General features: G+C 61.3%; 49 protein-coding genes (2 of these 49 cut by a window edge). 26 read left to right on the forward strand and 23 right to left on the reverse strand.

From position 1 onward, the window contains the following. Positions 1–721 carry the 3' portion of an AlgP family protein gene (locus H3028_RS07695; RefSeq protein ID WP_181296440.1) on the forward strand. It extends 38 nt beyond the left edge of the window, so the window shows 721 of its 759 coding nt (coding positions 39–759); its start codon lies beyond the left edge, outside the window; it ends in the stop codon at positions 719–721. Here H3028_RS07695 and H3028_RS07700 read toward each other — a convergent pair. Beyond that, positions 700–1176, reverse strand: coding sequence for a TIGR02444 family protein (locus H3028_RS07700; RefSeq protein WP_181296441.1), 477 nt, complete (start codon positions 1174–1176; stop codon positions 700–702). The genes H3028_RS07695 and H3028_RS07700 overlap by 22 nt on opposite strands. Positions 1177–1243: 67 nt before the next feature. Here H3028_RS07700 and H3028_RS07705 point away from each other — a divergent pair, with 67 nt between their 5' ends. The 5 genes from H3028_RS07705 to H3028_RS07725 are packed head-to-tail and all read left to right on the forward strand — an operon-like array spanning position 1244 to position 5660. Beyond that, on the forward strand, positions 1244–3154 hold the full coding sequence (locus H3028_RS07705) for an ATP-binding cassette domain-containing protein (protein ID WP_181296442.1): 1911 nt from the start codon (positions 1244–1246) through the stop codon (positions 3152–3154). Beyond that, complete coding sequence (locus tag H3028_RS07710) at positions 3151–3732, forward strand: mechanosensitive ion channel family protein (protein WP_181296443.1); 582 nt, start codon at positions 3151–3153, stop codon at positions 3730–3732. Before H3028_RS07705 ends, H3028_RS07710 begins: the two co-directional genes overlap by 4 nt. 5 nt (positions 3733–3737) lie before the next feature. Next, the gene (locus tag H3028_RS07715; protein WP_181296444.1) at positions 3738–4499 is read left to right on the forward strand and encodes a TerC family protein; all 762 of its coding nucleotides are present in this window, start codon (positions 3738–3740) and stop codon (positions 4497–4499) included. A 52-nt stretch (positions 4500–4551) separates the two neighbouring features. Then, on the forward strand, positions 4552–5184 hold the full coding sequence (locus H3028_RS07720; protein ID WP_181296445.1) for a LysE family transporter: 633 nt from the start codon (positions 4552–4554) through the stop codon (positions 5182–5184). A gap of 14 nt (positions 5185–5198) precedes the next feature. Next, positions 5199–5660, forward strand: coding sequence for a YaiI/YqxD family protein (locus tag H3028_RS07725; RefSeq protein WP_181296543.1), 462 nt, complete (start codon positions 5199–5201; stop codon positions 5658–5660). 49 nt (positions 5661–5709) lie between these two features. Here the strand turns inward: H3028_RS07725 and H3028_RS07730 are convergent, their stop codons facing one another. Both H3028_RS07730 and elbB read right to left on the reverse strand, forming a co-directional pair. After that, a complete protein-coding gene (locus H3028_RS07730) occupies positions 5710–6180 on the reverse strand; it encodes a thioesterase family protein (RefSeq protein ID WP_181296446.1) in 471 nt (156 codons plus the stop codon). Positions 6181–6337: 157 nt separating this feature from the next. Next, positions 6338–7000, reverse strand: a complete 663-nt coding sequence (gene elbB / locus H3028_RS07735; RefSeq protein WP_181296447.1) for an isoprenoid biosynthesis glyoxalase ElbB — start codon at positions 6998–7000, stop codon at positions 6338–6340. Between the two features lie 318 nt (positions 7001–7318). On the opposite strand from elbB, the gene hemB reads away from it, so the two are divergent. Further along, positions 7319–8332 carry a porphobilinogen synthase gene (gene hemB / locus H3028_RS07740; protein ID WP_181296448.1) on the forward strand — a complete coding sequence of 338 codons (1014 nt, stop codon included), beginning with the start codon at positions 7319–7321 and terminating at the stop codon, positions 8330–8332. Positions 8333–8351: 19 nt separating this feature from the next. Next, complete coding sequence (gene ppk1, locus H3028_RS07745; protein WP_181296449.1) at positions 8352–10556, forward strand: polyphosphate kinase 1; 2205 nt, start codon at positions 8352–8354, stop codon at positions 10554–10556. Positions 10557–10597: 41 nt separating this feature from the next. Here the strand turns inward: ppk1 and ppx are convergent, their stop codons facing one another. Further along, on the reverse strand, positions 10598–12100 hold the full coding sequence (gene ppx / locus H3028_RS07750) for an exopolyphosphatase (protein WP_181296450.1): 1503 nt from the start codon (positions 12098–12100) through the stop codon (positions 10598–10600). A gap of 210 nt (positions 12101–12310) precedes the next feature. Here ppx and trxA point away from each other — a divergent pair, with 210 nt between their 5' ends. The 4 genes from trxA to H3028_RS07770 all read left to right on the forward strand — a co-directional run bounded on the left by trxA (position 12311) and on the right by H3028_RS07770 (position 16723). Continuing rightward, positions 12311–12637, forward strand: coding sequence for a thioredoxin TrxA (gene trxA, locus H3028_RS07755; protein WP_021207111.1), 327 nt, complete (start codon positions 12311–12313; stop codon positions 12635–12637). Between the two features lie 231 nt (positions 12638–12868). Beyond that, positions 12869–14128, forward strand: a complete 1260-nt coding sequence (gene rho, locus H3028_RS07760) for a transcription termination factor Rho (RefSeq protein WP_045430829.1) — start codon at positions 12869–12871, stop codon at positions 14126–14128. A gap of 123 nt (positions 14129–14251) precedes the next feature. Beyond that, the gene (gene ubiD, locus H3028_RS07765; protein WP_181296451.1) at positions 14252–15718 is read left to right on the forward strand and encodes a 4-hydroxy-3-polyprenylbenzoate decarboxylase; all 1467 of its coding nucleotides are present in this window, start codon (positions 14252–14254) and stop codon (positions 15716–15718) included. A gap of 33 nt (positions 15719–15751) precedes the next feature. Continuing rightward, entirely contained in the window at positions 15752–16723 is a 972-nt protein-coding gene (locus H3028_RS07770; protein WP_181296452.1) for a CDP-6-deoxy-delta-3,4-glucoseen reductase, read from the forward strand. An 85-nt stretch (positions 16724–16808) separates the two neighbouring features. Here the strand turns inward: H3028_RS07770 and H3028_RS07775 are convergent, their stop codons facing one another. From H3028_RS07775 to H3028_RS07785, 3 genes are all read right to left on the reverse strand, one after another. Beyond that, positions 16809–17468 (reverse strand): SPOR domain-containing protein, encoded by a 660-nt coding sequence (locus H3028_RS07775; RefSeq protein WP_181296453.1) that lies wholly within the window; start codon positions 17466–17468, stop codon positions 16809–16811. Beyond that, entirely contained in the window at positions 17469–19208 is a 1740-nt protein-coding gene (gene argS / locus H3028_RS07780; RefSeq protein ID WP_181296454.1) for an arginine--tRNA ligase, read from the reverse strand. Between the two features lie 117 nt (positions 19209–19325). Further along, on the reverse strand, positions 19326–21548 hold the full coding sequence (locus H3028_RS07785) for a primosomal protein N' (RefSeq protein ID WP_181296455.1): 2223 nt from the start codon (positions 21546–21548) through the stop codon (positions 19326–19328). A 219-nt stretch (positions 21549–21767) separates the two neighbouring features. Between H3028_RS07785 and rpmE the strand changes: the two genes are divergently transcribed. The 3 genes from rpmE (at position 21768) to H3028_RS07800 (ending at position 24237) form a co-directional block, all read left to right on the forward strand. Next, entirely contained in the window at positions 21768–21980 is a 213-nt protein-coding gene (gene rpmE / locus H3028_RS07790) for a 50S ribosomal protein L31 (RefSeq protein ID WP_003283472.1), read from the forward strand. A 23-nt stretch (positions 21981–22003) separates the two neighbouring features. Beyond that, positions 22004–22798: a thermonuclease family protein gene (locus H3028_RS07795; RefSeq protein WP_181296456.1), complete on the forward strand. Its 795-nt coding sequence runs from the start codon at positions 22004–22006 to the stop codon at positions 22796–22798. 170 nt (positions 22799–22968) lie between these two features. Further along, positions 22969–24237, forward strand: a complete 1269-nt coding sequence (locus H3028_RS07800; RefSeq protein WP_181296457.1) for a malic enzyme-like NAD(P)-binding protein — start codon at positions 22969–22971, stop codon at positions 24235–24237. A 203-nt stretch (positions 24238–24440) separates the two neighbouring features. Here the strand turns inward: H3028_RS07800 and H3028_RS07805 are convergent, their stop codons facing one another. Next, positions 24441–26882: a penicillin-binding protein 1A gene (locus H3028_RS07805; protein WP_181296458.1), complete on the reverse strand. Its 2442-nt coding sequence runs from the start codon at positions 26880–26882 to the stop codon at positions 24441–24443. 184 nt (positions 26883–27066) lie between these two features. Here H3028_RS07805 and H3028_RS07810 point away from each other — a divergent pair, with 184 nt between their 5' ends. From H3028_RS07810 to hemE, 11 genes are all read left to right on the forward strand, one after another. Beyond that, entirely contained in the window at positions 27067–28131 is a 1065-nt protein-coding gene (locus H3028_RS07810; RefSeq protein WP_181296459.1) for a pilus assembly protein PilM, read from the forward strand. Continuing rightward, positions 28131–28703 carry a type 4a pilus biogenesis protein PilN gene (pilN, locus tag H3028_RS07815; RefSeq protein WP_181296460.1) on the forward strand — a complete coding sequence of 191 codons (573 nt, stop codon included), beginning with the start codon at positions 28131–28133 and terminating at the stop codon, positions 28701–28703. The genes H3028_RS07810 and pilN overlap by 1 nt, the downstream gene beginning before the upstream one ends. Beyond that, positions 28700–29323: a type 4a pilus biogenesis protein PilO gene (gene pilO / locus H3028_RS07820; RefSeq protein ID WP_181296461.1), complete on the forward strand. Its 624-nt coding sequence runs from the start codon at positions 28700–28702 to the stop codon at positions 29321–29323. Before pilN ends, pilO begins: the two co-directional genes overlap by 4 nt. Continuing rightward, positions 29320–29847 carry a type 4a pilus biogenesis lipoprotein PilP gene (gene pilP, locus H3028_RS07825; protein ID WP_181296462.1) on the forward strand — a complete coding sequence of 176 codons (528 nt, stop codon included), beginning with the start codon at positions 29320–29322 and terminating at the stop codon, positions 29845–29847. Before pilO ends, pilP begins: the two co-directional genes overlap by 4 nt. Positions 29848–29898: 51 nt before the next feature. Next, positions 29899–31974 (forward strand): type IV pilus secretin PilQ, encoded by a 2076-nt coding sequence (gene pilQ, locus H3028_RS07830; protein ID WP_181296463.1) that lies wholly within the window; start codon positions 29899–29901, stop codon positions 31972–31974. Positions 31975–31979: 5 nt separating this feature from the next. Continuing rightward, entirely contained in the window at positions 31980–32525 is a 546-nt protein-coding gene (aroK, locus tag H3028_RS07835) for a shikimate kinase AroK (RefSeq protein ID WP_181296464.1), read from the forward strand. 24 nt (positions 32526–32549) lie between these two features. Next, positions 32550–33653 carry a 3-dehydroquinate synthase gene (gene aroB / locus H3028_RS07840; RefSeq protein ID WP_181296465.1) on the forward strand — a complete coding sequence of 368 codons (1104 nt, stop codon included), beginning with the start codon at positions 32550–32552 and terminating at the stop codon, positions 33651–33653. Positions 33654–33662: 9 nt separating this feature from the next. Beyond that, the gene (locus H3028_RS07845; RefSeq protein WP_181296466.1) at positions 33663–35153 is read left to right on the forward strand and encodes an SPOR domain-containing protein; all 1491 of its coding nucleotides are present in this window, start codon (positions 33663–33665) and stop codon (positions 35151–35153) included. Between the two features lie 173 nt (positions 35154–35326). Beyond that, positions 35327–39775, forward strand: a complete 4449-nt coding sequence (gene gltB, locus H3028_RS07850) for a glutamate synthase large subunit (protein WP_181296467.1) — start codon at positions 35327–35329, stop codon at positions 39773–39775. A 111-nt stretch (positions 39776–39886) separates the two neighbouring features. Then, positions 39887–41305, forward strand: a complete 1419-nt coding sequence (locus H3028_RS07855; protein WP_181296468.1) for an FAD-dependent oxidoreductase — start codon at positions 39887–39889, stop codon at positions 41303–41305. Positions 41306–41505: 200 nt separating this feature from the next. Next, positions 41506–42570, forward strand: a complete 1065-nt coding sequence (gene hemE / locus H3028_RS07860) for a uroporphyrinogen decarboxylase (RefSeq protein WP_181296469.1) — start codon at positions 41506–41508, stop codon at positions 42568–42570. A 47-nt stretch (positions 42571–42617) separates the two neighbouring features. On the opposite strand, the gene H3028_RS07865 is transcribed toward hemE, so the two are convergent. The 15 genes from H3028_RS07865 to H3028_RS07935 form a co-directional block, all read right to left on the reverse strand. Then, entirely contained in the window at positions 42618–42911 is a 294-nt protein-coding gene (locus H3028_RS07865) for a hypothetical protein (RefSeq protein WP_181296470.1), read from the reverse strand. A 122-nt stretch (positions 42912–43033) separates the two neighbouring features. Then, positions 43034–43843: a hypothetical protein gene (locus H3028_RS21220; RefSeq protein ID WP_258237727.1), complete on the reverse strand. Its 810-nt coding sequence runs from the start codon at positions 43841–43843 to the stop codon at positions 43034–43036. Between the two features lie 24 nt (positions 43844–43867). Then, on the reverse strand, positions 43868–45094 hold the full coding sequence (locus H3028_RS07875; protein ID WP_181296471.1) for a beta-ketoacyl-ACP synthase: 1227 nt from the start codon (positions 45092–45094) through the stop codon (positions 43868–43870). Beyond that, on the reverse strand, positions 45094–45822 hold the full coding sequence (fabG, locus tag H3028_RS07880; RefSeq protein WP_181296472.1) for a 3-oxoacyl-ACP reductase FabG: 729 nt from the start codon (positions 45820–45822) through the stop codon (positions 45094–45096). The genes H3028_RS07875 and fabG overlap by 1 nt, the downstream gene beginning before the upstream one ends. After that, positions 45819–46271 (reverse strand): hotdog family protein, encoded by a 453-nt coding sequence (locus tag H3028_RS07885; protein WP_181296473.1) that lies wholly within the window; start codon positions 46269–46271, stop codon positions 45819–45821. Before H3028_RS07885 ends, fabG begins: the two co-directional genes overlap by 4 nt. Further along, a complete protein-coding gene (locus H3028_RS07890; protein ID WP_181296474.1) occupies positions 46268–47455 on the reverse strand; it encodes a beta-ketoacyl-[acyl-carrier-protein] synthase family protein in 1188 nt (395 codons plus the stop codon). Before H3028_RS07890 ends, H3028_RS07885 begins: the two co-directional genes overlap by 4 nt. Beyond that, on the reverse strand, positions 47452–47979 hold the full coding sequence (locus H3028_RS07895; RefSeq protein WP_181296475.1) for a DUF3261 domain-containing protein: 528 nt from the start codon (positions 47977–47979) through the stop codon (positions 47452–47454). The genes H3028_RS07890 and H3028_RS07895 overlap by 4 nt, the downstream gene beginning before the upstream one ends. Before the next feature lie 10 nt (positions 47980–47989). Beyond that, the gene (locus H3028_RS07900) at positions 47990–49243 is read right to left on the reverse strand and encodes an NAD(P)/FAD-dependent oxidoreductase (protein ID WP_181296476.1); all 1254 of its coding nucleotides are present in this window, start codon (positions 49241–49243) and stop codon (positions 47990–47992) included. A 139-nt stretch (positions 49244–49382) separates the two neighbouring features. Further along, entirely contained in the window at positions 49383–51722 is a 2340-nt protein-coding gene (locus H3028_RS07905; RefSeq protein ID WP_181296477.1) for an MMPL family transporter, read from the reverse strand. Next, positions 51706–52323, reverse strand: a complete 618-nt coding sequence (locus H3028_RS07910) for an outer membrane lipoprotein carrier protein LolA (protein ID WP_181296545.1) — start codon at positions 52321–52323, stop codon at positions 51706–51708. The genes H3028_RS07905 and H3028_RS07910 overlap by 17 nt, the downstream gene beginning before the upstream one ends. Continuing rightward, positions 52323–52748 carry a thioesterase family protein gene (locus H3028_RS07915; protein WP_181296478.1) on the reverse strand — a complete coding sequence of 142 codons (426 nt, stop codon included), beginning with the start codon at positions 52746–52748 and terminating at the stop codon, positions 52323–52325. Before H3028_RS07915 ends, H3028_RS07910 begins: the two co-directional genes overlap by 1 nt. Beyond that, positions 52741–54279 (reverse strand): histidine ammonia-lyase, encoded by a 1539-nt coding sequence (gene hutH, locus H3028_RS07920; protein WP_181296479.1) that lies wholly within the window; start codon positions 54277–54279, stop codon positions 52741–52743. The genes H3028_RS07915 and hutH overlap by 8 nt, the downstream gene beginning before the upstream one ends. Next, complete coding sequence (locus H3028_RS07925; protein WP_181296480.1) at positions 54266–55207, reverse strand: glycosyl transferase; 942 nt, start codon at positions 55205–55207, stop codon at positions 54266–54268. The genes hutH and H3028_RS07925 overlap by 14 nt, the downstream gene beginning before the upstream one ends. Beyond that, complete coding sequence (locus H3028_RS07930) at positions 55204–55986, reverse strand: glycosyltransferase family 2 protein (RefSeq protein ID WP_181296546.1); 783 nt, start codon at positions 55984–55986, stop codon at positions 55204–55206. The genes H3028_RS07925 and H3028_RS07930 overlap by 4 nt, the downstream gene beginning before the upstream one ends. 41 nt (positions 55987–56027) lie before the next feature. Beyond that, positions 56028–57671, reverse strand: the 3' portion of a protein-coding gene (locus H3028_RS07935) for an acyl-CoA synthetase family protein (RefSeq protein ID WP_181296481.1). Its footprint extends 36 nt past the window's final position; only the last 1644 of its 1680 coding nucleotides appear in the window; the start codon falls outside the window, past its right edge — the gene reads right to left on this strand; it ends in the stop codon at positions 56028–56030.

Here is a 57671-nt window from a genome sequence, read left to right on the forward strand (position 1 = left end):
TCTGCTGCAGCAGTTGTCGCACAGCCTGGTGGTGCATCTGCAAAAGGCTTGCAGCGAGGCGCAGAAGGACGCGGAAGTTCTGCTGGCCAAGCTTGAGAAGCAGCGCGGCAAGACGCAGGAAAAGGTCGTCAAGGCGCGCGCCAAGCTCGACGATGCCGGCGAGGCTGGCAAATCGAAGGCGCAAGCCAAGGCCCGCGCCAAGCTGGCCGAGCTGGACGAAATGCTCGCTGTGCTGCAGGCGCGGCAGAGTGAAACGCTGAATTACCTCTCTGAGTTGAAGCGTGATGCGGAGCAGAGCCTGAAACTCGCCCAAGGCATCACGCAGGTCGAAAACGCCGCGGGCCAGGCCTTGGCGTCACGCGCCAAGCCTGCCGCCTCGCGCGCCACGGTTCGGAGCAAGAGTTCTTCCAGTACCTCCACGTCTGCGGCTAGCAAACCGGCACCAGGCGAGATTTCTACCAGTGCTTCGCGTCCGGCTACCAGCCGCGCCAAACCCGCCGCAGCCAAGAGCAGCGCCGCGATGAAGTCGGCCGAAGCGAAGGCGCCGGCTACCAAGGCGCCCAGTGCTTCTCGCCGCCGTCCCGCCAGCAAGGCTGGCAAGCCGGCTCCAGCCGCACCGCCCGCTTCGGCTGCCAAGCCCGCGCCGGCGAAGAAGCCTGCAGCCCGCAAGCCGGCCGCAGGCAAGCGCGAAACCGTAGATCAGTCTCCGGACGCAAGCTGAGTCGCAGCCGCGCATCGCAGTGTCCTCAGCGATGCGCGCGGCTCGGCGCTGAGGTCGGCGCAGAGCTGATCCAGCCAATCGGCCGACCCGCGGCTTGCCGACCAATGCTCCGCTACTGACTGCAAACGATGAAGCTGGATCTGCTCGGCCTCGAGCTCCAACTGCTTGATCCGACTACGTAGACTCGCCAGATCGCTGTCCCGGTCGGCTTGCTCACGCCAGCTTTGGCGAAGGCCCCGCAGCGGGGCAACCACTTGAGTTCGCCAGTCGTCACTGACGGCCTTCAGCTGCTCGAGCCGTGCGCCATCACAGGCGATGCGGCGGCATTCCAGCCAGGCGCCGGCCAGCAGCAGACAAACATCCGCGCCGGCCGTTTGCAGTTCGAGACAGGCGGCTTCCACGCCAGGCTGGTCGTAGCAGGCAAGAGCAAAGCTCCAGAGATCGTCACGCTTCATAGGGTCGGTTATTTTTTATAAGCAGCCGGATGGATTTCCGGGCGACCTGATAAACTCCGCCGCCATTATGATCCGACTTCAGAACCTGACTCTACAGCGCGGCCCTCAGCGTCTGCTCGAAGGCGCCGAGCTGACTCTTCACCCCGGCCAGAAGGTCGGACTGGTTGGCGCCAATGGTGCCGGCAAGTCCAGCCTGTTCGCGTTGCTGCGTGGCGAATTCACACCCGATGGCGGCGACTGCCAGTTGCCACCGGACTGGCGCATCGCCCACATGCGTCAGGAGGTCGATACGCTCGATCGTCTGGCCGTCGACTATGTGCTCGATGGCGACACCGAGCTGCGTCGTGTTCAAGGCGCACTCGCCGTTGCCGAGGCTGCTCATGACGGTACCGCTCTGGCGCGTCTGCATACCGAACTGGACAACGCCGACGGTTACACCGCCGATGCCCGAGCGCGCAAACTGCTCGCAGGCCTGGGCTTTGCCAACGAACAGATGGATCTTCCGGTCAGCAGCTTCTCTGGAGGCTGGCGGATGCGCCTGAATCTGGCCCAGGCGCTCATGTGTCCGTCCGACCTGTTGCTGCTCGACGAACCCACCAACCACCTCGATCTGGATGCCATTCTCTGGCTGGAAGCCTGGCTCAAGAGCTATCCGGGCACGCTGATGCTTATCTCTCACGACCGCGATTTCCTCGACGAGGTGGTTGGTAACGTGGTGCACGTCGAACAGCGCAAGCTCACGCTCTATCGCGGCGGTTATTCGGCCTTCGAACGGGCGCGCGCCGAGCGCCTGGCGCAGCAGCAGCAAGCGTTCGAGAAGCAACAGGCGCAGCGCGAGCACATGGAAGATTTCATTCGGCGCTTCAAAGCCAAGGCGAGCAAAGCGCGCCAGGCGCAGAGCCGGATCAAGGCATTGGAAAAGCTCGAGGAGCTGGCGCCGGCGCATATTGATTCGCCGTTCGACTTCGTTTTCCGAGAAGCCGACAAAGTCTCCAGTCCGCTGCTTGATCTGGCTGAAGGGCGTCTTGGCTACGGCGACAAGCAGGTGCTGGACAAGGTCAAGCTGCAGCTGGTGCCCGGCGCACGGATCGGTCTGCTCGGTCCCAACGGTGCGGGCAAGTCGACGCTGATCAAGACGCTGGCGAACGAACTGCAGCCATTGGGTGGCCGTCTGCAGCGTGGCGAGAATCTGGTGATCGGCTATTTCGCCCAGCATCAGCTCGACGCCCTGGACGCCAAGGCCAGCCCGCTGTTGCACTTGCAGCGCATTGCACCGGGCGAGCGTGAGCAGGTCCTGCGCGATTTTCTGGGTGGTTTCGATTTTCGCGGCAATCGCTGCGACGAGCCGGTCCTCAATTTCTCCGGCGGTGAAAAGGCGCGGCTGGCACTGGCACTGATCGCCTGGGGCAAGCCCAACCTGCTGCTGCTCGACGAACCGACCAATCACTTGGATCTGGAGATGCGCTTGGCTCTGACGCTGGCGCTACAGGATTTCGAGGGTGCGGTGTTGGTGGTGTCACACGATCGCCATCTGCTCAAGAGTACGACCGACGAGTTTCTATTGGTGGCGGAAGGGCGGGTCGTCACCTTCGACGGAGACCTCGAAGATTACGCGCGATGGCTGGCGGATTTCCGCGCCCGCCAGCAGCCGGTGAGCGCAACCGAGCCATCCGGCGACAAGTCGGACAAACGCGCCTTGCGTCAGGCTGCTGCTGCTTTGCGGCAGCAGCTGGCGCCGCTCAAACGCCAGGCGGACAAGTTCGAAAAGGATCTGGTCGGTGTTCATGACAAGCTGGCCGTGCTGGAGCAGCGACTCGGTGATGCCGCACTCTATGAGGCGGCGCGCAAGGATGAGTTGCGCGGGCTGCTGGCCGAACAGGCGGAACTGAAGGTGCGTGAGGGCGAGCTGGAGGCGGCCTGGCTGGAAGCTCTGGAAGCCCTGGAAGACTTGCAAGGGCAGCTCGAGGGCAGCGCATGAACGAGCCACTGCTGCTACTTGTCCAGCAGTGGCGAGATCCGCTGCTGCTCGGGCTGCAGGTCATATTGATCCTGTTTATCGCCTACCTGTTGCAGCGGCTGGTGGCGCGCGGGCTGGAACGGCTGGGCAGGCGTTATCCGTTGCCGCCTGAACTGCTGCTGCCGCTGCGGGGCGGTATTCGCTGGTTCATCATGGGCGGTGCGCTGATCATGGTGCTTGAGCGCTTCGGGGTTTCTGCAACCGTGCTCTGGACCGCCTTCTCCGGGTTCGTTGCGGTCGCTGCCGTCGCCTTTTTTGCGATCTGGAGCGTGCTGTCCAACCTGCTTTGCGCCGTGCTCATCATGACGGTGGGACCTTTCCGATTAGGCGATCTTGTGGAGCTGGTGGAGAGCTTCGACAAACCCATCGTCAAGGGTCGAGTCATCGACATCAACCTGCTCTACACCACGCTGGAGGAAATCTCCGAGAGCGGAACTGGTGCGATCGTTCAGGTGCCAAACAGCTTATTCTTTCAGAAGGTCGTGCGCCGCTGGCGTGGGACAGACATCCAAACCTCCAATCACAGCACACACGAGTAGCACTCATGGAATGGCTTAGCAGCCCGGAAATCTGGGTCGCGTTTCTGACGCTGACCGCCTTGGAAATCGTCCTCGGTATCGACAACATCATCTTCATTTCCATTCTGGTCGGACGTTTACCCAAGGAGCAGCAACCCAAGGCGCGCTTCTTCGGGCTGGCCCTGGCGATGGGTACGCGGATTTTGTTGCTGTTGTCGATTGCCTGGGTAATGCGCCTGACCAATGACCTGTTTACGGTATTCGAGCAGGGCGTATCCGGGCGCGACCTGATTCTGTTCTTCGGTGGCTTGTTCCTCTTGTTCAAGAGCACCATGGAAATCTGGCACAGCGTCGAAGGCGAAGAGGGGCAGGACGGCACCACTGGCGGCGCGGTCAAGGCTGGCTTCGTCGGCATCATCCTGCAGATCGCGGTGATCGATATCGTCTTCTCGCTGGACTCGGTGATTACCGCGGTGGGTCTGGTGGACAACGTACAAGTAATGGTCGCCGCGATCGTCATCGCCGTCGGGGTGATGATGTTGGCGGCCGGCACCATCAGCGATTTTATCGAGAAGCATCCAACGCTGAAGATTCTCGCGCTGTCGTTCCTCATCGTGGTGGGCACGCTGCTGGTTGCCGAAGCCTTTGGTGCTCATGTGCCCAAGGGTTACGTGTACTTCGCCATGGCTTTCTCGCTAGCGGTCGAAGCGCTCAACATCCGCATGCGCAAGGCGATGAATCGCAAGCTGAAAGAGCCGGTGAAACTCGGCAAGGACATACCGGACTGAGAGCTATAGCGGGCTGCGTCTGCTCGGCGCAGCCGGTGCATGAGGATCAACCATGACGTTCGAAACCTGGCTTGCTTTCTTTGTTGCCTGTTGGGTCATCAGCCTGTCGCCGGGCGCGGGGGCAATCGCCTCGATGTCCTGTGGCTTGCAGTACGGCTTCTGGCGCGGCTACTGGAACGCCATTGGTCTGCAAATCGCGCTGGCGCTGCAGATCGCAGTCGTGGCGGCCGGGGTAGGCGCCGTACTGGCGACCTCTTCACTGGCCTTCAGCCTGATTAAGTGGTTTGGTGTCGCCTATCTGCTGTGGCTCGCGCTGAAGCAATGGCGAGCGTTGCCGGAAATGCTCGACGACAGTGCCGCCCCTCGGCCGATTGGTCGACCGCTGGTGCTGGTGCTTCGCGGTTTTCTGATCAATGCCAGCAACCCGAAAGCCATCGTGTTCATTCTTGCCGTGTTGCCGCAGTTCCTCGACCCGCAGCGAGACCTGGTGGTGCAGTACCTGCACATGGGTGCCACGATGGTGGCGGTGGATCTTATCGTCATGGCGGGCTATACCGGTCTGGCGGCCAAGGTGTTGCGGCTGCTACGGACCCCGCGCCAGCAGCGCCTGGTTAATCGAAGCTTCGCGGCTATGTTCGCTGGCGCGGCGGCCTTGTTGGCTACGGTGCGGCGGGCAGCGGTATGAACACGAGCGAACCCTTGCGGGTGTGGGTCGATGCCGATGCCTGCCCGAAGGCGGCGAAAGAGCAACTGATCAAGTTCGCCCTCAAGCGCAAGTTCGAGGTGCTGCTGGTGGCCGGGCAGAGTCAGATCAAGCCGGCTTTCGCCTGTGTTCGTTTGATCGTGGTGCCGAGTGGCCCGGATGCTGCGGACGATTACCTGGTCGAACATGCCCAGCCCGGCGAACTGGTGATCTGCAGCGACGTGCCGCTGGCCGACCGTCTGGTCAAGAAGGGCGTGGCGGCGCTCGACCCACGCGGTCGAGAATTCGATGAGCGCAACATGGGCGATCGTCTGGCAGTACGGAATCTGTTCACCGACCTGCGTGAGCAAGGGCAGGTCGGAGGTGGTCAGGCTGCTTATGGCGAGCGCGATCGCCAGGCGTTTGCCAATGCGCTGGATCGCCTGCTGATCCAACTGACGCGAGCCAGAGCTCGCTAGCCGAGACCATTCCGCTCTTTCTTCGGCTCCGACCTCCGGCTTGCATGGATCAGCCGCAAAGATACGTACCTGTCCCTACCGCTACCAACACACCGTCCTCGTTATGCAGCTCGGAGCGAACCACCGCAACCTTGTTGCCGGAGCGCAACAGCGTCCCGCTGGCGCTAAAGCGCTTGCCCCGCCCTGGGCGCAGGTAGTCGATGCGCAGATCGATGGTGCCGAGACGTGAGAGGCGCAAGGCGCGCTCTTCGGTGGTCAGATGCTGATGCTTTTCGAAGGCGCCGATCATTGCCATGGCACCGCCAACTACATCGAGCAGCGAGGCAATCACACCCCCATGCAGAATGCCGTGGAAGAAATTGCCGACCAGCTCGGGCTTCATCGGCAAATGCATCATGACTCGCTCGCGGGACACTTCATCCAGTTCGATGCCCAGGTACTCGTTGAAAGGAATGCGGTTGAAGAGCTGGCGCACGGCATGTTGTTGCTCTTCGATGGTGTCTATCTTGTGATGGGGCATGGGGTGGCTTCCTGGCAGATCGTCCAAAGCTGCCGGAGCGAAAGGAGATTGGCCAGTGGCGCGGCCGGAGCGCCGGTACGATTGGCCGTATAGCCCCCAGGCTGAACGAAAAATCCCGAGCCTGGGCTCGGGATCCGAGGGCACGCTCGGCGAACGGTTATTTGTTCGTGAGCTCCAGTACTCGATCGACCAGCTTGTAAATACCCGATGCCGTTTCGCTGATTGATTGCGCGAGCATGTACGCGGGGGTCGTGACCAGTTTGTGTCGCGGATCCTCGACGATATCGGTGACTTCGCAAGGCTGATGCTCAACGCCCATTTCCCTCGACGCGGCCGCGGCAGGATCATCGTCGTGACCCAGCGTGCAGACCACGCCGGGTCCGAATATCTGCGCCGCCATGGTCGGGGCAATGCACATCATGCCGATCGGCTTGCCCGCCTTGGCGAACGCCTGCGCAACGGACAGCACATCTGGAAGGACCGTGCAGCCAGCGCCTTGATTGGCGAAGTCGGAGAGATTCTTTGCCGCACCGAATCCGCCGGGCATGATCAGCGCATCGAACTCCATGGCATTCGCCTCGCGCAGATCCTTGATCTCGCCTCGCGCCAGGCGTGCGGATTCGGTCAACACGTTGCGGCTCTCCGGCATTTCTTCGCCAGTCATGTGGTTAATCACGTGCATCTGCTCGATATTTGGCGCGAAGCATTGAACCGTGGCACCACGCTGATCCAGGCGCAGCAAAGTGATCACGCTTTCGTAGATTTCCGAGCCGTCGTAAACGCCACAGCCGGAAAGAATCACGGCGACTTTTCTGTTCATTAAGGGATACTCCTGGTCAGATTCAACGGCCCGGCAAGCGAGCTGGGCGAAGGCCTTCGATGCTAATCCCTGGCAGTGTTCTAGGTAAGCCCACACCTGTTTGTTAGATATCTGATTGTGACGGGTGTTCAGTCCCTCAATCCGCTACACGCCAGGCCTGGCCCCGGAGATTGCTTGATCAAAGCACTGGCAGCGCCGGTCAAGGGTAGCGACAATGAGGCCATCCGGTGGCCGACATGGATGGGCATTGTCATCAGGTAGTCATGAAGTCGGCTTATAAACGTCATATTCGCCCGCTGTGCGGGCCAGGAGTTCGCTGTGAGTTTCGTTCCCGCCAATCGACTGTTTCCTGCTACGCGCCTGCGTCGGAACCGCCGGGACGATTTTTCCCGCCGGCTGGTTCGCGAGCATGTACTGAGCGTGGATGACCTGATCCTGCCTGTGTTCGTCCTCGATGGAGAGAACCGCCGCGAGCAAGTGCCATCCATGCCGGGCGTGGAGCGGTTGTCCATCGATCTGTTGCTGCAGGAGGCTGAGGAGCTGGTGGCGCTGGGTATTCCGGCGCTGGCGCTGTTCCCGGTGACGCCGCTGGAAAAGAAGTCGCTGGACGCCGCTGAAGCCTGGAATCCGGACGGCATCGCTCAGCGTGCCACGCGTGCATTGCGTGAGCGCTTCCCGGAGCTGGGCATCATTACCGACGTGGCGCTCGATCCCTTCACCACTCATGGCCAGGACGGCATCCTGGACGAACAGGGCTATGTGCAAAACGACGTGACCGTCGATGCGCTGGTTCGCCAGGCCCTGTCCCATGCCGAGGCCGGTGCTCAGGTCGTGGCGCCTTCAGACATGATGGATGGGCGCATCCAGGCGATCCGCGAGGCGCTTGAAGTGGCCGACCACCACAACGTGCGCATCATGGCCTACTCGGCTAAGTATGCCAGCGCCTACTACGGTCCCTTCCGCGATGCGGTGGGTTCGGCCGGAAATCTGGGCAAAGGCAGCAAGAACACCTATCAGATGGACCCGGCCAACAGCAACGAGGCGCTGCACGAAGTGGGTGCCGATCTCGCCGAAGGCGCAGACATGGTCATGGTCAAGCCCGGCATGCCCTATCTGGATATTCTCTGGCGCGTAAAAGATGCCTTTCGCGTGCCGACCTTCGTCTATCAGGTTAGCGGTGAATATGCGATGCACATGGCGGCCATCCAGAATGGTTGGCTGAACGAGGCGGTGATACTTGAATCGCTGACCGCCTTCAAACGTGCCGGTGCAGATGGCATTCTGACCTACTTCGCCAAACAGGCCGCCCTACAATTAAAACAGGGCCAGTGAGCCCTGCCGAGGCAGATCGATGACCAACCAGGGACTCAGCGAAAGCGAATTGCAGCGTGCAACCAGCGAGGCACAACCTGTCGAGGAGTTGGCTCCGCCAGCGCCTGAGGTGGAGAAGCTGGAGGACGCCCCGGCGCCGGCACAGCCTGTGCCGAACCTGGACGACAACAGCCTGTATATCCATCGCGAGTTGTCGCAGCTGCAGTTCAACATCCGCGTGCTGGAGCAGGCGCTGGACGAGTCCTACCCGATGTTGGAGCGGCTGAAGTTTCTGCTGATCTTTTCCAGCAACCTCGATGAGTTCTTCGAAATTCGCGTCGCCGGGCTGAAAAAACAGGTCACCTTCGCCCGCGAACAGGCGGGTGCCGATGGCCTGCAGCCCCATCAGGCGCTGGCGCGGATTTCCGAGCTGGTCCACGAGCAGGTCAGCCGGCAATATTCGATCCTCAATGAAGTCCTGCTGCCCGAGTTGGCCAAGCATCAGGTGCGGTTCATTCGTCGCCGTCACTGGACGACCAAGATCAAGACCTGGGTGCGTCGTTATTTTCGCGACGAGATCGCGCCGATCATCACCCCGATCGGTTTGGACCCGACCCATCCCTTCCCCTTGCTGGTGAACAAAAGCCTCAACTTCATCGTCGAGCTGGAAGGCATCGACGCCTTTGGACGCGACTCGGGGCTGGCGATCATTCCGGCGCCGCGGCTGCTGCCTCGGGTGATTCGCGTTCCCGAAGAGGTTGGCGGTGCTGGCGCCAACTACGTGTTTCTGTCATCCATGATCCATGCGCACGCGGACGACCTGTTCCACGGCATGAAGGTCAAGGGCTGTTACCAGTTCCGCCTGACACGCAACGCCGACCTGTCGGTGGATACCGAAGATGTCGAAGATCTGGCCCGGGCGCTTCGCGGCGAGCTGATCTCTCGGCGCTATGGCGATGCGGTGCGACTGGAGGTGGTCGATACCTGCCCGACGCACCTGGCCAATTTTCTGCTCAAGCAGTTCAGTCTGAGCGAAAGCGAACTCTATCGGGTCAACGGTCCGGTCAACCTGACCCGACTGTTCGGTATCACCGGGCTGGATAGCCATCCGGAATTGCAATACACGCCGTTCACGCCGGCGATCCCCAAGCTCCTGCAGAACAGCGAGAACATTTTCACCGTTGTCGGTAAGCAGGACATCCTTCTGCTGCATCCCTACGAGTCGTTCACCCCCGTGGTCGACCTCCTGCGGGAGGCCGCCAAGGACCCCTGCGTGCTGGCGGTCAAACAGACACTGTATCGCTCCGGTGCCAATTCAGAGATTGTCGATGCGTTGGTGGAAGCGGCGCGTAACGGCAAGGAAGTCACGGCAGTCATCGAGCTGCGCGCGCGCTTCGATGAAGAATCCAACCTGCAGCTGGCCAGCCGGCTACAACAGGCCGGTGCGGTGGTGATCTACGGCGTAGTCGGCTACAAGACCCACGCCAAGATGATGCTGATCCTGCGCCGTGAAAACGGTGAGCTACGGCGCTACGCCCATCTGGGAACAGGCAATTACCACGCCGGCAATGCCCGTCTGTACACCGACTACAGCCTACTGACATCGGACGATGCGCTTTGCGAGGACGTCTCCAAGCTGTTCAGCCAGCTGATCGGCATGGGCAAGACCATGCGCATGAAGAAGCTCTTGCATGCGCCGTTTACCCTCAAAAAAGCGTTGCTCGACATGATTGCCCAAGAGACCCAGCACGCCAGCGAAGGCAAACCGGCGCATATCATCCTCAAGGTCAATTCGTTGACCGATGCGAAGATGATCCGGGCCCTGTACAAGGCCAGTCAAACGGGGGTGCGGATCGATCTGATCGTGCGCGGCATGTGCTGCCTGCGGCCGGGCATCGTCGGCGTCTCGCATAATATCCAGGTGCGCTCGATCATTGGTCGTTTCCTCGAGCACAGCCGCGTTTTCTACTTCCTCAACGGTGGCGACGAAAAGCTCTACCTGTCCAGTGCAGATTGGATGGAGCGCAACCTGGACCGTCGTGTCGAGACCTGTTTCCCCGTTGAAGGCAAGAAGTTGATCACGCGAGTGAAAAAAGAGTTGGAGGGCTTCCTGACCGATAACACCCAGAGCTGGGTGCTGCAGCCCGATGGGAGTTATCTGCGCAACAGCCCAAGTGGCAACCAGAACCCACGTAACGTGCAGAACACGCTACTGGAGCGTCTCGGCAGTCCAACCGCGCGCTGATTAACCCCACTGGCAACTGGCTGGCGGCGCTGCATCGGAACTCAGCGTACCGTCAGGCTGAAGTCGATCCGCTTCAGCCACTCCGCTTCCAGGGCGAAGTCGGCCTGAGTCAGCGGATTGTTTTCCAACCAGCCGTCGGGAAAGGCCACGTCGAGGCAATTGTCGCCGGCCTTGAGCGCGAATGCCGGCGCCTGTTGCGGTCCGCGAATATGGTGAAACAGGATGGCGAATCGCAGCAACACGCAGAGACGAGTGAGCTTCACGCCGTCTTCGCTCAGCTCTTCGAACTTCTGCCTGGGTATGTTGCGACGATGTCCGCGCACGAGCAGCGCAAGCATCTGCTGATCCTGACGTGAGAATCCAGGAAGATCGGAGTGTTCGATCAGGTAAGCGCCGTGCTTGTGGTAGTGGTAATGCGCAATATCCAGACCCACTTCGTGGATCCGTGCAGCCCAACCCAGCAATTCGCGATGCCAATCCTCAAGCAGCTCCCAATCGGCTGACACCTGATCGAAGGCTTCCAGTGCCTTGCTCTCGACCCGCGTCGCCTGTTCGGCGTCGACGTGATAACGCTCCATGAGAAAGCTCAGGGTGCGATCCCGGATATCTTCGTGATGATGACGGCCGATGAGGTCGTAGAGTACCCCTTCGCGCAGCGCGCCTTCGGAATGGGCCATGCTGGAAAGTTCCAGCGCATCGAAGATCGCTTCGAGGATGGCAAGGCCTGCCGGAAAGATGCTGCGACGGTCTGGCTTGATGCCATCCATGTCGAGCTTGTCCACATCGCCCAGTTTGAACAGCTTGCGCTTGAGCCAGCCTAGCCCTTCGCTCGTGACCTGGCCATTGCTTAACCCAGCCCCTCTGGTCGCCAGGCCGATCGCGCGAATGGTGCCGGACGCGCCGACCGCATCCTGCCAGCCGAGCCGGCGCAGGCCGTGTTCGATGCTCATCAGTTCCAATCGCGCCGCTGTATAGGCCTGGGCATAGCGCGCGGGTGTGATCTTGCCGTCGCGGAAGAACCGCTGGGTGAAGCTCACGCAACCCATCTGCAGACTTTCGCGTAGCAGCGAATCAAAACCCTGACCGACGATGAACTCAGTGCTGCCTCCCCCGATGTCGACCACCAGCCGCTTGCCGGGCGCTGCAGGGAAAGTGTGCGACACCCCGAGATAGATCAGCCGCGCTTCCTCGCGACCGGAGATCACCTCGACCTGATGATTGATGATCGCCTCGGCCTGACGAATGAACTGCGCGCGGTTGCGCGCTTCACGCAGGGCGTTGGTGCCCACCACCCGCACCGCTCCCTGAGGCAGATGATTGACCAGCTGTGCGAAACGCCGTAGGCAGTCGAGGCCGCGCTGCATGGCTTCGTCGTCGAGCATGCGGTTTTCGCCGATGCCGGCGGCCAGTTGGACCTTTTCGCCGAGCCGCTCGATGATGCGCATTTCGCCTTTGCTGGTGCGGGCCAGGACCATGTGGAAGCTGTTCGACCCGAGATCGAGGGCGGCGATCATCGGAGAGGGTTCGGCGGCTGGTGGGCGCATGGGGCAGTCTCTGTGCAAAACCCCGACATCCTGACATGATCATCGACATCCGCCAACGCGCAGTGCCCATACGGGCCGTCCGGTTATCGACCCGAACGCTGGCGGCCCGTCTCCATGCTGTGATTGATCAGGCGACAGGCTGCGGCTTTCGATCCGCCCCCAGCCGGGCTATGATGGCGTCACTTTCGGTTTTGACCCTGGAGAAAATCCATGAGCGAATACATCAATAATGTCAGCGACAGCAGCTTCGAGCAGGACGTGCTCCAAGCTGACGGCCCCGTGCTGGTCGATTACTGGGCCGAGTGGTGCGGCCCCTGCAAGATGATCGCTCCGGTGCTTGACGAGATTGCCAAGGACTATGAGGGCAAGCTCAAGGTCTGCAAGCTGAACATCGACGAGAACCAGGAAACCCCGCCAAAATATGGCGTTCGTGGCATTCCGACACTGATGTTGTTCAAGAACGGCAACGTCGAGGCCACCAAGGTGGGCGCTCTGTCGAAGTCGCAGTTGGCTGCATTCCTCGACAGCAACATCTGAGTTAAACACGCTGTTCTCAAAGCCCTCGCCATATGCGGGGGCTTTTTTTAACGGTAGGGTGGACGCTTCGTCTGCACAGTGCTAAATTCGGCCTCGCGACGTTTCTTCCGTCGCCCTCTGCATGCCGTCGCCGACGCACTTCAGCCTCTAAAAGCACAACGAACCTGTTCGTCTCTTGCTGCGCGGCTTCCTCAAGCTAATCGCTTTCTTCATCCTTCCTGATCTCTTTCTATGAATCTGACCGAACTTAAGCAAAAGCCCATCACCGAACTGCTGGAAATGGCCGAACAGATGGGCATCGACAACATGGCCCGTTCGCGCAAGCAGGACGTGATTTTCTCCCTGCTGAAAAAGCACGCTAAAAGCGGTGAGGAAATCTCCGGTGATGGCGTGCTGGAGATTCTCCAGGATGGCTTCGGCTTCCTGCGCTCCGCGGATTCTTCCTATCTCGCCGGGCCTGACGACATTTATGTCTCGCCGAGCCAGATTCGCCGCTTCAACCTGCGTACCGGCGACACTATTGTCGGCAAGATTCGCCCGCCGAAAGAAGGCGAGCGCTACTTCGCGCTGCTCAAGGTCGACACGATCAACTTCGATCGGCCGGAAAACGCAAAGAACAAAATTCTGTTCGAGAACCTGACGCCGCTGTTCGCTAACAAGCGCCTGACGATGGAAGCCGGCAATGGCTCCACCGAAGACCTGACCGGCCGGGTGATCGACCTCTGCGCGCCGATCGGCAAGGGTCAGCGCGGTCTGATCGTCGCTCCGCCGAAAGCGGGCAAGACCATCATGCTGCAGAACATCGCCAGCAACATCACTCGCAACAACCCGGAATGCCACCTGATCGTCCTGCTGATCGACGAGCGCCCGGAAGAAGTGACCGAGATGCAGCGCACCGTGCGCGGCGAAGTGGTCGCCTCCACCTTTGATGAGCCGCCGACCCGCCACGTGCAGGTTGCCGAGATGGTGATCGAGAAGGCCAAGCGGCTGGTCGAGCACAAGAAGGACGTGGTCATCCTGCTGGATTCCATTACCCGTCTGGCGCGTGCCTACAACACCGTGATCCCGAGCTCCGGCAAGGTGCTGACCGGAGGTGTCGACGCCCATGCCCTGGAGAAGCCCAAGCGTTTCTTCGGCGCGGCGCGCAACATCGAGGAGGGCGGCAGCCTGACCATTATCGCCACCGCGCTGGTTGAAACCGGCTCGAAAATGGACGAGGTAATCTACGAGGAATTCAAAGGAACCGGTAACCTGGAGCTGCAGTTGGATCGCCGTATCGCCGAGAAGCGTGTGTTCCCAGCGATCAACATCAACCGTTCGGGCACCCGTCGCGAGGAGTTGTTGACCAGCGAGGAAGAGCTGCAGCGCATCTGGATTCTGCGCAAGCTGCTACACCCAATGGATGAAAGCGCTGCTATCGAGTTCCTGCTCGACAAGCTCAAGGACACCAAGACCAACGAAGAATTCTTCATGTCAATGAAGCGCAAGTAAACGTCTGGTCATGCCACCGAGGCCGGGGAAACCCGGCCTTTGTCTGTCTGCAGGTTTTGAATCGGCCCGCGCCAAGGCTAAACTCGTCGCCCCGACACCTGCCGGCCCATGCGAGGCTCAAGCATGCAGTATCGCGATTTGCGCGACTTTATCAGCGGCCTGGAACAGCGCGGAGAACTCAAGCGCGTTTCGGCCGCTGTGTCCCCCGTTCTGGAAATGACCGAGATCTGCGATCGTACCCTGCGCAAGCAGGGGCCTGCGCTGCTCTTCGAGAACCCGACTGGCTTCGACATGCCGGTACTCGGCAACTTGTTTGGCACGCCAAAGCGTGTCGCGCTGGGAATGGGCGCCGAGGAAGTCTCTGAGTTGCGCGAGATCGGCAAGCTGCTGGCATTCCTCAAGGAGCCGGAACCGCCGAAGGGCCTGAAGGACGCCTGGAACAAGCTGCCGATCTACAAGAAAGTCATCAGTATGGCGCCCAAGGTGCTCAAGGATGCGCCCTGTCAGGAGGTGGTCCTGGAAGGCGAGGATGTCGACCTGTCGACACTGCCGGTTCAGACCTGTTGGCCAGGCGATGCCGGACCTCTGATCACCTGGGGGCTGACCGTCACCAAGGGGCCCAATAAAGAGCGACAGAATCTCGGTATCTATCGTCAGCAGGTGATCGGCCGCAACAAGGTGATCATGCGCTGGCTCAGCCACCGGGGCGGCGCGCTGGACTTTCGTGAATGGTGCGAAAAGTTTCCCGACCGGCCCTATCCCGTAGCCGTGGCGCTTGGTGCCGATCCGGCTACCATTCTCGGTGCGGTCACTCCGGTACCGGATTCATTGTCCGAATATGCCTTTGCCGGTCTGTTGCGCGGTAGCCGTACCGAACTGGTTAAGTGCCGGGGTAGTGATCTGCAAGTACCGGCAGGCGCCGAGATCGTGCTTGAGGGCTACATTCAGCCCGGTGAGATGGCCGATGAAGGGCCGTACGGCGATCACACTGGTTACTACAACGAGGTCGATCGCTTCCCGGTGTTCACTGTCGAGCGCATCACCAAGCGCCGTGATGCGATCTATCACAGCACTTACACCGGCCGGCCGCCGGATGAACCGGCTATTTTGGGCGTGGCGCTCAATGAAGTTTTCGTGCCGATCCTGCAGAAGCAGTTTCCAGAAATCACCGATTTCTATCTGCCGCCGGAAGGCTGCTCCTACCGCATGGCGGTGGTTACGATGAAGAAACAATACCCCGGCCATGCTAAGCGCGTGATGCTGGGTGTGTGGAGCTTCCTCAGGCAGTTCATGTATACGAAATTCGTCATCGTCACCGACGACGACATCAATGCTCGGGACTGGAACGATGTTATCTGGGCGATCACCACGCGGATGGATCCTAAGCGCGATACCGTGCTGATCGAAAACACCCCCATCGATTATCTCGATTTTGCCTCCCCGGTTTCCGGCCTGGGTAGCAAGATGGGGCTCGATGCCACGCACAAATGGCCGGGCGAGACCAGTCGGGAATGGGGTCGCGCGATCGTCCAGGACGAGGCGGTGAAGCGCCGGGTCGACGAACTCTGGGCCGAGCTGGGCATCGATTGATGACCGTAGCCGTTAATTCAGGTTTTTGAATAAATGAAAGTTACGCTGCAACCCTCCGGCGCGGTGCTGGAAGTCCAACCTGGCGAGTTGATACTCGACGCCGCTCGGCGTCTGGGTTACGACTGCCCGCAGGCGTGCCGTAATGGCAACTGCCTTATCTGCGCCGCCCTGCTGGTCAACGGCCGGGTGCGCCAGCGCGGCGAAAGCCACGACCATGGTGAGGTCTTCGCCTGCCTGGCCGAGCCCGAGGAGGACTGCGTTCTGCTATGGGACGGCGTTCTCGCGCCTGGCGAGCTGCCGGTACGGACGTTCAGCTGCCAGTTGGTCAGTTGTGATGATGTGGGTGGCGACGTATTTCGCCTGTTGCTCCGTGCACCTGCCGGCAAGCCGCCGCGCTATCACGCCGGCCAATATCTGCTGCTGGAGCGGGAGGACGGTGAGTTCAGCGCGTTTTCTCTGGCATCCGCCCCCGGACGCGGCCGAGAGCTGGAGTTGCATGTGCTGGCGCGAGAGCCGTCGGCGATCGGTTTGCTCGATTACATCCGGCGCCAGGGCATGGCCAAGGTACAGATGCCGTTCGGCGACACGCACCTGGCCGAGCTGCCAGATGGTCCGTTGGTGCTGATCGCGGCGGGAACCGGCATGGCGCAAATGCATAGCCTGATCGAGCATTGCCGGGCCGAAGGCTTCGCCCATCCGGTGCACCTGTACTGGGGCGTGCGCCGGCCGGAAGATTTCTATCAATTGCCGCATTGGAGCGAGTGGGCGCGCATGCCCAATCTATCGCTCCATCAGATCGTTAGCGATGTCTGTGGCTGGCAGGGACGTTGCGGCATGCTGCACGAGGCCGTTTGCGAGGATTTCACCGATCTCAAGCCGGTTCACGTCTATGCCAGCGGCTCTCCGGCGATGATCTACGGCACGCTGGACGCATTGGTCGAGGCGGGGATGGATGCGACGCAGATGCGTGCAGACGTGTTTGCGTATGCGCCACGGGAGCGCTAGGGGCGTTAACCTGAGTGTAGTGGCCGTTACGACGCAGGCGCCGTTTCGGCGTCCTGCGTGATGTTCAGTGAAGTGGTGCCTCTGCTTAGCGCGCCTGTCGTTGCTGGAGCAGCAGGTTGTTGAAGCCGCTTGCCGACAGGGTCTTCTGCGCCTGGCCAAGCTGCTCGCGATTGGCGAAGGGGCCGACCAGCACCCGGTACCAGTCTTCGTCGCGCACGGTGACGTTCTCGACCCGCACATCCTGACCCAGCAGGATGATCTGTGCCCTGACTTTTTCCGCTTCCGGTTGCTTGCGGAACGAACCGGCCTGCAGGAAGAACTGGGTGACGGGGACCTTGGCTACCATCGGTGGGGGTGGCGGTACCTGGCCATTCAATGCGGCTTCGGCGCGCGCCGCATCGATCTTGGCGGCTTCTTCGGGCGTAACGGGCTTTGGCGGCTCCGGCTTCGGCTCTTCTGGCGGCAGGATCACTTCCGACTCAGGCAGTAGCGTGTAGAAGTCGTACTTCGGCTTCGCTGGGTGGCCCGTTGCCGGCGCGGAGCGCTTCGGCTGCTCCTTGGGCTTGGGCATGTCCTTGGCGCGCTTGATCTCGTCCCCACCGGGTTCGAGATTCATCAGGAACATGATGAAGCCGCCGATGACCAGGCCGCAAACCAGCCAGACCCAGCCGGGAACGGGCTTCTTGGCCGGCGCCTGGTAGCGGCTCGCGCCCCGCTTCGGGGCGGGTTTCTTCCTGGTTGCCACTTACATCCGCTCCAGCGTTTCCAGACCAAGCAGCTCCAGGCCCTGCTTGAGGGTTCTGCCGGTCAGGGCGGCCAGGCGCAGGCGGCTCTGTTTCTCGGTTTCGCTCTCGGCGGTCAGTATTGGGCAGTGCTCGTAGAAGCTGGAGAACAGTCCGGCGAGGTCGTACAGATAACTGCACAGCAAATGCGGAACCCCTTTCTCTCCTACGCCATTCAGTACTTCCGTAAACTGCGCGAGCTTTGCGCCCAGGGCCTGCTCCTGTTCAGCTTCCAGCTGTATTTCGCCAGCAAGCGTGTCCATGCTGGTGCCTAGCTTGCGGAACACACTGGCGACGCGGGTATAAGCGTAAAGCAGGTAGGGCGCGGTGTTGCCTTCGAAACTGAGCATCTGCTCGAAGTTGAAGCTGTAATCGCTGGTGCGGTGCTTCGACAGGTCCGCGTACTTCACGGCGCCGATGCCGACGGCGCGTGCAATCTGGCGCAGTTCGGTTTCTTGCAGGTCCGGGTTCTTGCCTTTTACCAGGCTGTAGGCGCGCTGTTCGGCTTCGTCGAGCAGATCGACCAGCTTTACGGTGCCGCCGTCGCGGGTCTTGAAGGGACGGCCATCGGCGCCATTCATGGTGCCGAAGCCCATGTGCTCGAGTTGCATGTCGCTGTGGACGAAACCGGCGCGGCGTGCGACCTCGAAGGCCATCTGGAAATGCAGGGCCTGGCGCTGGTCGACGAAATACAGCGCGCGATCGGCGTGCAATTGGTGGCTGCGGTAGCGCATGGACGCCAGATCGGTGGTGGCGTAGAGGTAGCCGCCGCCGGCTTTCTGGACGATCACCGGAAGCGGATTTCCTTCGGCGTTCTTGAACTCGTCAAGGAAGACGCACCGGGCGCCATTGCTTTCGCTCAGCAAGCCCTTGGCCTTAAGCGCAGCGACGATGTCGCCCAGCTCGGCGTTGTACGCGCTCTCGCCCTTGACATCGTCAGGCGTCAGTTGGACGTTGAGGCGGTCGTAGACTTTCTGGCAATGCGATAGGGAAATCTCGTTGAAGCGGGTCCACAAGCGCAGGCAATCGACGTCGCCGGCCTGCAGCTTGACCACCAGCTCGCGAGCGCGCTCGGCGAACTCGGCGGAGTCGTCGAAGCGCTGTTTTGCCGCGCGATAGAACTGCTCGAGGTCGGATAGCTCGCTTTCGGCGGCGGCGGGGTTCTCTTCGAGATAAGCCAACAACATGCCGAACTGTGTACCCCAGTCACCCACGTGGTTCTGGCGGATCACCTCGTCGCCGAGATACTCCAGCACTCTCGCCACGGCGTCGCCGATAATCGTCGAGCGCAGGTGGCCGACATGCATCTCCTTGGCCAGGTTCGGTGAGGAAAGGTCGACGACAACTCGCTGCGTCGGGCCTGTCTTACTGACGCACAGATGCGGGTCGGCAAGGGCGGCATCGAGGCGCTGGGCCAATGCGGCGCTGTTCTGGAAGAAGTTCAGAAAGCCCGGGCCGGCAATTTCCACCTTGCTGACGCTGGGATCGGCCGGCAATGCTTCGATGAGCTTCTGCGCGAGATCGCGGGGTTTCATCCCGGCTGGCTTGGCCAGCATCATGGCGATGTTGCTGGCGAAGTCACCATGAGTCTTGTCGCGAGTGTTCTCCACCTGGATCGTCGGATTCAATCCGTCGGGCAGCACGCCTTCAGCGATGAGGCGGGTCAGGGCTTGCTGGATCAGGTCGCGAATGCTGTCTTTCATCGTTTGCTCGGTCGGCCCGAAGGCTTTGGTCGAAAACTGGGCATTATCGGTGCCCGGGGGGCGAACCTTCAAGGCTTAAGGCGCTTAGTTGCGGCTTGTGGCTGGATCCGGGAGGCGTCAGAACAGGTCGATCGGATCGACATCCAGCGACCAGCGTACAGTACGGCTGCCCGGCAGTGCTTCCACCAGCGGCAACCATGCGCCCATCAGCTTATGCAGCGGCGCCCGGGCATTGGCCTGTAGCAGCAACTGCGCACGGAAGCGCCCCGCGCGTCGCTCCATCGGTGCGGGTACCGGCCCCAGCAGCTCGACGCCGCCGAGACCGAATTGCGCCATGAGCTGTTCCGCCTGGCTACAGGCCTGGTCGAGGAAATCTTCGGCCTGGCCGGGTTTCACCGCTTCGGCGCGTAGCAGCGCGAGATGACTGAAAGGGGGCAGGCTGGCGGCGCGGCGCTCGCTCAAGGCCTGGTCGGCAAAAGCGAAATAGCCTTGCTCGGTCAGTTGAACCAACAGTGGATGGTCGGCTAGGTGGGTCTGGATGATCACCTTGCCAGCTTCCTCGGCACGGCCAGCGCGGCCAGCCACCTGAACGATCAGCTGCGCCATACGTTCGCTGGCGCGGAAGTCCGCCGAGAATAGCCCGCCGTCCGCATCAAGGATGGCGACCAGGGTGACGCGGGGGAAATGGTGGCCCTTGGCGAGCATCTGGGTGCCTACCAGCAGGCAGGGCTCGCCGCGGTTGATGATGGTAAGTAGTTGCTCCATCGAGCCCTTGCGCGCGGTGCTGTCGCGATCGATGCGCAGCACGGGGTAATCCGGAAAGATAACGGCCAGCCGTTCTTCCGCGCGCTCAGTGCCGGCGCCGACAGGGCGCAGGTCGAGCTTGTCGCACTCCGGACAGCTGCGCGGCGGGCGCTCTGCGTGGCCGCAATGGTGACAGCGCAACTCGTTGTGGCGTTGGTGCAGAGTCATTCTGGCGTCGCAGCGGGGGCACTGGCTGAGCCAGCCGCAATCGTGACACAGCAGCGAAGGGGCGAAGCCGCGACGATTCAGGAACACCAGCACCTGTTGCCCAGCGGCGAGTGTCTGCGCCATGGCCTGCTGCAGCGGGCCAGAGATGCCCGAGTCCAGCGGCCGGCTTTTCACATCAAGGCGCAGAAAGCGCGGCGCCTGTGCACCACCGGCCCGCTGGGTCAATTTGAGCAATGCGTAGCGGCCGCTGTGGGCGTTATGCAGGCTCTCAAGCGATGGCGTTGCCGATCCGAGCAGAATCGGCAGGTTCTCTTGGCGAGCCCTGACCACCGCTAGGTCGCGGGCGTGATAGCGAAGACCCTCCTGCTGTTTATAGGAGGCGTCGTGCTCCTCGTCGAGGATGATCAATCCCGGGTTCTTCATCGGGGTGAACAGTGCCGAACGGGTGCCGATGATGATATCTGCCTCTCCGTCCCGTGCCGCCAGCCAGGCGTCCAATCGTTCACGGTCGTTGACATTGGAGTGCAGCAGGGCGATGCGGGCGTTGAAGCGTTGCTCGAAGCGAGCCAGGGTTTGCGGGCCGAGGTTGATCTCCGGGATCAGAACCAGTGCCTGCTTGCCGGCTTCGAGTACATGATGAATCAGCTGCAGATAGACTTCAGTCTTGCCGCTGCCGGTAACGCCGGCCAGCAGGAAGGTCTGGAAGCCACCCAGGCCTGCGCGAATGGCTTCGAAGGCGGCTCTTTGCTCCTGGTTCAGTGGCAGTTCCGGTTGCAGCAGCCAGCTGCCTTGATGTCGCTGAGTCAGATGACTGCGACGGGTCTCGATGCGCAACAGGCCCTTCTGCAATAACAGGTCGAGGCTGTCCTTGCTCAGCTGAAGCTGGCTCAGGAGCGAGTGGGCGACGCCATGCGGATGCTGGGCGATGGTCCTCAACGCTTCGCGCTGACGGGGTGCCCTGCTCAGCCGCGGGTCTTCCGGTCGCGCGTCGTTCGCAACATGCCAGAAGCGCTCCTGTTTTGCTTCAGCAGGCTCGCCCTGGCGCAACAGAACCGGCAGCGCCCAACTCAGCGTATCGCCTAGGCTGTGCTGGTAATACTGAGCGGTCCACAGGCACAGCTTGAACAATGCCGGTGGCAATGGGGCGCGGGCGTCGAGCAGCTCCAGCGCAGGTTTTAGCTTCGCCTCGGGCACCTCGCTGTGGCTGACAACTTCCACCAGAATTCCGACGATTTCGCGCCGGCCGAACGGGACCCGCAGCCGCATGCCTGGCTGCAGCTCGGCGTACGGGACATCGGCGGGTGGGAGATAGTCGAAGAGCCTACGCAGTGGCGAGGGCAGCGCGAGGCGGAGTATGGGTTGGGGCACACGGTAATCCTTGGCGACGAGTGTCGATCTTAAACGATCCGATCCGGCAGCAGGTCTGGATGCGGGCTACGGCGCATGGTTGGCCTGAAAAACGGGATACCTTTTCCCCTGGCGATCAGCTGCCCTTGCATCGCTACAGGGCTCTGGTATTATTCGCGCCCTTCCGTGCGGTACTCGACATAGGGTCGGGTGGCGGCACAAGTCCTAGAGGATTTTTCCATGAAAGCCGATATCCATCCTAACTACGTTGAAATCGAAGCCACTTGCAGCTGCGGCAACGTCATCAAGACTCGCTCCACGCTGGCCAAGAACCTGAGCATCGACGTTTGCTCTGAGTGCCACCCGTTCTACACCGGCAAGCAGAAAGTGCTGGATACCGGCGGCCGTATCGATCGCTTCAAGCAGCGTTTCGGTGTGTTCGGCGCTAAGTAAGCTGTCGCCGCGACGGGAATCCTGTGAGGTTTTCCGAGCATTTGAAAAAGGCGTCCCTGGTGGGCGCCTTTTTCGTTTCCGTCATCTTCAGCTTGCAGGTCCAGGCGCTTTGTTCTGCTAGCGGTCCGCTCTCTCGAGTGGCGGTGGATACGGTCATCGATGGCGACACGCTGCGTCTGGTCGACGGCCGTAACGTCCGTCTGCTTGGCCTCAATGCGCCTGAAATGGCTCGCAAGGGGCGCACTGCCGAGCCTTTCGCCGACGCCGCCAGGCGACGCTTGCGGGCGCTTGTGAAGACCAGCGGTGGATACATTGATCTACGCCTTGGCCAGGAAGCCAGGGATCATTACGGCCGGGTCCTGGCTCATGCCTTCGACTTGCGTGGCGATAATCTAGAAGCTGTTCTGCTGGCCGAAGGGCTGGGTTTCTTCGTAGCTATCGCGCCGAATACAGCACTGGCTAGCTGCCACCAATTGATAGAGCGAGGGGCGCGGACCGCCGGCAAGGGTGTGTGGCGCCAATCGCCGTTAGTCTCGGCCGGAGGCCTGCGCCGCGGTGGTTTCGCGCTGGTCAGAGCGCGCGTCGATCGGCTGGAGGTGAATAGGGGTGGTGTCTGGCTGGAGTTGGATGGCTCGCTGGTAATCCAGATTCCCCGCGAAGCGGTTGCGGCATTCGGTGATTCGCTGGCGGGCCTTCCGGGCAAGGAGGTCGAGGCCAGGGGTTGGGTGGTCGACCGCAAGGGGCGTGCGGATTTGTCGCGGCAGGCGCGATGGTTGCTGCGAGTGAACCACCCATCGATGCTGGTTTCGCTGCCTTAACCCGGCCTCCGAGGTGTTGCAGGATGCGTGCGGTTAAGTGGCCGGCCCTCAGCTGAAAGTCGTAGAGCGAACCCTTGACAGTCCGCCTTTCCCATCGGCTTGTGACGGCGCTTGCTCTTGGCGTATGCTCGGCCCCCTGTCTGTCCCAGTAAAATAAGCGGAAATGCCTCATGACTGACCTGAAAACTGCCGCTCTCGACTACCATGCAAAGCCCCGTCCGGGGAAGTTGAGTGTCGAGCTGACCAAGCCCACTTCCACCGCTCGCGATCTGTCGCTGGCCTACAGCCCTGGCGTAGCGGAGCCGGTTCGCGAAATCAGTCGTGATCCGCAGCTGGCTTACCGTTACACCGGTAAAGGCAATCTGGTCGCTGTGATTTCCGATGGCACCGCGATTCTTGGCCTGGGCAATCTGGGGCCGCTGGCATCCAAGCCTGTCATGGAAGGCAAGGGTGTCCTGTTCAAGCGCTTTGCCGGCGTCGATGTGTTCGATATCGAAGTTGATGCAGAGAGCCCGCAGGCCTTCATCGATACGGTCAAGCGCATTTCCATCACGTTCGGTGGAATCAACCTGGAAGACATCAAGGCGCCCGAGTGCTTCGAGATCGAGCGGGCGCTGATCGAGCAATGCGATATCCCTGTGTTCCACGATGATCAGCACGGCACCGCCATCGTTACCGCGGCAGGCATGCTCAATGCGCTGGAGATTGCTGGCAAGACGCTGGAGCAAGCAAAGATCGTCTGCCTGGGTGCCGGTGCTGCCGCTACCTCCTGCATGAAGCTGCTGGTGAGCATGGGCGCAAAGATCGAGAATATCTTCATGATCGATCGCAAAGGTGTCGTTCACGCCGGCCGCGATGACCTGAACCAGTACAAGGCTGTGTTTGCTCATGAAACCGACAAACGCACCCTGGATGACGCGCTCGATGGCGCCGATGTCTTTGTGGGTCTGTCAGGCCCCGATCTGCTGAGCTCCGAAGGTCTCAAGCGTATGGCGGCAAACCCGGTGGTGTTCGCATGCTCGAACCCAGATCCAGAAATCAGCCCTGAGCTCGCTCATGCAACCCGTTCCGACGTGATCATGGCTACGGGCCGTTCAGACTATCCGAACCAGGTCAACAACGTGCTGGGCTTCCCGTTCATTTTCCGCGGGGCGCTGGATGTCCGCGCGTCGCGCATCAATGAAGAAATGAAGATCGCAGCCGCTATTGCTCTGCGCGACCTGGCCAAGCTGCCGGTTCCGGCTGAAGTTGCCGCCGCCTATGGGGTGGAGCACCTGCAGTTCGGGCGCGAATACATCATTCCGAAGCCGATGGATCCGCGCTTGATTACGCTTGTCTCCGACGCTGTGGCGAAGGCTGCGATCGAGAGCGGAGTAGCGACACTGCCGTATCCTTCTAACTACCCGCTCAAGTCCGTCGATGACGTGTTCAATAACTGATTAGGTCCGTCTTGGCTCTGCTTCGGCGGAGATTATGCGAAAAAAGAAACCCCAGCCTTGGCTGGGGTTTTTTATTAAGCTGGGTCAGGAGCTGGTTATCGCTTACTGCCGAGGGAGTGCCCTCGCTTGGTTAGCGAAGCCCTGCGATCATTTTGTCCGTTGTGCCTCGTCGTCGGTATCGAGCCGTCGACGGGCGGGTTGCCTTAGAACAGGTCGATCGGCGCTGCTTCGGAAGCCGGTAATGGGCTATCAGGCAACATGGAGCCTGGAGTTAGCTCGCCGTCCATGTTGGGTGGCGAATCTTCGCTTCGAAAGATCTCGAAGTAGGCATCTGTGGTGCCCGGGGCAGCCGCTCGGCCGCTTTTTGGGTCGATCCGGAGGGTCAGAATGCCGTCGGGTTCGGCAGGTGCGTGCTCGGGAACGCCCTCTAATACCGAGCTCATATACTTCATCCAGATAGGCAGCGCGACCGTTCCGCCGTATTCCCGGCGCCCAAGGCTTTGGGGTTGATCGAAGCCGGTCCAGACGGTTGTCACGATGTCGGCGTTATAGCCGGAGAACCAACTGTCCTTGGATTCATTGGTGGTTCCCGTTTTTCCCGCGATGTCGCCCCGGCCCATCGCCAGCGCCTTCCGGCCCGTGCCGCGCTTGATGACGTCCTGCAACATGCTGGTCATGATGTAAGCAGTTCGCTCGTCAATGATCTGCTCGGCATACACCGGCTCTGGCCTGGCCGGCTCCGAAGCATCTGCCAGTGACGTTTCGCTCTGGGCATAACTGGTTAATGTCGCTTCGTTCTCTTCTGCTTGAGCCATGCCGCGCTCCGGCACGCGCACCGGGTTTGCCTCGAATATGACCTTGCCATCTCGGTCCTCGATGCGCTTGATCAGATAGGGCTCTATCTTGTAGCCGCCATTAGCGAATGCGGTCCAGCCGGTAGCGATTTCCATAGGCGTCAGGGTCGCCGTGCCAAGCGCCAGTGACAGGTTGGCGGGCAGATCTTCCGTCTTGAATCCGAAGCGTTTGATGTAGTCGAGGGTATATGGGATGCCGAGCGTCTGTAGCAGACGAATCGAGACCAGGTTGCGCGACTTATAGAGCGCCTCGCGCAGGCGGATCGGGCCGAGGAAGGTGTTGTTGTCGTTCTTCGGTCGCCAAACCCGGTCTAGCCCTTCCTCGACGAAAACGATTGGGGAGTCATTAACCAGCGTCGCGGGGGTGAAGCCCGCATCCAGCGCTGCGCTATAGACGAAGGGCTTGAAGCTCGAGCCGGGCTGGCGCTTGGCCTGGATCGCGCGGTTGTAGTTACTTTGGCCGAAGGAGAATCCGCCAGTCAGCGCTTCGATGGAGCCGTCAAGCGGATCCAGGGATACCAGTGCCCCCTGGGCCTGGGGTATCTGACTGAACAGCGCCTTGCCATCGACCATCCGGACCCGAATGACATCACCCGGCTTAACCACGTCCGATGGTGCTTTCGGTATAGGGCCTAAGCTGTTCGTGTTGATGAACGGGCGAGCCCATTTCATGCTTTCCCAGCTGATGGTCTGTTCGCTGCCGTCCCGAAGCAAGGCCTTGATTGTGTCGTTGGACATCTGGCTGACAACGGCGGGTAGCAGGCCGGACTGGCCACGGTAAGTGCCAAGCTCCTTAAGCCACGCTCCATGATCGGTGCCGGCAAGCCGTGCTTCGGGCCCCCGGTAGCCATGGCGTTGGTCATAGTCGATCAGTCCCTCGGTAAGGGCCTGATTGGCAGCGATTTGCCGCTCGCTGCTGGTGGTTGTGTAGACGCGGAACCCATCGGTGTACGCGGCGCTACCGAAGCGGCCTACCATCTCGGCGCGCGCCATCTCGGCTACATAAGGTGCATCAAGCTCTGGCGACGAGCCGTGATAGGACGCATCGACGACTTCCGCCAGCGCTTGCTGGTAGCGGGTCTCATCTATCCGGCCGAGCCGGTACATCCGACCGAGGATCCAGTCGCGCCTTTCCTTGGCGCGCTCTGGATTGGCCAATGGATTGAAGGCTGATGGCGCCTTGGGCAGCCCGGCGATCATGGCCATCTGCGCCAGGCTCAGCTCGTCGATGGACTTGCCGTAATAGACCTGGGCCGCCGCCTCGATGCCGTAGGCGCGATTGCCCAGATAGATCTTGTTGACATACAGCTCGAGGATCTCGTCCTTGCTCAGCTCTCTCTCGATCTGAAGCGCAAGGAGAATCTCGTTGATCTTGCGGGAGAAGCTTCGCTCGCTGGTGAGGAAGTAATTCTTTGCGACCTGCATGGTGATGGTGCTGCCGCCGGTCTGAATATGGCCGGTTTTCAATAATTGCGTGGCAGCGCGCATCAGGCTGGAAACATCGACGCCATAATGATTAGCGAAATTATCGTCTTCTGCCGCCAATAATGCGGCGATGAAATCCTTAGGTATTTCATCAAAGCCGATAGGGGAGCGACGCATTTCGCCATATTCGGCGATCAGCTTGTCATCATCGCTATACACGCGCAGCGGTATCTGGAGCTGTATGCTGCGTAGCGATTCGACCGATGGCAGGTTGGGGCTGAGATAAAGAAACGCGCCACTGAGACTGAGCAAAAGTCCACAGAAAACAGCCAGGCACGACCATAGGAAAAACTTCAGAAAACGCATCGGGGTTCGTTGAATCCAGGGTGGGGAATGAGGTGTAAGCCGCAGACAATGCTGAAAGGAAAAACCGTTCACATTATAAGCGGTTTTTTTGCTGGGGAGCCATTTGCGCTTCTGTCAAGGCTGTTATCTAATGCGGACAAACATAATTAATCCGTAAGTAGCGGATAAAGATAGGAAATCGGCCGTGCTAGGGCTCTTCACTAAGAAAGCGAACACGCTGCTTGGGATCGACATCAGTTCGACGTCCGTCAAGCTACTGGAATTAAGCCGCTCAGGCTCCCGTTATCGGGTTGAGTCTTATGCGGTCGAGCCGCTTCCGCCGAATGCTGTGGTGGAGAAGAATATCGCTGAGCTCGAGGGCGTGGGTCAGGCCCTGTCCCGCTTGCTGGCGAAGGCGAAAACCGGCGTCAAGTCCGCTGCCGTAGCGGTTTCCGGCTCGGCAGTCATTACCAAAAGCATCGAGATGGATGCCGGGCTGAATGATGACGATTTGGAAAACCAACTAAAGATAGAAGCGGATCAATACATCCCGTATCCCTTGGAAGAAGTCGCCATTGATTTCGAGGTGCAGGGGCCTGCCACCCGTTCGCCTGGCCGTGTCGAGGTGCTGCTAGCGGCGTGCCGTAAGGAGAACGTAGAAATCCGCGAGGCGGCTCTGGCCTTGGCCGGGCTAACGGCCAAGGTAGTCGATGTAGAGGCCTATGCCCTGGAGCGGTCATACGGCCTGTTGGCGCCGCAGCTGGGTGCGGGGCACGATGAGTTGACTGTCGCGCTCGTCGATATCGGCGCGACCATGACCACGCTGAGCGTACTGCATAACGGGCGCACCATTTATACGCGCGAGCAGCTGTTCGGCGGCCGCCAGTTGACCGAAGAAATTCAGCGTCGCTACGGCCTGTCGATGGAAGAGGCTGGCCTGGCCAAAAAGCAGGGAGGCCTCCCAGACGATTACGACAGCGAAGTGTTGCAGCCGTTCAAAGAGGCGGTTGTTCAGCAGGTGTCGCGCTCGCTGCAATTCTTCTTCGCTGCGGGGCAATTTCACGACGTGGATTACATCCTGCTGGCCGGTGGCACGGCTTCGATTCCCGGGCTGGATCGGTTGATTCAGCAGAAAATCGGAACCCAGACTCTAGTCGCCAACCCATTTGCCGATATGGCCTTGAGTAGCAAGGTCAACGCTGGCGCACTCGCCAGTGATGCGCCGTCCCTGATGATTGCCTGTGGGCTGGCCTTGAGGAGTTTCGACTGATGGCCAGGATCAACCTTTTACCTTGGCGCGAACAACTACGCGAAGAGCGTAAGCAGCGCTTCTTGGTATCGCTCGCTGGGGTCGCTGTTGTTGCGGTGGGCCTGCTGTTTCTTGCCGACCAATATTTCACGCATGCCATCGAGCGACAGAACGCGCGAAACGATTTCATCCGCAAAGAAATCGCGGTGCTGGACGCCCGAATCGCTGAAATCAAGGAATTGCGCGAACGTCGGCAGCAACTGCTTGAGCGTATGAAGATCATTCAGGACCTGCAGGGAAATCGACCCATTATCGGTCGGGTTTTCGATCAGCTCGTACGTACGTTACCTGACGGCGTGTACTTCACCGGTTTGAAAATGACCGACAAGAACATCGCCATCGTCGGTGGTGCGGAATCCAACAACCGGGTCTCTAACCTGATGCGAAATTTGGACGGTTCTGAGTGGCTGGACGCGCCTAACCTGAACGAAGTGAAGGCGGTCACTGCGGGCGCAGTTGATCAGGAAAACGTGTTTCAGCTAACGGTGCAGCAGACACAGCCGGCTGCAACTGTTGAGGGAGATAAGCCATGAGTCTGGCGAGCTCCATGGAGAGCCTCCGTAGTGTAGATCTGTCCGATCTGGATATGAATAACCTGGGCTCCTGGCCCGCCGCAGTGAAGGTTATCGCCGCAATATTGCTAATGGTTTTGGTGCTTGGGGGCGGGTACTACTTCTATCTCAGCGATATGCAGGCCAGTCTCGACCAGCAAAAGGCGCAGGAGGAAACGCTGAAACAGCAGTTCTCCACGAAGGCGTTCCAGGCTGCGAACCTCGAAGCCTACAAGGCGCAGATGATCGAAATGGAAGCGTCGTTTGGTGCTTTGTTGCGACAGCTGCCTAGCGACACCGAAGTTCCAGGTCTGCTTGAAGACATTACCCATACTGGTTTGGGTAGTGGGTTGGAGTTCGAGGAAATCAAACTGCAGCCAGAGGTGACCCAGCAGTTTTACATCGAGCTGCCGATACAGATCAAAGTGGTTGGCGGCTATCACGACCTCGCGACCTTTGTCAGTGGCGTAGCGAGCCTGCCGCGGATCGTCACCCTGCACGATTTCGAGATAAAGCCCCACAGCAAAGAGTCATCTTCAAAATTGCACATGAGTATTTTGGCGAAGACCTATCGTTATAACGACAAGGGGCTGCAGAAATGAACGGAGCCCGACTTGTCGCGCTAGGCCTGGGTCTCGTGTTGTTGACCGGGTGCGGCGCCAGCGGAGATTTCGACGATCTACGCGCATACATGAGCGAAGTACGAGCCAAACCAAAAGGAACGATTGAGCCGCTGCCGGCGTTCCTGCCGTATGAAGCTTTTACCTACAGTGCTGCTTCACTGCGCCATCCATTTCAGCCGCCGATGAAGATCGATCTGACCCAGCGGCAGAAAGGATCGAAAGACATTCGGCCCGACGAGACGCGCATCAAGCAGTTTCTCGAGGAATTCAACATCGAAAACTTCGTCATGGTCGGCACGCTGACCAATGGCGGGGGTAAGTACGCCTTGATCAAAGGTGGTGACGGGGTTCACCGAGTCAAGGTCGGTGACTATCTGGGGCGCAACCATGGCCGTATCGTTGAGATCAGCGAAGCCGAGGTGGATGTGCTTGAAATCGTTCCGGACGGAGAGGGTGGGTGGCTTGAGCGCCCGCGTAGCCTGACCTTGAAAGAGCGTTCTTGAGTCATGGCAAAAATGGAAAACCTATACCGGTCTGCACAACGGAAGCCTTTTATGAATACCACACTCTCTCGTCTCGGTTTGTCGTTGCTGGCGGCGCTAATTTCGCCCGCTCTGCTAGCGGCAAATCTGAACTCGCTCGACGTCGCGTCACTACCTGGCGACCGTGTTGAGTTGAAGCTGGCTTTCGACGAGCCGGTACCGACTCCGCGCGGTTATACGCTCGACCAGCCGGCACGCATCGCCCTTGATCTACCAGGCGTCTCCAGCAAGCTGGCGTCCAAGAATCACGAGCTTGGAGTAGGCAATGCGCGGAGTGTGACGGTGGTCGAGGCCCAAGGAAGGACTCGTCTCATCGTGAATCTCACGTCGCTGGTTCCCTATTCGACCCGTGTAGACGGAAACAATCTATTCGTCGTCCTTGGCGAAAGCGGCTCATCGCCAGCTGCGGTCACAGCTGCTCCGGCTGTGGCAGTAAGCCAGGTCGCGCCGGCCCCTGCCATGGCTGCGGGCAAGTCGATCAGCAACATCGATTTCCGCCGGGGCGAAGACGGTGCCGGTAACGTGGTTATTACCCTGTCGGATCCATCGATCAGCCCTAGCATAGAAGAGCAGGGCGGCAAGATTCGCGTCTCCTTCGCCAAGACCCAACTGCCAGAGTCGCTCCGTGTCCGGCTGGATGTGCAGGACTTTGCCACTCCGGTCAAGTTCGTCGATTCGAGCAGCAAGGCCGATGGCGCAAGTATCGCCATCGAGCCCAGCGGACGATATGACTATCTGGCGTACCAAACCGATGACAAGCTGACGATCAGCGTCAAGCCGCTTAGCGAAGCGGATGCCGAGAAGCGCAAGGCCGAGCATTTCACCTATTCGGGGGAAAAGCTGTCGCTGAACTTCCAGGACATCGATGTGCGCTCTGTTCTGCAGCTGATCGCAGACTTTACCGACCTCAATCTCGTGGCTAGCGATACCGTGCAGGGCAATATCACGCTGCGTTTGCAGAACGTGCCCTGGGATCAGGCGCTTGATCTTGTGCTGAAAACCAAGGGCCTCGATAAGCGTCAGGTCGGTAACGTACTGCTGGTTGCACCGGCAGACGAGATCGCTGCACGTGAGCGCCAGGAGCTGGAGGCGCAGCGGCAGATCGCTGAGCTGGCGCCCCTGCGTCGTGAAGTGGTACAGGTCAATTATGCGAAAGCTTCTGATATCGCCCGGCTGTTTCAGTCGGTAACCGACAAGGAGGGAACGAGTGAAGACCGCGGCTCGATCGCTGTTGATGATCGTACCAACAACATCATTGCTTATCAGACACAAGAGCGTCTGGACGAGCTGCGTCGCATTGTTGTCCAGCTCGATATTCCGGTGCGTCAAGTAATGATCGAGGCCCGTATCGTCGAGGCCAATGTCGACTACGACAAAAGCCTCGGTGTGCGTTGGGGGGGGTCCCAGCAGTTCGCTAATGGCCGCGGGCTTGTATATGGAAACGACGACTCGGGTGATGAAGGCGGTAACTCGGGCGAAGACAGCAACGGCAACGTTCCGTTCGTTGACTTGGGTGTGGCGAATCCTACCTCCGGGATTGGAATCGGTTACATAACCAATAATCTAATCTTGGATCTTGAGCTTTCGGCGATGGAAAAATCCGGTAACGGCGAGGTTGTTTCTCAGCCGAAGGTCATGACTGCTGATAAGGAAACGGCGAAGATTCTGAAAGGTTCCGAGATTCCGTACCAAGAAGCAAGTTCTAGCGGGGCTACCTCCACCACGTTCGTGGAAGCAGCGCTATCGCTTGAGGTTACCCCACAGATTACGCCGGATAACCGGATCATTATGGAAGTAAAGGTCACTAAGGATGAGCCTGACTTCGCAAATGACGTCAATGGCACTCCGACGATTCGCAAAAACGAAGTTAATGCCAAGATACTTGTAAATGATGGCGAAACCGTCGTGATTGGGGGCGTGTTTTCCAACACACAGAGCCGGTCGGTGGATAAGGTTCCTTTCCTCGGCGATCTACCGTATCTTGGCCGCATGTTCCGGCGAGATATTGTGTCTGACGCGAAGTCTGAGCTTCTCATCTTTCTGACGCCGAGAATCCTAAATCACCAGGCTATCGCAGTGAATCGTTGATTTCCTTGGAAAATATCATTCTCGTAGGTCCGATGGGCGCCGGTAAGAGCACCATCGGACGCCTGCTCGCCAAGGAGCTTCGTCTCCCCTTTCGGGATTCCGACAAGGAGATCGAGCAGCGCACGGGTGCCAGCATTCCGCTGATATTCGATGTCGAGGGTGAGCAGGGTTTTCGCGAGAGGGAACATGCCGCTATCGAGGCTCTGTGTCAGATGCGGGGTGTGGTGTTGGCAACGGGTGGTGGCGCGGTGCTCCGGCAAGATAATCGCCACCTGCTACGTGCTGGCGGCCGGGTGATCTACCTATGCACTTCTGTCGAGCAGCAGCTTGACCGCACCTCCCGGGACCGCAATCGCCCGCTATTGCAAGCTCCTAACCCTCGCGAGATCCTGACCGGTTTGATGGCTGTGCGTGATCCGCTTTATCGTGAAATCGCGGACATCATCATCCAGACGGACGAGCGCCCGCCGCGGCTGGTGGTGGTGGAAATTCTCGGCCAGCTTCAATCCTTGGCCGCTCGTGAAAGCCTGGATCGATCTGCGCTATCCTAGCTCCCTTTGATCGTGAGGGGACCTATGCAGACTCTACATGTCGATCTCGGCGAGCGTAGCTATCCGATATTCATTGGCGAGCAGCTCATCGATCGCGGTGAGCTGTTGTCCCGCCATATCCGCGGTAAACAGGTGGCGATCGTCACCAACGACGCCGTTGCGCCTCTCTACCTTGAGCGGCTCTCGCGCAGCCTCGCCGACTATGCCATTACTCCGGTTGTGCTTCCCGATGGTGAAGCGCACAAGAACTGGCAGACGCTGCAGTTGATATTCGATGCATTGCTGACGGCTAGGCATGACCGCAACACTACGATCATCGCGCTGGGCGGCGGTGTTATTGGCGATATGGCCGGTTTCGCCGCCGCCAGTTATCAGCGTGGCGTCGACTTCATCCAGATTCCAACAACCCTGCTGTCTCAGGTGGACTCTTCGGTGGGCGGCAAAACGGGCATCAACCATCCCCTCGGCAAGAACATGGTCGGGGCCTTCTATCAGCCGCAGGCAGTGCTGATAGATACCGCGACGCTGGCTACGTTGCCGGCGCGAGAGCTGTCCGCCGGCATGGCTGAGGTCATCAAGTACGGCCTGATCTGCGACGAGCCGTTCCTGGGATGGCTCGAAGATAACGTCGATAAACTTCGAGGCTTGGACCAGACGGCGTTGACCGAAGCGATACGCCGTTCCTGTGCGGCAAAGTCAAGGGTCGTCGGTGCAGATGAGCGGGAATCAGGCATTCGTGCCACTCTGAATCTGGGGCATACGTTCGGTCATGCCATCGAAACCCATCAGGGGTACGGCGTCTGGTTGCATGGCGAGGCAGTATCAGCGGGCACTGTCATGGCGCTTGAGATGTCACATCAGCTCGGTTGGATCTCTGTCGAAGAACGAGACCGTGCGGTGCGTTTGCTATCGCGTGCCGGCCTGCCGGTAGTGCCTCCGGCCAATATGCGTGCCGAGGATTTTCTGCAGCATATGGCAGTCGACAAGAAGGTCCTGAACGGGCAATTGCGGTTGGTCCTGCTCAAGCGGCTGGGCGAGGCTGTGGTCACTAGCGACTTCCCGCGGGAGATGCTGGAAGCCACATTGAACGTCAACTACGACGCGCTTACGCAAGAATCAAGAACCTAAGAGATTTCCATGACCAGTTTGTCTGCTGACGATTCGTACCTGAACCATTATGGGTTCAGTCATGACCCTTTCGCTGCGCGTGTGCCTGGCTTCAAGTTCTTCCCGGCCCAACGTAAGCCGGTGCTTGGGCAGCTGCATCATCTTGCTCGCTATAGCCAGCTGCTGTTGGTGGTGACGGGGCCGGAGGGCAGTGGCAAGACACTGGTGCGCCAGGCGCTTGTTGCGAGCAGCAACAAGCAGGCCGTCCAGAGTGTGGTCATTTCGCCACAAGAAACCATCGATTCGAATATCGTCCTGCAACAGATCGCGCAGGCGCTCGGTAGCCAGCATGCTGATTTCGAATCGATCATGGGACAAATCATTCAGTTGGCACTGACCGGGCAGGAAGTCTACGTGCTGGTTGATGATGCCGAGCGACTTACCGGCGCGGCGGTCGAAACACTGTTGCGATTGGCTGAGGGCAATCCCGAGGGACGGCCGCATGTCTTCTTGTTCGGCGAGCAGGCATTGGTAGGCCGTCTGGAGGCGCTAGTCGAGGGTGAGGAGCGCTTTCATGTGATCGCGCTTCAGCCCTACGAGGAAGACGAGACGCGTGAGTATCTGGCGTTGCGTCTCGAGGGTGCAGGGGCCGGGCTGGATTGCTTCAGCGAAGAGCAGATCCTGCGTATCCACGAGGATGCCGGCGGTTGGCCTGGTGCAATTAACCAGGCGGCCCGGGAAGAGCTTCTCGATGCGATGCAGCATTCCAAGGGGCGCCGAAAGCCAAGTGGATGGAGTTTACCCTTGCCGATGAAGCACGTGCTGGCGTTGGCGGCGGTCGTTTGTATCGTTGTGATCGCGTTGCTTATGCGTAATTCGGATGATCAATCGGTGACGCCGGCCACCACCAGTTTGCCGCTCGATGTGAGTGGAGCTGCAGCGGGCAGGGAGGGCGCTGTAGGCGAATCCACGCCGGACGTCATCCAATCCCAGCCAGACCAGCCGATCATGCGCGAACCCCTTGCAGCCGCCGGCAGCACAGAGCTGGATGAGCCGCCAGTAGCGCAGGAGCCGGTAATCGCTGTCGAGCCGACGCCTAGTGCCGTTCAGGCTCCCGCTGAAGTTACAGCTCCCGCTACAGTCCAAAGCCCGCCGGCTGAACCTCGGCCCGTAACCGAGGCGCCCCAGAATCCGGTGCGGCAGGTTACCGAGAAGTCCGGCGCGGCTGCTTCTGCGGCAAGCTGGTACACCAGTCAGCCCAAAACCAATTATCTGATTCAGGTATTGGGGACGCGTGCCCAGAGTAACGCCAAGGCGCTGGTGGAGCAGCATGGCGAAAGCTTCCGTTATTTCGTCAAGCAGCACGAGGGTAAGCCACTTTACGTTGTTACTCACGGCTCCTTTTCCAGCCGCAATGCCGCGCTGGAAGCTATCGAGGCGCTGCCGGCTTCGTTGAGGGCGGGCAAGCCTTGGGCGCGGAGTTTCGCTAGCGTGCAACAGGAAATTGCGCAGACTCGTTGATAATCGCCCCAAAAAAGTGCGCGACGCACCGTTTTGGGGCTTGCAAAAATAAATTGTGTCGTTCTACCGGGCTTTGTAAACTGCTCCCCCTTTTGCCCACGTGTATGACGGGGCGGTTCCGTGCGCCGTCAATAAGGGGTTGATTTACAACGCATTTAGCTGGTGGAGTGCCTATGAGAGCAGGTCTGTTTCGTCCTGAAGAGTTCAAGGATAACTGCGGCTTCGGTCTGATCGCCCACATGCAGGGCGAGGCAAGCCATCACCTGCTTCAGACCGCTATTCAATCCCTCACCTGCATGACTCACCGAGGCGGGATCAACGCCGACGGTAAAACCGGCGATGGCTGCGGGCTGTTGATGCAGAAACCCGATGCGTTTCTGCGGGCCATGGCCAAGCAGCATTTCGATGCCGAACTTCCGGCGCTGTATGCCGTCGGTATGATTTTCCTCAGCCAGGACGCGGCCAAGGCGGACGCGGCCCGAGCCAGCATCAACGAACAGATTGCAGCCCAGGGGCTCACCCTGGTCGGCTGGCGCGAGGTGCCGGTCGACACTACCGTGCTCGGTCGCCTGGCGCTGGAGCGCCTGCCGCGCATCGAGCAGGTGTTCGTCTGCGCTGAAGGCCTGTCCGAGCGCGAGTTCGGCATCAAGCTGTTCTTCGCTCGCCGCCGCGCCGAAGTCGCACTGGCTGGTGACAAGGAGTTCTATGTCTGCAGCCTCTCCGACAAGGACATCATCTATAAAGGCCTGATGATGCCGGCCGACCTGGCGCAGTTCTATCCCGATCTCGGCGACGAGCGTCTGGCGACCGCCATCTGCGTATTTCATCAGCGCTTCTCCACCAACACCATGCCGCAATGGCCGCTGGCCCAGCCGTTCCGCTTCCTCGCCCATAACGGCGAGATCAACACCATCACCGGTAACCGCAACTGGGCACAGGCGCGTCGACTGAAGTTTGCCAACGAGCTGCTGCCGGACCTGGAAAGCCTTGATCCGCTGGTCAACCGTACCGGCTCTGACTCCTCTAGCATGGACAATATGCTGGAGCTGCTGGTCACCGGCGGCATGGATCTGTTCCGCGGTCTTCGCATGATCATTCCGCCGGCTTGGCAGAACGTCGAGACCATGGACCCGGACCTGCGGGCCTTCTACGAGTTCAACTCCATGCATATGGAGCCCTGGGACGGCCCCGCCGGTGTGGTACTCACCGATGGTCGCCACGCGATCTGCCTGCTTGACCGCAACGGCTTGCGTCCGGCGCGCTGGGTGACCACCACTAACGGTTACATCACCCTGGCATCTGAAGTCGGCGTGTGGGATTACAAGCCCGAGGACGTCATCGCCAAGGGCCGCGTGGGGCCGGGTCAGATCCTGGCGGTGGATACCGAGACGGGACAGGTGCTGCATACCAATGACATCGACAACCGCCTGAAGTCCCAGCATCCATATAAGAAATGGTTGCGCCAGAACGCGCTGCGCATCCAGTCGACCCTGGACGATAACGACCATGGCTCGGCGTTCTACGATGCCGACCAGCTCAAGCAGTACATGAAGATGTTCCAGGTCACCTTCGAGGAGCGTGACCAGGTGCTGCGGCCTCTCGCCGAGCAGGGTCAGGAAGCGGTCGGCTCCATGGGCGACGATACGCCAATGGCCGTGCTGTCGCGGCGCGTGCGTTCGCCGTTCGATTACTTCCGCCAGCAGTTCGCGCAGGTCACCAACCCGCCGATCGACCCGCTGCGTGAATCCATCGTGATGTCGCTGGAAACCTGCCTGGGTGCCGAGCGGAATGTCTTCGAGGAAACCGCCGATCACGCCAACCGCGCGATTCTGACCACTCCGGTAATCTCTCCGGCCAAGTGGCGCACGATCATGGAGCTCGATCGCCCAGGCTTCGAACGCCAGCTGATCGACCTCAACTACGACGAATCCGTCGGCCTCGAAGCCGCGGTGCGCAACATCGCCGACCAGGCTGAGGAAGCCGTACGCAGCGGCAAGGTCATGCTGATCCTCAGCGACCGCCATATCGCGCCGGGCAAGCTGCCGGTGCATGCGTCGCTGGCCGTTGGAGCGGTGCATCACCGTCTGATCGAAACCGGCTTGCGCTGCGACTGCAACATCCTGGTGGAAACCGCTACCGCGCGTGATCCGCATCACTTCGCGGTACTGATCGGTTTCGGCGCGACGGCGGTCTATCCGTTCCTCGCCTTCGAAGTACTCGGCGATCTGATCCGCACAGGTGAAGTGCTGGGTGACCTCTACGAAGTGTTCAAGCACTACCGGAAGGGCATATCCAAGGGCTTGCTGAAGATCATCTCGAAGATGGGCATCTCGACGATCACCTCGTACCGTGGCGCCCAGCTGTTCGAAGCCGTGGGCCTGGCCGATGAAGTCGTCGACATCAGCTTCCGTGGCGTCGCCAGCCGTATCAAGGGCGCGCGCTTCAGCGATCTGGAAGCCGAGCAGAAGGCGCTCGCGGCAGAAGCGTGGAGCGCGCGCAAGCCGATCCAGCAGGGCGGCCTGCTGAAGTTCGTCTATGGCGGCGAATATCATGCTTATAACCCGGATGTGGTCGCGGCGCTGCAAGTGGCGGTGCAGGAAGGCGATTACAACCGCTTCAAGGAATACACCGCGTTGGTCGATCAGCGCCCTGCGGCGATGCTGCGTGACCTGCTCAAGCTCAAGGTATCGGACCAACCCCTGGCACTCGAGGAGGTCGAACCGCTCGAGCAGATCCTCAAGCGCTTCGATTCGGCTGGCATTTCGCTCGGCGCGCTGTCACCTGAGGCTCACGAAGCGATCGCCGAGGCGATGAACCGCATTGGTGCGCGCTCCAACTCGGGAGAGGGTGGCGAGGATCCGTCGCGCTACCGCACCGAGCGCAGTTCGAAGATCAAGCAGGTCGCGACGGGCCGTTTCGGTGTCACGCCCGAGTATCTGGTTAACGCTGAAGTGCTGCAGATCAAGGTTGCCCAGGGTGCCAAGCCCGGCGAAGGCGGTCAGCTGCCGGGCGGTAAGGTCAACGGCCTGATCGCCAAGCTGCGCTATGCGGTACCGGGCGTCACCCTGATTTCACCGCCACCGCACCATGACATCTATTCGATCGAGGATCTGGCACAGCTGATCTTCGACCTCAAGCAGGTCAACCCGACTGCGCTGGTGTCGGTCAAACTGGTGGCTGAGCCAGGCGTAGGCACAATTGCGGCGGGTGTCGCCAAGGCCTATGCGGATCTGATCACCATCTCCGGCTACGACGGCGGCACAGGCGCTTCGCCGCTGACGTCGATCCGTTATGCCGGTTCCCCGTGGGAACTTGGCCTGGCCGAGACTCATCAGACCCTGCGCGGCAATGATCTGCGCGGCAAAGTACGGGTACAGACCGATGGCGGCCTCAAGACCGGCCTCGACGTGGTCAAGGCGGCGATCCTGGGCGCGGAGAGTTTCGGCTTCGGTACCGCACCGATGATTGCGCTGGGCTGCAAATACCTGCGCATTTGCCACCTTAACAACTGTGCCACCGGCGTCGCGACGCAGAACGATAAACTGCGCAAGGACCACTTCATCGGCACGGTCGATATGGTGGTCAACTTCTTCTCCTTCGTCGCCGAAGAAACTCGTGAATGGCTGGCCAAGCTGGGCGTGCGTAGCCTGGAGGAGCTGATCGGGCGTACAGATTTGCTCGAAATGCTCCCGGGCGACACGTCCAAGCAGAACCATCTCGACCTGACGCCTCTGCTCGGCAGCGATCACATTCCGGCCGACAAGCCGCAATTCTGCGAAGTAGAAAGGAATCCTCCATTCGACCAGGGCCTGCTGGCCGAAGAGATGGTCAAGCTCGCGCGTGCGGCCATCGATGCCAAGAGTGGCGGTGAATTCGAGCTGGACATCTGCAACTGCGACCGTTCCATCGGTGCGCGTGTGTCGGGCGAAATCGCCCGAGTGCACGGCAACCAGGGCATGAAGGATGCACCAATCACGTTCCGCTTCAAGGGCACGGCTGGTCAGAGTTTCGGCGTCTGGAACGCTGGCGGCCTGCACTTGTATCTGGAAGGCGATGCCAACGACTACGTCGGCAAGGGCATGACCGGTGGCAAGCTGGTGATTACTCAGCCGAAGAGCAGCGTTTTCGAATCGCAGCATTCGGCCATCGTCGGCAATACCTGCCTATATGGCGCCACCGGAGGCAAGTTGTTCGCCAGCGGCACCGCCGGTGAGCGCTTCGCTGTGCGTAACTCCGGTGCGCATGCGGTCGTGGAAGGTACTGGCGATCATTGCTGCGAGTACATGACCGGCGGCTTCGTCTGCGTGCTTGGCAAGACCGGATACAACTTCGGTTCCGGCATGACCGGAGGGTTCGCCTACGTGCTGGACATGGATAACAGTTTCGTCGATCGGGTGAACAACGAGCTGGTAAACCTGCAGCGCATTACGGGCGAGGCGATGGAAGCTCACCGTAGCCATCTGCAAGAGGTGCTGCGCGAGTACGTCGCCGAGACCGGCAGCGCATGGGGTGCGATGCTTCTGGAAGAGCTCGACGATTACTTGCGGCGCTTCTGGCTGGTCAAGCCCAAGGCGGCCAACCTGGCATCGTTGCTGTCGACCACTCGGGCCAACCCCCAATAAAAAGCAGATTCAAGCGGCAAGCCTCGGCTATGAGCCCGAGGCCCGCCCCGCTCCGTGATTGTCATGCAGCTTGCAGCCCTGTGCTTGCGGCTGCCGCTAAGAGGTTTTGAAATGACTGAACGTCTTAATAACGACTTCCAGTTCATCGAAGTCGGGCGCAAGGATCCGAAAAAGAAGCTGCTGCGCCAGCGCAAGAAAGAGTTCGTCGAGATCTATGAACCCTTCAAGCCGCAGCAGGCTTGCGAGCAGGCCCATCGCTGTCTGGGTTGCGGCAACCCCTATTGCGAGTGGAAGTGCCCGGTTCATAACTACATTCCCAACTGGCTCAAGCTGGTTTCCGAGGGCAACATCCTCGCCGCTGCCGAACTGGCGCACCAGACCAATACGTTGCCGGAAGTTTGTGGACGAGTCTGCCCGCAGGACCGTCTGTGTGAGGGTGCCTGTACCCTCAATGATGGCTTCGGCGCGGTCACCATCGGTTCGGTGGAGAAATACATCGCCGATACCGCATTCGCGATGGGCTGGCGCCCCGACATGTCCAAGGTCAAGCCGACCGGGAAGAAGGTCGCGATCATTGGTGCCGGCCCTGCCGGTCTCGGCTGTGCCGATGTGCTGGTACGCAGCGGCGTCACCCCGGTGGTCTTTGACAAGAACCCCGAGATCGGCGGTCTGCTGACCTTTGGTATTCCCGAATTCAAGCTTGAGAAAAGCGTCCTCAGCCGCCGGCGCGAGATCTTCGGCGGGATGGGCATCGAGTTCCGCCTGAACACCGAGGTGGGCAAGGACATAAGCATCGAACAGCTGCTGGCCGACTACGATGCGGTGTTCATGGGCATGGGTACTTACACCTATATGAAGGGCGGCTTCCCCGGTGAAGACCTGCCTGGCGTACACGACGCGCTGGACTTCCTGATTGCCAACGTCAACCGCAACCTCGGCTTTGAGAAGTCGCCGGAAGATTTCGTCGACATGAAGGGCAAGAAGGTCGTAGTCCTCGGTGGCGGCGACACGGCGATGGACTGCAACCGCACTTCCATTCGTCAGGGCGCCAAGAGCGTGACCTGCGCCTACCGTCGCGACGCGGCAAACATGCCCGGTTCGCGCAAGGAAGTGAAGAATGCCAAGGAAGAGGGTGTGAAGTTCCTCTTCAACCGCCAGCCGATTGCCATTGTCGGCGAAGGCAAAGTCGAGGGCGTTAAGGTGGTCGAGACTCGTCTTGGCGCGCCGGATGCCCGCGGCCGTCGCAGCCCCGAGCCGATTCCCGGTTCCGAAGAAGTGCTGCCGGCCGATGCCGTGGTCATTGCGTTCGGTTTCCGTCCGAGCCCGGCCGACTGGTTCGAAGGGCAGAGCATCCAGACCGACAACCAGGGCCGTGTCGTAGCGCCGGAGATGGGACAGTTCAAGCACCAGACCAGCAACCCGAAAATCTTTGCGGGCGGCGACATGGTGCGTGGCTCCGATCTGGTGGTGACGGCGATCTTCGAGGGCCGTCAGGCCGCCGAGGGTATCTTGGACTATCTGGAAGTCTGATCCGTAGGGTGGGTCCCGCTTCTTCGGCCCACCGGGCAGGGCAAGGTGGATGTAAAAAGCGACATCCACCCTACGCTTGGCTTGCACAACGCCAGCCCGTCTGACGAGAATCAAGCCCATAGACAAAAGGCACGGCGCTCGCCGTGCCTTTTGTTTTCCGCTTTGCGACAATGCTGCCACTTTTTTGCTGGAACCCAGACATGACTGCCTTGAAGAACGATCGCTTCCTTCGCGCCCTGCTCAAGCAACCTGTCGACGTCACCCCGGTGTGGATGATGCGCCAGGCCGGACGCTACCTTCCGGAATATCGGGCTAGCCGCAGCAAGGCGGGCGACTTCATGAGCCTATGCATGAACCCCGAGCTTGCCTGCGAGGTCACGCTACAGCCGCTGGAGCGGTACCCGCTGGATGCAGCCATCCTGTTTTCGGACATCCTCACCGTGCCGGACGCCATGGGTCTGGGGCTGTACTTCGAGACTGGCGAAGGGCCGCGCTTCAAGAAAGTCGTCAGCAGCATGGCTGACATCGAGGCGCTGCCGATCCCGGATCCGGAGAAGGACCTTGGTTACGTGATGGACGCGGTGCGCACCATTCGCCGCGAGTTGAATGGCCGAGTCCCGTTGATCGGCTTCTCCGGCAGCCCTTGGACGCTGGCGACCTACATGGTCGAAGGCGGCTCATCCAAGGATTTCCGCAAATCCAAGGCGATGCTCTACGAAAACCCGCAGGCCATGCATGCACTGCTCGACAAGCTGGCGCAGTCGGTGACCAGCTACCTCAATGGGCAGATTCTAGCCGGTGCTCAAGCAGTGCAGATTTTCGACTCCTGGGGCGGTAGCCTGTCGGCAGCGGCCTATCAGGAATTCTCCCTGGCCTACATGCAGAAGATCGTCGACGGCCTGATTCGCGAGCACGACGGGCGCCGCGTGCCGGTGATTCTGTTCACCAAGGGCGGCGGCCTGTGGTTGGAGTCCATGGTTGATACCGGAGCCGAAGCGCTGGGCCTCGACTGGACCTGCGATATCGGCAACGCGCGGGCGCGGGTCGGTGACAAGGTTGCGTTGCAGGGCAACATGGACCCCAGTGTGCTGTTTGCCAAGCCGGAGGCGATCCGTGCCGAGGTTGGCCGCATTCTCGCGAGTTTCGGTCATGGCGAAGGTCACGTCTTCAACTTGGGCCATGGCATCACGCCAGAAGTCGATCCAGCCCACGCTGGCGCCTTCATCGAGTCGGTGCACGAGCTGTCGGCCAAGTATCACGGCTGAGGAAGCCGCCTGGAGAAGAAAGAGCCGCTTACCGCGGCTCTTTTCGTTTATGGCTGTTGGTAATGGCCGGGCGTGGTTCCCGGCTTATGTTCGTGGACCAGCTTGGTCACGCGGATATCGGTGATACCGATGACTTCGGCCTGCTCCAGCAGCTTGGCTTCGTCGGCGTTCGCCTCCGGCATCACCAGGCTGTTCTCGGCATCACCGTTATGCAGTTCGATCAGATGCCGCGCCGCGCTGCCTTGCGACATGCGCTCCTCGTCAGATTCGATGATCTGAACGCGCGGGTCGTTCTGGAAGATGTAATTGACTTCAAACTTGTGCGACGACTTGTCGAACATGAGCAGCTCCTAAAGGTGGTTAACAGGTTCTGCTCTGTTGACTCGTCGGTCAGTTCGTTCGTTCCCGTTCTGAGCCAGCAAGGCCATCGCCGACAGAGTCGGCTGCACGGCTGGCGCTGTCTTTATTCGACCGTTGCCAGCTGGCCTCTGAGCGCTACGCCAGCAATAAGGCTGCCGGCATGGCACTCGTAGCGCATTGCATCGCTATGCACGTTGCGCTTGTAGTAGCTGACGATATCGACCACCGCGTTTACGCCGGCCTTCTTGGCTGAGTTCTGCAGGCTGGCAAGCACCGATTGCAGCGCCCAGCCGCAGGCTTCTGCGTCGCTTTTGTTGGATGCGTTGGTCTTTCGATTGCTGGTTACGCTTCTGAGCTTATGCACGTCGCCTTGGATGGATGTACCCGCCAGGTAGAATTTCACGCTGCCATCGAGCAAGCCTGTCTCGAGCCCGCGCCGAACGCCTTCCTCGAAGCCAAGATAGATGGCATTCCCCTCGCCACCTGTCTGTTCGATTATTCCCAGGTGATCGACGGCTTCGATGATCGGGTCGACATCCAGTTCCTTCAGGATGTTGTCGCGAAGCCTGTTGACCCATCGGTTGTAATTGCGGTGAATTTTTCCGTTCTTCTCATCGAGTCCCCAGCTGCTCCTGTAGTTGATCTGAAAGGACGTGGGTGAATAGGGAATGTCGACTTCAGCATGGTGACGCCCACGGACCGTGATTGTGGCTTTGACCATCCCGGGTTGTAGCGATTGCACCTTCCATTGACGATCGTTCAGTGCGGTAACAATGGCGCGCTGCATTTGCCGTGCGCCGATCTGCATGCCGCTGGAAAATTGTTCTTGTGCGTTATAGATGGGCTTACTGGTGCAACCGGTAATGACGACGAACAAAAGGGGTAACAGCACACAGCGATACAGGCGGGTCATTCCTTCAACTCCATTTGGTGGTGGTCAGGCCCAGCGGCGGAAAATCAACGAGGTATTGATCCCGCCAAAGGCGAAATTATTGTTCATCACGAACTCATGATGCATCTCACGCGGCGCGCCGATGAGGTAGTCCAGCTCGCCGCAGCGTGGATCGACGCTGTTGAGATTGAACGTGTGGATATAGCGGTCGCTATTCAGCATCTCGATGCTGAACCAGGACTCCAGCGCCCCACAGGCGCCGAGGGTGTGTCCGAAGAAACTCTTCTGCGAGCTGATCGGCATGCGCGAGCCGAACAGGGCGTAGGTCGCCTGGGTTTCGGCGATGTCGCCCTGCTCGGTAGCGGTGCCATGGCCATTGACGTAGCCGATGGCGTCGGGCGACAGGCCAGCATCTTCCAAGGCCAGCTCCATGGCGCGGCGCATGGTCAGCTGTTCGGGTTTGGTCGCGTGCTGACCGTCGGCATTACTGCCGAAACCCACCAGCTCGGCGTGAATGGTGGCGCCGCGGGCCAGCGCATGTTCGAGTTCTTCGAGCACCAGCATGCCGGCCCCCTCGCCAATTACCAGCCCGTCGCGGCCAGCATCGTAGGGGCGCGGTGTGGTGTGCGGCGCATCGTTCTTCAGGCTGGTCGCATAAAGCGCGTCGAACACCATGGCCTCGGTCGCACACAGCTCCTCAGCGCCACCGGCGAGCATCATCGGCAGGCGGCCGAACTTGATCGCCTCGTAGGCATAGCCAATGCCCTGACTGCCGCTGGTGCAGGCGCTGGAGGTGGGGATCACCCGGCCGGTGAGGCCGAAGAAGATGCTGATATTGGCCGCCGTGGTGTGCGGCATCATGCGGATGTAGGAGTTGGCGTTCAGCCCGTCGGCCACCGAGTTGAGCAGCATGTTGCCGAAGGCTTTGATCTCCTCGGTGCTGCCGGTGGACGAGCCGCAGGCGACGCCCATGTGGCCGTCGCGGATCGATGCGTCATCGAGCAGGCCCGCATGTTCGAGTGCCTGCTCGGCGGCCTTTACCGACAGCCGCGAGACCCGGCCCATGCTGCGCAATTGCTTGCGTGTCCAGTGTCCGGGGACGACGAAGTCATCCACCGGCCCGGCCAGGCGGGTGTTGAGCTCGGTGAACCGATCCCACTCCTGCATATAGCGGATGCCGCTACGGTTAGCGCTGAAGTTGGCTTCGATGGACGCCCAGTCGCTGCCCAGCGACGTAATGCCGGCCATGCCGGTGACGACGACGCGTTTCATCAGCACAGCCCGCCGTTGACCGCCAGAACCTGACGGGTGATGTAGCTGGCCTCTTCCGAGATGAGGAAGTTGACCGCACCGGCGACCTCTTCAGGCGTGCCCATGCGTTGAGCAGGGATCATCTTGAGCATCTCTTCGATAGGCAGATTGTCATCGAGCATGTCGGTATCGATCAGCCCCGGCGCGACGCAGTTGACGGTGATGCGCCGTTTGCCGAGTTCGACGGCCAGGGCCTTGGCAGCGCCGATCACACCGGCCTTGGAGGCGCTGTAATTGACCTGGCCGCGATTGCCGATCAACCCCGAGACCGAGGTAATGCAGACGATCCGCCCCGGCTGGCGGCGACGGATCATCGGCATGGTCAGCGGCTGCAGGACGTTGAAGAAGCCATCCAGATTGGTGCGCATGACCAGGTCCCAGTCATCCTCCGTCAACGCCGGAAAGGCGCCGTCTCGGGTTAACCCTGCGTTGCAGACCACCCCGTAGTAAGCCCCGTGCGCCTCGATATCGGCTTCCAGCTGCTCGCGGCACTGCGCACGATCGGCGACATCGAACTGCAAGATGCGCGCTTGGCGGCCCAGCGCTTGTATCTCCGTTTGCACGGCTTGCGCTTCGTCCAGCCGCGCACGGCAGTGCAGGACGATGTCGTGCCCGCTTTGGGCCAGGCGCAAGGCGATGGCGCGGCCGATGCCGCGGCTGGAGCCGGTGACGAGGATGCTTTTATTCATGGGGTGGGCTCTTGCAGATAGCTCGCCACTTCGGGCGGGCGGAACACGTTGAGGCGCGCCTCGGCATGGATGCCGGGCCCGTCGAGATGGCATTCGAATACGCCCATGCCGTTGTCATCCTGCAATGAGCGAATCGCGCGGATGCGCAGCAGGCTGCCGGCCGGGAAGTGCTCGACATTGCATTGGAAGCTGCGAGTGCCGAGCAGAAAGCCCAGCTCCACCGGCAGTCCGGCCTGGCGCGCCTGACAGCCGGCAAACGCGGCGACTGTCTGCGCCATGATTTCGATGCCGGCCCAGGCCGGCAGGCTGCCGTCGGGCAGGTTGAGCAGCCCATCGGGCTTTACCTGAAGTTGCGCGGCGATACTTTCGGCATCGAATGCCTCGACCGCATCGAGCAGGATCATGTCGCCCGCATGCGGTAGCAGTTCGGCTACTGGCCAATCGATCATGGCGCGTCTCCCAGGATCAGGCTGATGTTGTTGCCACCGAAGGCAAAGGAGTTAGTCATCATCCGCCGTTGGCCGGCCGCTGCCATCGTCGTGCCGGCTGCGATCAGGTTCATGCGTGGCAGCTCGGCATCTTGCTGGCCGTCCCAGCGATGCGGTGGCAGCAGTCGTGCGGGATTATGCTCGGACAGCGCCAGCCAGCAGAACGCGGCTTCGAGCGCGCCGGCGGCGCCCAGGGTATGTCCAGTGAGCGGCTTGCTCGATGAGCAGGGCACGCCGGACGGAAACACCGCGGCAACCGCCAGGCTCTCCATGGCATCGTTATGCCGGGTAGCGGTGCCGTGCAGGTTCAGATAGCCGATTTGCTCCGCCTGGGTCGCTGCGCTGGACAATGCTTTGCGCATCGCTTCGATGGCACCCAGGCCCTGCGGATCCGGGGCGGAAATGTGGTGTGCATCGGAACTGGCGCCTGCGCCGAGGAGGGCTACCGGGGCGCTCTCCTGGGTCATCAGGAAGACCGCAGCCGCCTCGCCGATATTGATGCCGTCGCGGTTGACCGAATATGGATTGCAGATGCGCTCGCTGGTCGCCTCCAGGGCGCTGAAACCCTGCAAGGTCAGGTCGCAAAGGGTGTCTACCCCGCCGCAGATCACCGCATCGCAGAGGCCGGCGTCCAGCAGCCGTTTGGCACTGAGCAGTGCGCGGGCGCTGGAGGTGCAGGCGGTGGAGATCGAATAGCTCGGACCGCTGAGTTGCAATCGTTCGCTGAGAAAGCTGGCTGGTGCGGAAAGCTCCTGATGGCCATAGTGGTAACTGGACGGCAGCTGCCCCTCACGCACCAGGTCGGTGATGCCTTGGGTGGCTTCCTGAATGCCGGTGGTGCTGGTGCCCATTACCACGCCGATACGGGACCGGCCGAAGCGGGCTATCGCCTCATGCAGATCGGCTTCGATCTCCTCGATCGCGGCCAGCAGCATCTGGTTATTGCGTGTGGCGTGTTGCAGCGGGGTATCGGCAAGCGAGGGTAGCTTTTCGGTAACCGCGCCGACTGGCAGCTGGCGCCCGGTGACCGCTTTCGGGTACGGCTGCATGCCCGAACCGTCACCGCCTAGCAGGCGCCGAGCGACCTCAGCCTTGCCGCGACCCAGCGCGCAGATCAACCCGAGGGCATTCAGGTAGGCGGTCATCTGTGGTGGGCTCCGGCTGTCGCGATGGGGGCGACACCATAGGTCAGCGTTGGCCCAACGTCGAGTTCGAAGCGGCCGTTTTCCTGATAGCGGACATGCCAGGCCGACGCATCGCCTCTCAGCGAGCGCCTGTCCTGTTGCTGCATCCATGGCGTATCGGCATAGAGGTCAGACAGCTGGTCGGCAGGACTCAGTGCGAACAGCAGTGCGGCGAACAATTCGCGCGCCTCGGCACTGGGCGGTAGCAGGCCATCCGCCTGCCAGCGGCCGTCCAGTAACAGCTGGCGCGCCAGCGGGACACCCAACGGATCGAGCAACGACCAGCGCAGGGCGACGCCTTCCTGCTGGATGACCAACAGCCAGTCCCGCGTCTCGCTCTGCTCATGGCGCTGGATGTGCAGTTGCATCGGCAATGCCAGTTGCGGTGTCTGCGTCGGCAGTGGCATAGGTTGGGCGCAGGCACCGAGCAACAGCAGCAGCGGCAACCAGACCAGGCGTGAAACGTGGTGTTTCAGCGCAATCATGCCGGAAGCCTCATGCCGGCACCGCAGGGGCGCACAGCTCGGCCAGCACCCGCAAGCGGCGTCTGGGCTCGGCGACATACGGGTTGTTGGTGTCCCAGGCATAGCCGGCTAGGATCGAACTGATCATTCGGCGTATCTCCGGTTGGGAGCGCTCGTAATAGATCACGTCCTGGAAGCTGCCGTCGTACCAGCCTTCGACATAGGTCCGGAAGGTGTCCACGCCGAGCTTAAGCGGCGCCGCGAATTCAGTTTCCCAATCCACCGCCTCACCCGTCAGCTGGCGGTGCAGCACCGAGGCCGCCATGCTGGCCGAGCGCATCGCGATGGTGACGCCCGAAGAAAACACCGGATCGAGGAATTCCGCCGCATTGCCCAACAGGGCGAAGCCCGGGCCGTGCAGTGCCTTGACGTTCGCCGAATAGCCGCCGATCAGGCGTGCCGGGGTATCCCACTCGGCATGCTTGAGGATGCGTTTGAGATTGGGTGCCTCCAGCACCAATTCTTGCAGGCAGGCGTTTAGATCCAGCGGGCGCCCTTCGTAGCGCTCGGCGCTGGCCACCACGCCGAGGGAACAACGGCCATTGCTGAAGGGAATGGTCCAATACCAGACGTCCCGCAGCTCGGGATGGGTGGTGATGAGGATCTTGTCTCGGTCGAAACCTGGGTCGTCGATGTTGTCCTGGATATGGGTGAACACGGCGCGCCGCAGCGGAAAACTGGACGGCGCCTCCAGCTCAAGCAGGCGCGGCAGTACCCGGCCGTAGCCGCTGGCGTCGAGGACGAAATCCGCCTCGATGGCATATTCGCTAGCGTCCTCGCGGCGCACATGCAGGCGTGGGCGCGGGCCGACGAAGTTCGCCGCAGTGACCTCCTCCTCGTAGCGAATCTCCACGCCCTGCGATTCGGCCTGGTCGGCCAGCAGTTTGTCGAAGTCGGCGCGCTGGACTTGAAAGGTACTGCCGTGGCCTTCGGTGAATTTGTCGCGAAAATCGAACTCGGTGTAGCGCTCGCCCCAGCCAAAGGCCGCGCCATGCTTGGTCTGGAATCCCGCAGCCTGCACGGCTTCGAGCATGCCGGCTTCTTCGATGAAATCGAGGCAGTGCGACAACAGGCTCTCGCCAATGGAGAAGCGCGGAAACCGCTGCCGCTCAATGATCAGGACATCATGGCCCTTGCGTTTGAGCAGGGCGGCCGCGATCGCGCCGGAAGGCCCCGCGCCGATGATGACGACGCTACGGTGTTCTGACTGCGAGTAAGCCTTCATGTGTTCGACTCGATAAAAGAGGATGCCGGGGGCAGCCGGCGTGCAGGAGTTCGGTTATGCGGCCGGAAGTAGCGGGGTGGCGGCTCTGTCGGGACCGCTGTAACACATGGTTGCCGCGCCAGTGCGTTCCAGAATCCGATCAGCATGCCGCTTCCCCTTCCGGCTCGGCGGCCCAAGGCGCCAACAAGAAGGCGAACACCAGGCCGAGGCCCACCGCCAGGCCGAAGTTGCTAATCGCCGGCGTGCTCGACAAGGCCAGCAGGCCGAAAGACAGCCAAGTGGTCACGGCCGCCAGCAGGGTACCGACCAAGCTCACCGCGGCGCCGCCGATTCGCTCACGCATGAGAATGGCGTAGTCGACGCCGATCGCGGTGACCAGCAGTAGGCCGAACAGGCCGAAGAGGGTCAACGGTTGGCCCAACCAGCCCAGGCAGGCCAGGCTGCCGAGCGCCGCCAGCAGCGGCACGGCGAGGCAGCGCAATGCACCGCGCCAGCCGAACGGCAGGCACAGCAGAGCGAAAATCAGCGCGGCGGCGAACAGTTTGAGCAGGGCCGCCTGACGCTGGGTCTCGGCGAACACGCGATTTAGCTCGGCAGGCCGGTCGATGAGCCTGACCCCGGCGATGTTCCCGGCCAGGCCGTGAAGCGCCGAGCTATCGCGAAGCCCCTGCAGGCTAATCAGGCCGGCGACTGAGCCGTCGGGCCGGGTACCCAGCCATAGCGGTCGCCAGGGTTCAGCGAGCGGCCCGGCCAACACCTCGTCGAGGCCTGCCACCGGCTTTTCCAGCAGACCGGCGAGTTCCTGTTCAAGCATGTCGGCGGTAACCCCCAGCTCCAGTAGCGGCTGGCTGGCTTCCAGCAAACGCGGCAAGGCGAGATGCAGGCTTTCCTGGGCAGCAGCGGGCGCGACCAGCTGGCTCAGCGCGAGATAGCCGTGCAGTTGCTGCTCGGCAACCAGGTCATCAAGGCGAGTACTGAGCTCTTCCTGGCGCGCCAGCAGCTCATCGGGGCTCCCGGCACGAACCAGGAAGTATTGGCTGGTGGGCTCGAAACCGGTGATCTGGCCGATGCGTTCGGCCTGCTGCTGCAACGCGGGCGCTCGGCTGGCCCACTGGCGTAGGTCATCGGTGAAGGAAACCTGGCTGATGCCGGCTACGCAGAACACCGCGAATCCTGCCAGCAACCAAGGTGATGGGAGCCGCCTGAGCAGGCCCCGGCGCAGCTCCAAGCCGCGCCGGGCCCAGCCCAGCGGAGCAGCCCAGGGCTCCAGCGGCGCGTTCAGTAGCGCGGGCAGAAGACACGTGGCGCAGGCGAAGGCGCCAAGCAGGCCAGCGGCAGAAAAAACCGCTACCTGGCTCAGCGCCGGGAACGGGGTGAAGGCCATGGCCAAGTAGCCGATGACGTTGGTCGCCAGGGCCAGCGCCAGGCCCGGAAGTGTCAAACGTAGCGCCCGGTATGGGTGCCATGGACGCAGCCCCCAGCTTTTCGACAGGTAGTGCAGCGGAAAGTCGATGCTGACGCCAACCAGGCTGGCGCCGAGCACCAGGGTGAGCACATGGATCTGGCCGAACAGCGCAATGCAGGCGGCTGCACCGCTGAGTGCGCCGACCACCACCGGTAGCGCCACCAGCAGGACCCGCGGCGTACGAAACAGCAGATGCAGCAAGGCGAGCGTGGCAATGAGCGAAACGCTGCCGATCAGGCCTGCTTCCTCACGCGCCTGCCGCTGCCCGTACGCGGCATGCAGCATGCCACCCGCGGCGAGTAGTTCACCTTGCTGGGATTCGACCCGGCGGCGGGCCGCATGGACCTCGTCGTCTACCAGCAGCGGCAGTTGGTCGTCGAAGGCATCGCCGTGGGTTTGCGCATGGATCACCACCCAGCGCTGCTCGGCATGTTCGGCCATTAATAGGCCGTCGAGGCGTGGATGAATATGTCCCGGCTGTGGCAGTTGGCGCTGTGCCAGGTCGGCGAAACCGAACCAGTCCTGCTCGACCGGCACCAGGCTGGCGCTTTCGAAGGGGCTGTACAGACGCTGCAAGCGTTGTTGGAGGAACTCCTCGGGCGAGGCGATCAGCGCTTCGCGGCTCGCCCGGTCGAGCAACACCAGACGCTGATCGAGCAGTTGCTGGCGCACCGCCGGCAGCTCGGCTTGTACTGAGCGACGAATCTGGGCGAAAAGGCCGCTGGCCCGCAGATTATCGGTGACTTCGTCGGCCAGGCCGACGGCCTGTTCTTCGTCCGGATGATGGATCAACAGCATCAGATCGCGGTTCAGAGGCTCCTGGACCCGCTGCTCGGCGAGCTGCTCCAGTTCGTCGGGCGCATCGCTGGGCAGCAGCTGCAGCAGGTTCGCGCTGACCGGAGGTCCGTCGCGCCATTGCCACGTCGTCAGCCCCACCAGTCCGAGCAGGGCCAGGAAAAACAGTGAGGACAGCCAGGCCGGAAGCCTGAGCGCTTTATCAGTCGGCGAGGTCATGGAGTTCGCTGGGGCCCAACTGGTCGTCGATCTGGATGTCGTTCAGCAACAGCAGTGTGCTGTCGCCCTGGGTCTCGAGCAGCTCGATGCGCTCGGCCGTGGTGCCACCCTGAATCAGAATGGCCGTGAAGATCTGCCCGAGCAGCTTCGAGCGCGGCGTTAACGTCAGCGCCCAAGCTTGTGCAGTGCCGTTGAGCTCCAGCTCGAAATCGCGCTGAAGGGCTTCGGTGTCGCCATGCAGGACGGCCAGAAACAGGTCGTTGTGGCGTGCGGCGGGGCCGTGCTGGTTGGTTTGCTGCCAGCCGCTGGGGTCACGGCTGGCGATGCCCGAGGCGCTGATGCGGTAGTCCTGCTGCACCGGCTGCTGCAGGAACCAGAGCAGGCCACGATCACGTGCCAATACGAAGGTGCCGGTGCTGACGAGCGGCTGCGGCAGCGCGCGCAGGTACTTTTCCTGGGTGAAATTGCCGCGAACGACCTCCGGCTCACTCAGCTGCTGATTGAGCTGTGCGAGGTCGAACGTATCGGCGCTTGCTCCTTTCGCCAGCAGCAGGCACAGCGCCAACAGCGCCCGGCGAATAGCCAGATTGTGCAATCGCATCACGATAGGGCCCGTTCTACGGCTTCGACAAACACCTTCGGCGACGCCAGCAGCATCTCACGGCTGGCAATTTCCACAGCGACCTGCACGGTGCTGCCGCGGGTCATGCGCTCGCCGGTCTCGGCGTCGCTGATCAGGTAGTTGATCTTCAGGCGATTTTCCCACTCCACCAGATCGGCGCGAACGACGATGCGCTGGTTGAAGCAGGCGCCGCGGATGTAGCGCAGCTGTACGTCGATGATGGGCCAGGCGTAACCGGCATCGCGCATCTGGATGTAATTATGGCCGATCCGCTCCAGCAGGGCGCAGCGTGCTACCTCGAAATATTTGATGTAGTGGCCGTGCCAGACCACATCCATGGAATCGACGTCGAAGAAGGGTACCAGCACTTCTACCTCTGCCTGCAGCACGCCTGCCTTACGCATAAAGCCCCCAGTGTTGCGCGCGGATGCGCTGCAGGCAGAGGCGCAACTCGCCTTCCAACGCGCGGTCCTCGATCACGGGTGGGAAATCCTCGCCGAGCGCGGCATGCATGTCTTGCACTGGCGCCGGTAGCGGTCGTGCTGTCTGGCTCAGCTGGCGCAGCCAGACGCCCTGGTTGGCGGCGATCAACGTGGCGGCGGCGACCTGCTCGGTCAGCTCCAGGCTGCGCAGCGCATCGCGGGCGGCAATGGTGCCCATGCTTACCTTGTCCTGGTTATGGCACTCGGTGGAGCGCGAGAAGACGCTGGCGGGCATGCTGTTCTTCAGCGCCTCCGCCGCCCAGGCGCTGGTGCCGATCTGCACCGCCTTGAAGCCGTGATTGATCATCGCGGTGGCGGCGGGCGCGCCGGACAAATTGCTCGGCAGGCCATGGTTGTAACGGCTGTCGACCAGCAGCGCGAGCTGGCGATCGAGCAGGTCGGCGACGTTGGCGACCAGATTCTTCAGGCTGTCCATGGCGAAGGCGATATGGCCGCCGTAGAAGTGACCGCCGTGCAGCACGCGTTCGTTCTCGGCGTCGATGATCGGATTGTCGTTGGCGCTGTTCAGTTCGGTCTCGATGAACTGCCGCAGCAGGCCCAGACTGTCGGCCAGAACGCCTAGCACGTGTGGCGCGCAGCGGATGGAGTAGCGATCCTGCAGGCGATGCAGCGGTGCGGTCGGCGCTTCGATGGCGAGGTCCTGGCGAATCCAGGCGGCCACTTGCATTTGGCCCGGGTGCGGCTTGGCGGCGAACAGGCGTTCATCGAAATGCTCGGGGTTGCCTTCGAGCGCGACGACATTGAGCGCGGTAATGCGGGTGGCCAGTTTCAGTAGGTAATCCGCACGGGCATAGGCGAGGCACGCCAGGCCGGTCATCACCGCGGTGCCATTCATCAGCGCCAGGGCTTCCTTGGGCCGCAGGGTCAGCGGCGTCCAGCCGAGCTGGCGATGCACCTCGGCGGCGCTGCGGGTTTCCCCGCGGAACAGAACGTCGCGCTCACCTGCCAGCGCCGCGGCGACATAGGACAGTGGCGTCAGGTCGCCGCTGGCGCCCACCGAACCTTCCTCCGGGATCAGCGGCAGCACATCGTGTTCGAGGAATGCCTGCAGGCGATCGAGCAGCTCGATGCGCACCCCGGACATCCCGTGCGTCAGCGAGCGGAGACGAGCGGCCAGCACGGCGCGAGTGGCTTCAGCGTCGAGCAGCTTGCCAAGGCCGCAGCCGTGAAAGGTGAACAGATGCTGTGGCAGTGCCTCGACCTGATGCAGCGGCACCGCGACGATGCAGGAGTCGCCGTAGCCGGTGGTTACGCCGTAAATCACGCCTTCGCGGTCGAGCAGGGTGTCGAGGAATTGCGCACCGCGGGCAATCCGCTCGCGGAAGGCTGCATCAGACTGCAGCCGGGCCGGCGCACGGCTCTGGGCCACGGCCAAGAGATCCTCTATGCGTAGGTGCTTTTCGCCAAAGATCACGGGCTCAGCGTTGTTCATGGACGTTCCAGAAAGGGTAGAAGTTGAACCATTGCAGGGGCGCTTCCAGGCAGCGTGCCGCGAGTCGGTCCGCGTAGCGCTGCACCCACTGCTGCACCACCGCATCGCGTTCGCCGCGGCGCCATTGAACGGATTCGGCGAAGGGCTCCAGATGGACATGGAACTGCTGGTCATGTTTCAGGCAGAACAGCAAATTGGCCGGGCATTGCAGCAGCCCTGCCAGCAGCCAAGGCCCTTGAGGGAAATTCGCCGGCTGGCCCAGAAAGTCGGCAGTCGCGATGCGCGCGCCGTGTAGCGGCACCCGGTCACCGGCGATCGCCAGCCATTCGCCGGCATCCAGCCGCCGCGACAATTCCATCATCATCGCCGGGTCCAGTTCGCTAACCTGAATCAGTCGCAGATTGTTCGCGCCGGATTGGTCCAACAGCCGGTTGAACCGCTCGGCGTGGCGCGTATGCACCAGCACATTCATCTTCACCTTGCGGCCCATCTCGGCCAGCGCCCGGCAAATCTCCAGATTGCCCAGGTGCGAGCCGACCAGCAGCTGGCCGCGCGGTGCTTCAAGCGCGGCGTGCAGGTTCATCCGATCATGCAGCACCAGCCGATCGAGATCGAGCCGGCCGCCCCAGGCGTCGAGCTTATCCAGCAATGCGTCGGCGAAAGCCGTGAACTGGCGGTAGACCGAGCGCCAGCTTGGCGCCAGATCGCGTCGACCGCTCCATGCGGCGAGGTGCCGCTGGTAGGTCCAGGCGCTCTGTCGGGCGCTGCGGCCGAACAGGTAGAAATACAGCACGATCAGGTACAGCAGCGGCGCCATGGTCCGGCGGCCGAGCAGGCGCACAGCGCTGGCGGTGAGCTTCATCAAGGCAAAGCTCCCGCGCTCGCGATGCGCGGCCCAGTGCGAACCGGGTGCGGCCTTCTCGCTCATCCGCGCCACCGGCGCCAGAGCAATGCCGGCGCACGCAGCAGCATGCCGCCGAACAGCCGGGCGTGCATCGAGGAGATCAGTAGGTTGTCGTGCCAGAGGCGGAAGTGAGAGACACCGTCAGCCGGATACTGCACGCGCGTGGGCAGCCAGACCATTGGCTGTTCGCGCCAGTACAGGCGAACCAGTATCTCGGTGTCGAAGTCCATGCGCTGGCCCAGGGCTGTCGAGTCGAGCAGTGCCAGGGTCGGCTGCAGCGGGTAGACGCGGAAGCCGCACATGGAGTCGCGGATCGACAATGACAGGGTGTTGATCCAGACCCAGAGGTGGGTCAGATAGCGCCCATAGAGCCGGCTTTTCGGCACGCTCGCATCGTATTCAGGATAACCGCAGATCAGCGCCTCCGGTGCCTGGCTGGCGCGGTCGAGAAACAGCGCCACGCGGCCAAGGTCGTGCTGACCGTCGGCATCGACCTGCAGTGCATGGCTGAAACCCAGACGGGACGCCTCGCGCAGCCCTGAGGCCACCGCCGCGCCCTTGCCCAGGTTCTGCGCATGCCGGAGCAGATGCACCGAGGGGTGTTGTGTCAGGTCGTCGATGACCCGGGCCGCGACGGGATCGGAGCCATCGTCTACCAGTACGCAATGCAGGTCTTCTGCGAGCAGCGCGTGAACGACCGCCGGCAGGCTGCGTTCATGGTTGTACACCGGCACCACCGCGCAGGGCTTGAACCAGTCGTCATCGATGGCCAGCGACAATTGCTGATGAGCGTCTGACCGCATGGGGGAAGCGTCGGTGGCTGGCGCAATTGGAGTGAGGGTAGTCACGGGTGTTCTCCCAGCAGAATGCGGCCGGACGAGCAGGGCGCGTCGCCGTTGCGGTATGCGAAGTAGAGCTTGCTGCGCTCGCGATCAAAGCGCAGGGTCAGATGCAGTGTGTCGCCCGGGCGGGCGAGCTGTTGGAACTTAAGGACCTCCATGCCCTGAAAACGCGGCGGAAGGTCTTCGAGCAGCTCCCGTGCCAGGGCGATGGCCCAGTCGATCTGCACCACACCGGGTAGCACCGGCGTCTGTGGGAAATGACCGGAGAAATGCGCCAGGTCTGGCGGCACACCTAATTCGAGCTGCCATTGATCGCCATGTCGCGTTGAGCTGATGCGTTCGGGCAGCAACGGGCGTGGCGCCTGCAATAGGCTATCGAGTAGCGTCTGCGGCAGTTTGCCCTGGGTGGTATACGGCAGCTGCCGGACCAGACGCCAGCGCCGTGGCAGCGCCATTGCCTCGCAGTGGCTTGCCAGATGCATGCGAAGGGCCTCGGTCAGAGCACGCCGGCCGCCGTTGCGCAATGCATGCAGGCCGGCGTGGTTGAGCGCGACCAGTGCGGCGAGGTAGGCCCGGTTGTTGGTAATCACGCCGACGCGCGCTTCGCTGACGAAAGGGTGCGTGGCCAAAGCTGTTTCCAGCATCGGCAGGGAGATGCGTTTTTCTTCCAGCTTGACGATGCGATCCAATCGTCCGAGCAGCTCGAAGCGCCCGTCGTCCTCGATTCGCGCAGCATCGGCCGTCTGCTCGACATGGCCCGGCGGCAGGCAGGGCGAAGCGATGCGCAGCGCGCCCTGTTCGTCCTGGCTCAGCTGCACTGCAGTGAATGGCTGCCACAGGCTGCCGCCCTGACGCCAGGCGATGCCGCCGGTTTCCGAGCTGCCGTAGATTTCCGTCGGCAGCTGGCCCAGGCGCTGCTGCAATCGCTGCGCGGCATCGGCATCGAGCGGTCCGCCCGAAGAAAAGACCCGCCGCACGCTGCGCAAGGCAGGCCAGTCGAGGTTGTCCCCCATCCGCTTGAGCAGTGCTGGGCTGGCTACCCAGCAAAAGCTGGGGTGCTGACGACTGGCCAGTTGAATGTCTTCGGAGAAGGGCAGCGCCCGGCGCAGGAAGGGGCGGCCGGCGCATAAAGGCCAGAGCACCCGAAACAACAAGCCATAGATGTGCTGCGCGGCGACGCTGGCGATCACGCAGGCATCGCCGAGGTCGGCGCCCCAGCAGGCTTCGAGTATTTCCACTTCGTTCGCCAGCTGGCGCAGGCGCTTGTCGATCAGTTTCGGCTCGCCACTGGAGCCGGAGGTGCAGAGCAGCAGCCGGCATTGGTCCAGGTCCAGTTTCGCCCCGTCGAGCGGCTCGGCCTCCAGGTCCGAAATTCGGGCGTCGCCGTCCTGATCGGTCAACCAGAGATCAGCCTGGTGGGCCAACCGCTCGCGGCTGGCGGGTTGCAGGTCTGCCGGCAGCAGCACCGTCACGCCGGCTCGCCATGCACCGAGCAATGCGATCGCCAGCTCGCCGGCATCCTCGAGATGGACTGCGAGCCGGGCGACGCCACGATTGCGCAGCCCGGAGGCCAAGCGCAACGCTTGCTGGCGCAGCTCGGCATGGTCCAGGCGGGGTTCCAGCATGACCGGGCGCGACCTGGGCGT

The sequence above is a fragment of the Pseudomonas sp. Q2-TVG4-2 genome (genome assembly GCF_013620795.1).
Classification (GTDB): Bacteria; Pseudomonadota; Gammaproteobacteria; order Pseudomonadales; family Pseudomonadaceae; genus Stutzerimonas.

Coding starts and splice junctions, on each gene's coding strand:
- H3028_RS07700 (WP_181296441.1), bottom strand. CDS start 1,176: ATGAAGCGTGACGATCTCTGGAGCTTTGCTCTTGCCTGCTACGACCAG.
- H3028_RS07705 (WP_181296442.1), top strand. CDS start 1,244: ATGATCCGACTTCAGAACCTGACTCTACAGCGCGGCCCTCAGCGTCTG.
- H3028_RS07710 (WP_181296443.1), top strand. CDS start 3,151: ATGAACGAGCCACTGCTGCTACTTGTCCAGCAGTGGCGAGATCCGCTG.
- H3028_RS07715 (WP_181296444.1), top strand. CDS start 3,738: ATGGAATGGCTTAGCAGCCCGGAAATCTGGGTCGCGTTTCTGACGCTG.
- H3028_RS07720 (WP_181296445.1), top strand. CDS start 4,552: ATGACGTTCGAAACCTGGCTTGCTTTCTTTGTTGCCTGTTGGGTCATC.
- H3028_RS07730 (WP_181296446.1), bottom strand. CDS start 6,180: ATGCCCCATCACAAGATAGACACCATCGAAGAGCAACAACATGCCGTG.
- elbB (WP_181296447.1), bottom strand. CDS start 7,000: ATGAACAGAAAAGTCGCCGTGATTCTTTCCGGCTGTGGCGTTTACGAC.
- ppk1 (WP_181296449.1), top strand. CDS start 8,352: ATGACCAACCAGGGACTCAGCGAAAGCGAATTGCAGCGTGCAACCAGC.
- ppx (WP_181296450.1), bottom strand. CDS start 12,100: ATGCGCCCACCAGCCGCCGAACCCTCTCCGATGATCGCCGCCCTCGAT.
- trxA (WP_021207111.1), top strand. CDS start 12,311: ATGAGCGAATACATCAATAATGTCAGCGACAGCAGCTTCGAGCAGGAC.
- rho (WP_045430829.1), top strand. CDS start 12,869: ATGAATCTGACCGAACTTAAGCAAAAGCCCATCACCGAACTGCTGGAA.
- ubiD (WP_181296451.1), top strand. CDS start 14,252: ATGCAGTATCGCGATTTGCGCGACTTTATCAGCGGCCTGGAACAGCGC.
- H3028_RS07770 (WP_181296452.1), top strand. CDS start 15,752: ATGAAAGTTACGCTGCAACCCTCCGGCGCGGTGCTGGAAGTCCAACCT.
- argS (WP_181296454.1), bottom strand. CDS start 19,208: ATGAAAGACAGCATTCGCGACCTGATCCAGCAAGCCCTGACCCGCCTC.
- rpmE (WP_003283472.1), top strand. CDS start 21,768: ATGAAAGCCGATATCCATCCTAACTACGTTGAAATCGAAGCCACTTGC.
- H3028_RS07800 (WP_181296457.1), top strand. CDS start 22,969: ATGACTGACCTGAAAACTGCCGCTCTCGACTACCATGCAAAGCCCCGT.
- H3028_RS07805 (WP_181296458.1), bottom strand. CDS start 26,882: ATGCGTTTTCTGAAGTTTTTCCTATGGTCGTGCCTGGCTGTTTTCTGT.
- pilN (WP_181296460.1), top strand. CDS start 28,131: ATGGCCAGGATCAACCTTTTACCTTGGCGCGAACAACTACGCGAAGAG.
- pilO (WP_181296461.1), top strand. CDS start 28,700: ATGAGTCTGGCGAGCTCCATGGAGAGCCTCCGTAGTGTAGATCTGTCC.
- pilP (WP_181296462.1), top strand. CDS start 29,320: ATGAACGGAGCCCGACTTGTCGCGCTAGGCCTGGGTCTCGTGTTGTTG.
- pilQ (WP_181296463.1), top strand. CDS start 29,899: ATGAATACCACACTCTCTCGTCTCGGTTTGTCGTTGCTGGCGGCGCTA.
- aroB (WP_181296465.1), top strand. CDS start 32,550: ATGCAGACTCTACATGTCGATCTCGGCGAGCGTAGCTATCCGATATTC.
- H3028_RS07845 (WP_181296466.1), top strand. CDS start 33,663: ATGACCAGTTTGTCTGCTGACGATTCGTACCTGAACCATTATGGGTTC.
- gltB (WP_181296467.1), top strand. CDS start 35,327: ATGAGAGCAGGTCTGTTTCGTCCTGAAGAGTTCAAGGATAACTGCGGC.
- H3028_RS07855 (WP_181296468.1), top strand. CDS start 39,887: ATGACTGAACGTCTTAATAACGACTTCCAGTTCATCGAAGTCGGGCGC.
- hemE (WP_181296469.1), top strand. CDS start 41,506: ATGACTGCCTTGAAGAACGATCGCTTCCTTCGCGCCCTGCTCAAGCAA.
- H3028_RS07865 (WP_181296470.1), bottom strand. CDS start 42,911: ATGTTCGACAAGTCGTCGCACAAGTTTGAAGTCAATTACATCTTCCAG.
- H3028_RS21220 (WP_258237727.1), bottom strand. CDS start 43,843: ATGACCCGCCTGTATCGCTGTGTGCTGTTACCCCTTTTGTTCGTCGTC.
- H3028_RS07875 (WP_181296471.1), bottom strand. CDS start 45,094: ATGAAACGCGTCGTCGTCACCGGCATGGCCGGCATTACGTCGCTGGGC.
- fabG (WP_181296472.1), bottom strand. CDS start 45,822: ATGAATAAAAGCATCCTCGTCACCGGCTCCAGCCGCGGCATCGGCCGC.
- H3028_RS07885 (WP_181296473.1), bottom strand. CDS start 46,271: ATGATCGATTGGCCAGTAGCCGAACTGCTACCGCATGCGGGCGACATG.
- H3028_RS07890 (WP_181296474.1), bottom strand. CDS start 47,455: ATGACCGCCTACCTGAATGCCCTCGGGTTGATCTGCGCGCTGGGTCGC.
- H3028_RS07895 (WP_181296475.1), bottom strand. CDS start 47,979: ATGATTGCGCTGAAACACCACGTTTCACGCCTGGTCTGGTTGCCGCTG.
- H3028_RS07900 (WP_181296476.1), bottom strand. CDS start 49,243: ATGAAGGCTTACTCGCAGTCAGAACACCGTAGCGTCGTCATCATCGGC.
- H3028_RS07905 (WP_181296477.1), bottom strand. CDS start 51,722: ATGACCTCGCCGACTGATAAAGCGCTCAGGCTTCCGGCCTGGCTGTCC.
- H3028_RS07910 (WP_181296545.1), bottom strand. CDS start 52,323: ATGCGATTGCACAATCTGGCTATTCGCCGGGCGCTGTTGGCGCTGTGC.
- H3028_RS07915 (WP_181296478.1), bottom strand. CDS start 52,748: ATGCGTAAGGCAGGCGTGCTGCAGGCAGAGGTAGAAGTGCTGGTACCC.
- hutH (WP_181296479.1), bottom strand. CDS start 54,279: ATGAACAACGCTGAGCCCGTGATCTTTGGCGAAAAGCACCTACGCATA.
- H3028_RS07925 (WP_181296480.1), bottom strand. CDS start 55,207: ATGAGCGAGAAGGCCGCACCCGGTTCGCACTGGGCCGCGCATCGCGAG.
- H3028_RS07930 (WP_181296546.1), bottom strand. CDS start 55,986: ATGCGGTCAGACGCTCATCAGCAATTGTCGCTGGCCATCGATGACGAC.